This window comes from Streptomyces mangrovisoli (genome assembly GCF_000974985.2).
Lineage (GTDB): Bacteria > Actinomycetota > Actinomycetes > Streptomycetales > Streptomycetaceae > Streptomyces > Streptomyces mangrovisoli.
On record NZ_LAVA02000076.1, the window covers coordinates 1 to 57,671 of the forward strand.

Below are 57,671 nucleotides of genomic sequence, written 5' to 3' on the forward strand. Positions count from 1 at the left end.
GGGGGAAGAACTCGTACCAGGCGCCGTACAGGGCGCGTTCGCGTTCCACGAGCAGCGGCAGCGGCTCGGACGCGGTCACCAGCTCCCGCAGCGGATACCGCGCGAGGACCGCCTCCACCTCCGGCGTCAACGCCGCCGCCAGCCGGGTCGCCACGGGCAGCGTGTCGTCGCGCAGCACGTCGGCGGCGGCCTGCACGGTGGTGCGGAGGCGGCCCTTGGGCGCCTTGGCCGCGGCGCGGGAGTAGAGCTCGGCGCCCTCCTCCAGGACCGTTCCGGTGTCCAGGCCGGCGGGGACCTTGATGCACGCGTGGTGGCGCCAGGTGGCGACCGGGTCGCTCCACGCCTCCACGGTGTAGGTCCAGCGGCCCTGCGTGCCGGGGGTCACGTCGGCGCCCCAGCGGTCGGTGCCGGGGGCCAGTTCCCGCATCGGCGTCCACGGACCGCGGCGGCCCTTCGGGTCGCGCAGGACGACGTTGGCGCCGACCGCGTCGTGCCCCTCGCGGAAGACGGTGGCGGTCACCTGGAAGGTCTCGCCGGGCACGGCCTTGGCCGGCCGCCTGCCGCCGTCCACGGACGGCCGGACGTCGCGGACCGGGATCCGGCCGATGGCCGGGGTCGAACTCATCTGTCACACACCTCCGCCGAGCTGGAAGCCGGGCCCACCGCCCGGCTCGGGAACCACAAGGGGTCGTCCGTGTTGCGCCGGACGGGGGTCACGGTCCCGCCGGGGACCGTGGAGGGACGGACGCCGCCACCGCCGGGGGGCCGCGGTGCGGGCCACCGGTGGTGCGCGCCCGCGCGTCCTGTTCCTGCAAATAGGTCATGAGGTTGCTGCGCAGATAACGTTCGGCCGCCTCGGCCGCCTCGCGCGCGCAGCGCTTGCCCATGAGGACGCACAGCGTGTAGCCCGAGTCCTCGAAGGTCGTGCGGACCGAGCGGTCCGTCGGCGACGCGAGCATCAGGCGTTCCCACGCCCGATACCGGCGCAGCTGCCGAGAGACTTCTGCTTTGGCTGGAAGAAGCATGTCACTCATGGTGCACATATGACCACTTTGCGTCTTGTTGGATCTTCAAACGGGGCGCCGCGTGATCGTGTCGGTCGTCTCGTGTTGCACGAATGGCGTAGCGGGCTCAGTGTGGTGGTGACTCAGAAGCGATCGCCGCTCACGCTTCGTGTTCGGGGCTCGGCCGACGGCCGAGAGGAATCGGGAGCTTCGCCGGTGAGGAGCCAACGACGATGAAGACCGCAGTACCTTGCTACTACCACCTCGACGTGGAAGTGAGCCCCGCGCGTGTCGGGCAGGTCGGCCGCATCCTGGCCGCCCATCTGCGCCTGTGGGACCTGGAGATCCTGGTCGAGCCCGTCCGTCAGGGTGCCGAACTGCTGCTGGGCGCCATCGACGAGCACGCCACGGACAAGCGCGCCTCGATCGAGATGTGGTGGAACGGCCAGCACGTGATCACCGCCATCGGCGAAGAGGACCAGGACCTCCGTCCCGACCAGGACCTGCGCGGCTGCCTGGCCCATATCGCGGCGACGAGCGACGGCTGGGGGTGCTGCGCCTCCGACACCGGCAGCAAGATCATCTGGTTCTCCCAGCGGGTCCGCAGCGCCGAACGCGCGCCACTTGTGCCCACGGCGCCCTCGCCCACCCTGCGCGAGGTGCTCCAAGTGCCCAGAGAAGTCCCGGTGGCCGCGCTGGCCGCCCCGGCGAGACCGATGGACGGCTCGCTGGAGGAGGCCCGGTGACGGCGCGACGACGCCGAAAAGGGGTGCCCGTCTGGAACGGGCACCCCTACCCGTTGGGTGCCTCCTACGACGGCGAGGGCACCAACTTCGCGCTGTTCAGCGAGGTCGCCCACCGGGTCGAACTCGCCCTCGTCGACGACGACGGCACCCACCGGCTCATCCCGCTGACCGAGGTCGACGGCTTCGTGTGGCACTGCTATCTGCCCGGCGTCGGCCCCGGCCGGCGCTACGGCTTCCGGGTGCACGGCCCCTGGGACCCGGCCCTCGGCCACCGCTGCAACCCGGCCAAGCTGCTGCTCGACCCGTACGCCCGCGCGATCGACGGGCAGATCGACAACCACGCCTCGCTCTACGAGCGCACCCCGGGCCGGCCGGACCCCGGCGACAGCGCCGGGCACACCATGCTCGGGGTGGTGACCGACCCGCACTTCGACTGGGGCGACGACCGCCCGCCGAACCGGTCGTACGCCGACAGCGTCATCTACGAGGCCCATGTGCGGGGCATGACCCGCGCCCACCCGGACGTGCCGCCGGAGCTGCGCGGCACCTACGCGGGACTCGCCCACCCCGCGGTCGTCGAGCACCTCACCTCGCTGGGGGTGACCGCCGTCGAGCTGATGCCGGTGCACCAGTTCGTCCAGGACGGCGTGCTGCAGGACCGCGGCCTCGCCAACTACTGGGGCTACAACACCATCGGTTTCTTCGCGCCGCACAACGCCTACGCCGCCCACGGCACGGGCGGCGGGCAGGTGACCGAGTTCAAGTCGATGGTGAAGGACCTGCACGCGGCCGGCCTCGAGGTGATCCTCGACGTCGTCTACAACCACACCGCCGAGGGGAACGAGAACGGCCCCACGCTCTCCTTCCGCGGCATCGACAACGCCTCCTACTACCGCCTGGTGGACGGCGACTGGGCGCACTACTACGACACCACCGGCACCGGCAACAGCCTGCTGATGCGCCACCCCTACGTGCTTCAGCTGATCATGGACTCGCTGCGCTACTGGGTGACCGAGATGCATGTCGACGGCTTCCGGTTCGACCTCGCGGCCACGCTGGCCCGGCAGTTCCACGAGGTCGACCGGCTCTCGGCGTTCTTCGACCTGATCCAGCAGGACCCGGTCATCAGCCGCGTCAAGCTGATCGCGGAGCCCTGGGACGTCGGCGAGGGCGGCTACCAGGTGGGCAACTTCCCGCCGCTGTGGTCGGAGTGGAACGGCCGCTACCGCGACGCCGTACGGGACTTCTGGCGCGCCGAGCCCGGCTCGCTCGGCGAGTTCGCCTCCCGGCTCACCGGCTCCGCGGACCTCTACGCCCACCACCGGCGCCGGCCGCGCGCCAGCGTCAACTTCGTGACGGCGCACGACGGTTTCACCCTGCGCGACCTCGTCTCCTACAACGACAAACACAACGAGGCCAACGGCGAGGGCAATCGGGACGGCGAGAGCAGCAACCGCTCCTGGAACTGCGGCGCCGAGGGCGAGAGCGAGGACCCCTCCGTCCTGGAGCTCCGCGCCCGCCAGCAGCGCAACCTGCTGGCCACGCTGCTGCTCTCCCAGGGCATCCCGATGCTCTCGCACGGCGACGAACTCGGCCGCACTCAGGGCGGCAACAACAACGCCTACTGCCAGGACAGCGAAGTGTCCTGGATCGACTGGGCGCCGGGCGAGGAGCAGCAGGCCCTCAAGGACTTCGTCGCCCGGCTGATCCGGCTGCGCGCGGCCCACCCCGTGCTGCGCCGGCGCCGCTTCTTCCGCGGCGAGAGCGCCACGCGCGCCGAACGCCCGCTGCCGGACCTGGTGTGGCTGCGGCCGAGCGCCCGCGCGATGACCGAGCGGGACTGGCAGCGCGCCGACGCGCACTGCGTCGGCGTCTTCCTCAACGGCGACGCGATTGCCGAACGCGACCCGCACGGTGGGCCCGTGGTGGACGACTCGTTCCTGCTGCTGTGCAACGGGCACTGGGAGCCGGTCGACTTCAAGCTGCCCGGCCGCGCCTACGGCGAGCGGTGGACCGCGCTCATCGACACGGCCGACCCGCAGGCGACGCCGGACGAGACCGAGTTCAAGGCGAGCGCGGTGACGACGGTGAGCGCGCGCAGCCTCTTGCTGCTGTCCCGTCCTCCGCTTCGTCGTGGCTGATCGCGCAGTTCCCCGCGCCCCTTCAGGGCACGGCCGCACGGATGCGCCCTGAAGGGGCGCGGGGAAATGCGCGACAAGCCACGACGCACCCGCAGCCGCTACGCCCGCCGAGCGGACCCGCAGGGAAGGCCGGCCGGGCTCGCGGCCCGTTCCCGCGCCGGGTGCGGGCTCACGGCTCCTGGCGGGACGTCACCGTGAACTGCGCCCCGTCACGGTCGCGCAGCACGGCCTCCTCCGCGCCCTTGCTGAGCACGCTCCCCCCGTGCTCCTCCGCGGCGCGCGCGCAGGCCGCCACGTCGGCGACGGAGAAGTGCACCTGCCAGTGCGGCCGGATCGACGGGTCCGGCGCGGCCTCCAGCGCCCCCGACTCGATCCGCGCCACCGGGTCACCGAAACTGCGCAGTACGACCTCGCCGCCCTCGTACACCACCTCGCAGCAGCCCGCCCCGCCGGTGGCCCAGTCGAGGACCTCGCCGTAGAAGATGGCGGCGTCGAACGCGTCGCGGGTGTGCAGCCGGATGAACGCGGGTGCCGAGCTGCGCCAGCTCTCCCAGTCCGAGGCCAGCTCGCCCTCCCAGACCCCGAACGTGGCGCCGTCCCGGTCGGCCAGCAGCGCCGCGCGGCCGGGCGTGAGCGAGATCGGGCCGACCGCGACGGTGCCGCCGCGCTCCCGCACCCGCGAGGCGGCCTCGTTCGCGCTCGGCACGGCGAAGTACGGGGTCCAGGCCACCGCCATCTGCCACATGGCCGCCACGGCGGCGATGCCCGCGACCGGCCGGCCGTCCGAGAGGGCGACCCGGAAGTGCTCGCCGAGCCGCGCCGGACGCCAGGTCCAGCCCAGCAGGGCGTGGTAGAAGTCCATCGTCGCTTCCAGGTCCCGGCTGGTCAGGCTCACCCAGCAGGGGGCGCCGAACATCGAAGGGGTGGACATGAAGTCCGTCGCGGCGGGGCGTGTCGCGTCTTGGTTCATGGCAGTCGCGTCCTGGTCTCGTCGGCCGGCCGACGCCGGTCCTCACCCCCCAGTGTCCGACCGGAGGCCGGGAGAACGCCTGCCGAGTACCCCCGCGGCGCGGCCGAAACGGTGTTCGGGCACGGGTGGCCTCAACCGGCCGGGTGAGGACGGCAAGGGCGTGGCAGCAGTTCAGGACCCGCCCTGGACCGGTGTGCGGCCGTTCGGGTGAGAGGGCGGGGCTTCTGGTGCGGCCGGCCGCACGCCCCCGCCGCCGCGGCGAGCCGGCTCCGGCGGCCCGCCGTCGGCGGAGGTCACTGCGGCCGCTCCGCGAGCAGTTCCTCGCGCAGCCGCGCGAAGCACCCGCTGAGCAGCCGCGACACGTGCATCTGGGAGATGCCGAGCTGCTCGGCGATCCGGCTCTGGGTCATGCCGCGGAAGAAGCGCAGGTAGAGGATGGCGCGCTCGCGTTCGGGGAGACGGTGCAGGCACGGTTCGACGGCGGCGCGGTCGACCACGAAGTCGAAGCCGGGATCGGGTGCGCCCAGGGCATCGCTCAGCGCGTAGCCGTCGGTGCCGGGCACCTCCGCGTCCAGGGAGAGCGCGGAGAAGCACTCCAGCGCCTCCATGCCGATGCGCACCTCCTCCTCCGTGAGCTGGGCGCGGTCGGCCAGCTCGGCGACGGTCGGCGCGCGACCGGACAGCTCCGGGCCCAGGTCCCTCGACGCGTTCCGCACCCGGTTGCGCAGGTCCTGTACGCGGCGCGGCACGTGCAGGGTCCACATGTGGTCGCGGAAGTGGCGTTTGATCTCACCGGTGATCGTGGGCACGGCGTACGCCTCGAAGGCGTGGCCGCGGCCGGGGTCGTAGTGGTCGACGGCCTTGACCAGACCGAGAGCGGCCACCTGGTACAGGTCCTCGAGCGATTCGCCGCGGCCGCGGAAACGCATGGCGATCCGCTCCGCCATGGGCAGCCAGAGCTCGACCAGTTCGTCCCGGAGCGCGCGGCGCTCGGGGTCCTCGGGTAGCTCGGCCAGCCGGGCGAACGCCGCGGCGGTGTCGGGAGCGTCGTCGTGGGGATGTCGCTTCGTACGGGTGGCGACACTCATCGTGGCCGCCTCCTCGGGGTGCCGGACGGGCAGGGCATCGCGGGAGGGGGACGGCGCGGACCAGGCGGGGAACGCCCGGAGCGGTCGGCCGACCGGCTCCCACGGGCGTGCCTCCAGTCCGAAGCACTCCCATGCGCCTGCCCCGCGCCTCCGCTCCGAAACAGGGGCGGGTCAAAAGGTGCGGAAAGGCATTTGGCGGAAACGCGTACATGCGGGCTGTGTGGCTGGTGATCTTGACCTGCCTTTGGGAGAGATACCTCTGTAACAGAGCTAATCTGTCCATGTGACGAACACCGACACGCCCCGGTACGACCCGGCCGCCCCGCCACCTGCCGAGCTGGACGCGTTCCCGGACGAACTGGCGGACGCCCTCGTCGGGGTGCACCGGCTGATCCGCCGCCGGCTGCGCGGCCAGGTGGTCCAGCCGCGGCTGCGCGGCGCCGAGGTCGAACTGCTGCGCCTGGTGGAGTCCCGGCCCGGTATCGGCATCTCCGAGGCGGCCAGGGAGCTGTTCCTGGCCGGCAACTCGGTGTCCACCCTGGTCAACCAGCTCTCCCGGGACGGGTACCTGATCCGGGAGACCGACCCCGCCGACCGGCGGGCGGCGCGGCTGGCGCTGACCCCCGCCGCCGAGGAACGGCTCGGCGACTGGCGCCGGCGGCGCGCCGAGCTGGTCCGGCACCAGGTCGTCCGGCTCGACGAAGCCGACCGGGAGGCGCTGCGCGCGGCCGTCCCGGCCCTGCGCAGGCTCGCCGCCCAGTTGCACGAGGAGGCCGAGGAATCATGACCGCCGCCCATTCCGCCGACACCCCGCTTTCCGCCGACACTCCCCTTTCGGCGGACACCCCGCTGTCCGCGGACACTCCGCGCACCGCCGACCCTGCCGCACCCGCCCACGACGCCGTCAGCTGCACCGGACTCGCCTACGCCTTCGGCGAGACCAACGCGGTCGACGGCCTGGACCTGTCGGTGCGCGAGGGCGAGATCTTCGGCCTGCTCGGCCCGAACGGCGCGGGCAAGACCACCGCGATCCGCTGCATGACCACCCTGCTGCCCGTCCCGGCGGGCATGGTGCGCGTCTTCGGCCTCGACGCGTCCCGCGAGCGGATGGGGGTACGGCGCCTGCTCGGCTATGTGCCGCAGCAGCTGTCCGCCGACAGCGGCCTCACCGGCCGGGAGAACGTCGCCCTGTTCGCCCGGGTCTTCGACGTGCCCCGCAAGGAGCGCGCCGAACGCGTCGCGCAGGCCCTCGCCGCCGTCGACCTCGCCGACGCCGCCGACCGGCTCGCGAAGACGTACTCCGGCGGCATGGTGCGCCGGCTCGAACTGGCCCAGGCCCTGGTCAGCGCGCCGCGCCTGCTGATCCTCGACGAACCGACGATCGGCCTCGACCCCATCGCCCGCACCGGCGTGTGGGAGCACATCAACGCCGTGCGCGCCGCCACCGGCATGACCGTCCTCGTCACCACCCACTACATGGATGAGGCCGACCAGTACTGCGACCGGGTCGCCCTGATGCACCGCGGCCGCATCCGCGCCCTCGGCACCCCCGACGAACTCCGCGAGGGGCTCGGTGAACGCCGCCGCGCCGAGGGCGCGGCCCAGGACACGCTGCCCACGCTGGAGGACGTCTTCCGCGATGTCGCCGGCAGCGGCCTCGACGACCAGTCAGGAGATTTCCGCGATGTCCGAAGCACCCGCCGTACCGCGCAACGCGTCGGCTGACCGCGCCCGCGAGCAGGGGATCGCGCTGCTGCTCCAGCCGCCCCGGCCGCGCTCGGGCTGGCGGCTGGTGCCCGCCCGGGTCGGCGCGATGTGCGCCGTCGAACTCCAGAAGCTGCGCCACGACCGCACCGAGCTGTACACCAGGGCGGTGCAGCCGGCCCTGTGGCTGCTGATCTTCGGTCAGACCTTCACCCGGATCAAGGCCATCCCCACCGGCGGCATCCCGTACATCGACTACATGGCGCCGGGCATCATCGCCCAGTCCGCGATGTTCATCGCCATCTTCTACGGCATCCAGATCATCTGGGAGCGCGACGCGGGCGTCCTGAACAAGCTGCTGGTCACGCCCACTCCACGCTCGGCACTGATCACCGGCAAGGCGTTCGCGGCCGGGGTGAAGTCGCTGATCCAGGCGATCGTCGTCATCGTGATCGCCGCGGTGCTCGGCGTGGCCCTGACCTGGAACCCGCTGAAGCTGCTCGGGGTGGCGGCGGCCGTCATCCTCGGATCGGCCTTCTTCTCCTGCCTGTCGATGACCATCGCCGGCATCGTCCTCAGCCGGGACCGCCTGATGGGGTTCGGCCAGGCCATCACCATGCCGCTGTTCTTCGCGTCCAACGCCCTCTACCCGGTGGCCGTGATGCCCGGCTGGCTCCAGGCCGTCAGCAAGGTCAACCCGCTGAGCTACCAGGTGGACGCCCTGCGCGGCCTGCTGCTGGGCACGCACGCGCACCTCGCGCTCGACTTCGGGGTGCTGCTGGTGGCCGCCGCGGCCGGCATCGCGGCGGCCTCCTCGCTGCTGGGCCGTTTGGCCCGTTGATCTTCATCACTTCGACGTGATGTGCGGCACGCGCGTCCGAGCGCGCTCGGCGCGCGCCGCCGTGTTCTTCCTGCGCACGGCTTGATCACCGATCAAAGCGGGCGAAGTGCCTGGCCACGGCGCATTCCGCTCATTTGACAGTGCGATCGGCCCACAGATAGGAAGCAACTTCGAGAGGTCGAAGGGTGGATTGTGTACGAGCCGAACGTGGTCGGGGACTGGCAGGAGTACGACGAGCATGCCGGTCTGCGTGTCCGCGTCCACAGCCTGGAGGCGGCCGAGCCGCCCCGTGGACGTGACGACGCGGCCGCCGGGCTGTCGTACTTCCGGCTGCGGGTGACCGTCGAGAACCGCGGCGCCAAGCACTACGGCATCCTCCTCGAGGACGGCCAGATCGACGTCCGGCTCGGCTCCGACGGCGAGGGCGCGTTCATCGACTGGCGCAACTCGCAGTTCATCGAGGGCTTCGACGTCTACCCGCTGCGCCGCGTCACCGCCGTGCTCTACGCCGCCGGTCCCGAGGCGGGGCTCGCCCAGGTCGACGTGCAGATCCAGCTGAAGGTCGACGAGGACTGGACCGAGCGACGGCTGTGGGCGGGCGGCGTCGGGCTGAGCGAGGACCCGGTCGGCGCCGGGGCCCCGGCCGCCGGCTGTGGCGGGCTGGCCCACCAGATCAGCAACTACCTCCGCGACCAGGCGGAGCCGGGCACGGCCTGAGTGGTTACGGCCCGAGCGGGCGCGCCACCCGCCGGGACACCGGCACGGACGGCGCGCGCCCCGGCGGCGTGCCTCAGTGCGGGATGCCGTCGATGATCTCGCGGGCGCCCTGCCGCAGCAGCGCCACCGCGACCGACGTGCCCAGCGTGGCCGGGTCCAGCGGCCCCGCCCATTCGTGCGCGTTCAGCCGGGTCTTGCCGTCCGGGGTGAACACGCAGGCCCGCAGGGACAGTTCACCGGTGCGGTCGACCCGGGCGTAGCCCGCGATGGGGCTGTTGCAGTGGCCCTGGAGCACATGCAGGAACATGCGCTCCGCGGTGGCCTCGCGGTGGGTGTCGGGATGGCCGAGCCCGCTGACCGCGTCGATCAGGTCGGCGTCCCCCTCACGGCACTGGAGGGCGAGGATGCCCGCGCCGATCGGCGGCATCATCGCGTCGGCGGACAGGACCTCGGTGATCACGTCGCGCCGGTCGATGCGCTCCAGGCCGGACACGGCGAGCAGCAGTGCGTCCGCCTCGCCCGCGGCGAGCTTCTCCAGCCGCCGGTTGGCGTTGCCGCGGAACGGCACGCATTGCAGGTGCGGATGGGTGGCCGAGAGCTGGGCGATCCGGCGCACCGCGGAGGTGCCGATCCGGGTGCCCGCGGGCAGCTCGTCGAGCGTGAGCCCGCCCGGGTGCACCAGCGCGTCGCGGATGTCGTCCCGCTCCAGGAACGCGGCGAACACCGTGCCGGCCGGCAGCGGTCGGTCGGCGGGCACGTCCTTGACGCAGTGCACCGCGAGGTCCGCCTCCCCGGCGAGCAGAGCGGCGTCCACCTCCTTGGTGAACGCGCCCTTGCCCTCGACCTGCGCCAGGTCGCCCATCCACCGGTCGCCGGTGGTCTTCACCGGCACGACCTCGGTGCGTACTTGGGGGTGCAGGACGGCCAACTCGGCGCGCACGCGCTCGACCTGAGCCAGTGCCATGGGGGAGTCGCGGGAGACGATACGGATGAGTTCCGGGACGGACATGACGGACACCATAGACCCACCGAGGGGGCCGCCGTGGCCACACCGCCCGTTCCCCGCGGCGCTACCCGGACTCCAGCACCATGTGCACCGAGCGGCGGCCGTGCCCGTCCGCGGCCACCGCGGGATCGGCGACGCGGCCGTCGACCAGGCAGGACCGCACCCGGCTGCCGCCTCCCGACAGCGTGATGTCGAGGACCAGGTCCCGGTGGCGCAGTCCGCGCAGGCTCACCTCGCCCCACCCGGCCGGCAGGCACGGCCGCAGCCGTACGGGGTCGGGGGCGGGGTCCAGCCCGAACAGCCCCTCGTGGACCAGCCGCAGATATCCCGTGGCCGACCAGGTCTGGTCGGGCTGCGAGACGAAGTGCTCCGCCCGGCCGTCGGCGCCGGTCTGCCAGCCCCCGTCGACCGCGCCGTTCAGGGAGTCGTAGAGCTCGTGGAAACCGCCGCTGCCCGCCACCAGCGCGGCGAGGGTGGTGACCGAGCGGGCGAAGCAGCCGGTGCGGCCGGTCCGCGCGGCGGCCAGCCCGAACAGGGCGTGGACCACCGGCCACACCATCACGTTGTGCCGGCCCGGCCGGGCGTCGTCGAAGCGCGGGAAGTGCGGCCAGACGTTCACGATGCCGTACGGCTGCCAGTGCGCGCCGTCGACGAGCCGCCGGGCCCGGTCCTCGTCCGCGACGCCGCACAGCACGGCGAAGGCCAGCCCCGCGCCCTCCTGCGAGGTGTCGAGCCGGCCGTCGTCGTGGCGCAGATAGGCGTACGTGCCCGCGTCCGGCCGCCACAGCCCGTCGTCGATCGCGGTGCGCAGCGCGGCGGCCTCGGCGCGCAGGGTGCCCGCCGGCCGGCCGAGGGCGTCGGCCATGTCGGCGAGGGCGCGATGGGCGCCGTGGTAGAGGCAGTTGGTGGACAGGCACGACAGCCGGTCCGCGCCCGGGTGGTCGAGCACGAAGGAGGAGCGGACCTCGGGGGAGAAGGGCGGGCTCGGGTAGCCGGAGATGCCGTCGTTGAGGAAGCCGGGGCCGCGGAACAGCCCGGTGGAGGCGTCGAAGTCGTCGGCGCGGCGGGCCGCGAGGGTGTGCACGGCCGTCTCGTACGCCGACGCCAGGAACGACCGGTCGCCGGTGACCCGGTAGTGGTGCCAGGCGGCCGGGATCCACACGACCTGGTCCCACCACTGGTCGTCCTGCTGGACGATCAGCCCGTCCGGGCCGCGGTCGACCACCGACCACAGGGTGTTGCGACCGAGTCCGGGCGCGAGCAGGCTCACCCCGGCCCACGCGTTGACGGCCGCGTCGCGGGTCCAGCGCTGCGGCGCGGGATACCCGCCGCCTGCCCGTACGAGCGTGCCGGGCGGGTGACGCAGCAGTCCGGACCGGTCGTAGACCGCGGGGTCGGCGGCGATGGTGTTCACGCCGAACACGTCGGTGAGCGCGGCGGCGTAGGGCGCGGCGAGACGCGCGTGGACGGCGGGGTCGGTGAAGCTCAGCACGGGGCCGGGGTACCGCTGCCCGGTCCCCGCCGCCCAGGCCCCGACCGGCGCGGCCGCGCCCAGCGCGGCGGCCACCACGGCCCGCCGCGACCACCGTCCCGCGTACGTCACGCGCACTCCTCCTCGTCGGCGGGGCCATGATGCTCCCTCAACCTGGGCGTGGCGCCGGCCCGCGTCAGCCGGGCGGCTCCGGCAGGTCGGCCGCCGACTCCTCCGGGGTCAGGTCCGGGCGCAGGCGTCGCCAGGACGGCTGTCTGAGCAGGCCGTCCCGGGTGCGCGTGGTGTACGCGACCTCGCCGACCAGCCGGGGCAGCACCCAGCGCGCGCCCGCCACGGCCGGGACCGGGGCGAAGGGGCAGACGCCGGTCTCGGCGGCGTGCAGCAGCGCGGCCAGCTCCGTGCGCTCCGCCTCGCTCCAGCCGGTGCCCACGCCGCCGACGTAGCGCAGCCGGCCGGCCGCGCGCTGGCCCACCAGGACCGCGCCCGGCAGCCCGGACAGGCGGCCCCGGCCGGGCAGCCAGCCGCCGACGACGACGTCCTCGGTGCGCAGGTTGCGGATCTTGATCCAGGCGCGGGAGCGGACGCCGGGCTCGTACCCGGAGTCCAGCCGCTTGCACACCAGTCCCTCCAGGCCGTGCTCGCGGGTGGCCCGCAGGGCCTCGGCGCCGTGGCCGACGAGCGCGCCGGGCGTCGACCAGTGCGGGCCGTCGAGGCCGAGCTCCTCCAGCGCGGCGCGCCGCCGGCCGTAGGGGCGGCGGAGCAGCGCCTCGCCGCCCAGGTGCAGCACGTCGAACAGCACCAGGTGGACGGGGACCTGTGCTGCGCGGCGGGCGGCCCGGGCGGGGGAGTGGGCGAGGCCCATCCTGCCCTGCAACAGCTGGAAGTCGGCGCGCCCCTCGGCGTCGACGGCGAGCACCTCGCCGTCCAGGATCGCGGGCGTCGCCCCCAAGGCCGTGCCCAGCGGCGTCAGTTCGGGATAGGCGGCGGTGATGTCCGCGCCGGAACGGGCCCGCAGCAGGACGCTGCCGTCGCCGGGCAGATAGACCACCGCCCGCTGGCCGTCCTGCTTGGTCTCGTAGGCCCAGCGGCCGTCCTGCGCGGGGGGTGGCAGGGGGCCGGGGGTGGCGAGCATGGGGGCGATCATCGGCAGGTCCATGGCAAAGGTGTGACCGGGTTGCCGCGGATCACTCGGTCCGGCGCGGGGGTTCGCCTGAACGGGGTCCCGCGTGGGACTCGGCCCGGGCGGGGCTCGGCCCGCGTGGGGGTCGTGCCGCCGTGCGGGTGCGTGGTGGTTGCTCGCGCGGTTCCTCGCGCCCCTTGGGGGGTTGGGGGTCGGTGCCCCGTTAGGGGCGCGGGGAACTGCGCGCTCGGCCCCCACCGGCCGGTGGTTGTGCACGTGCGGGTGCGTCGTGGTTGCTCGCGCAGTCCCTCGCGCCCCTGGGAGGGGTTGGGGGTGGGCGCCCGTCAGGGGCGCGGGGAACTGCGCGATGGGGCCCCACCGGCCGGTGGCCGTGCGGGGCCCGGGGCTGGACGAGGTCAGGCGACCGGGGCCGTCTTCGGCTCGGGCGCCGGCTCGCTGGGCACGGCCGCGGCATCGGCACGGCGCGCCGGCAGGAAGGACGCGAGGACGAGCGCGAGCAGCGCCGCACCCCCGCCGACCGCCATGACCGTCTTGAAGCCGTTCTCCGAGGGCAGCGACTGACCACCGAGGTTCATGGTCATCTGCGCCAGGATCACCCCGGCCACCGCGCTCGCCACCGACGTGCCGATGGACCGCATCAGCGTGTTCAGGCTGTTCGCCGCGGCCGTCTCGGACGGGTCGACGGCGCCCATGATCAGCGCCGGCATGGCACCGTACGCGAAGCCGACGCCCGCGCCGATGATGCAGGCGCACAGCATCAACTGCCACACCTCGGACATCAGCACGATGTTCAGCCCGTAGCCCACCGCCACGATCAGCGCGCCGATCATGAGCGTGACCTTCGGGCCCCGCGACTTGGTGACGGCCGCCGACAGCGGCGCGAACGCCATCATCACCAGGCCCTGCGGGGCCATGATCAGGCCGGCGCTCAGCATGGAGCGGCCGAGGCCGTAGCCGGTCTGGGTGGGCAGTTCGAGCAGCTGCGGCATCACCAGCGACATCGCGAACATCGAGAAGCCGAGCGCGATCGAGGCGAGGTTGGTGAACAGCACCTGCCGGCGCGCCGTGGTCCGCAGGTCCACCAGCGAGTCGGAGGTGCGCAGTTCGAAGACGCCCCACGCGACGAGCACGATCACCGCGGCCGCGAACAGGCCGAGCGTCGTCCCGCTGCCCCAGCCCCAGTCCGCGCCCTTGGAGACGGCGAGCAGCAGCGAGACCAGACCCGCCGCGAGGCCGATCGCGCCGACCACGTCGAAGCGGCCGCCGCTGCGCACCGCGGACTCGGGCACCAGCACGAACACGGCGACGAGGGCGACGAGGCCGAGCGCCGCCGCGGTCCAGAACAGCCCGTGCCACTCGAAGTGGTCCGCGATGAAGGCCGCCGCGGGCAGGCCCATCGCGCCGCCGACGCCGAGCGAGGCGCTCATCAGGGCGGTGGCGCCGGGCAGCCGCTCGACGGGCAGCTCGTCGCGCATGATGCTGATGCCCAGCGGGATGGTCGAGGCGGAGAGGCCCTGCAGCGCGCGGCCGATGATCAGCGGCGTGATCGAGTCGCTGAGCGCGCACACCGTCGAGCCGACGACCAGCAGCACGATGCTGAACAGCAGCATCCGGCGCTTGCCGAACATGTCCCCGAGCCGCCCCGCGACCGGGGTGACGACGGCACCGGCGAGCAGCGTCGCGGTCACCGCCCACGCGGTGTCGGAGGACGGCGCGTTCAGGTACGTCGGCAGCTCCGGGATGATCGGGATGATCAGCGTCTGCATCAGCGAGACGACGATGCCGGACAGGGCCAGCACCGCCACCACGGCGTTCGGCCGGGGCGCTACGGCGCCCGGGGCCTCGTCGGGTCTGGTGACGGCGTCGGACATGGCGGACCTCCGGAGACTCGGAACAGGAACCAGGAGAAACAACGGAACAGGACGGAGAAACAAGCGGCGGGCGCTCTCGCACCCACTTTTAAGTCAACTGCTTGACTTACTGTACGGTGCCGGTCGGGCCCCGCACACGGCACCCTCCCCGGCACCTCGCCCGGGGCCGTCGAGCTGCGGACCCGGCCGGGGGACGTAGGCTTTTCCCCCGCTGGACCCCGGCGCACCGGCCGGGGACCTGCGACGGCTCGCGGGACCGGCCTTCGCAGGGCGGAGCGCGGTCCCGGTGCGGTGGTGATCATGACGAGCAGGTCGGCGCGGGCCGAGCAGGTGCACGCGACGCGGGAACTCATCCTGACCGCGGCGGAGCGGCTGTTCGCCGAGCGGGGCGTGCACATGGTCTCCAACCGCCAGGTCAGCGAGGCCGCCGGCCAGGGCAACAACGCCGCCGTCGGCTACCACTTCGGCACCAAGGCCGACCTGGTCCGGGCCATCGTCCGCCGGCACGCGGGGCCCATCGAGGAGATCCGTGTCCGGCTGGTGGCCGGCGTCGGCCCCGACGCCGGTGTGCGCGACTGGGTGGACTGCCTGGTGCGGCCGATCCCCGCGCACCTGGCCGACCTGGACGGTCCCACCTGGTACGCGCGGTTCTGCGCCCAGGTGATGACCGACCCGGCCATGTACGAGATCATGGTCGAGGAGTCCCTGACCTCGCCCACCTTGCGGCAGGCCATCGAGGGGCTGAACCGGCAGCTGTCGGCCCTGCCCGCCGAGGTCCGGGCCGAACGGGGCGCCATGGCGCGCGAGTTGATCCTGCACATCTGCGCCGAGCGCGAGCGCGCACTGGCCGACGGCGTCCCCACCTACCGGGCCACCTGGCACGACGCGGCCACCGGTCTGGTCGACGCCCTCGTCGGCGTCTGGCTGGCCCCGGTCACCCCCACGCCCTGACACCCGCCCCCGCCGCACCCCCCGGCCGACCGCGGATCACCACGTCACCGGTTCACCCCTCGAAGGTGACGATCACCTTCTCCGCCGCCCCCGGCGTGCGCGCCAGTTCGAAGGCGCGGTCGGCCTCCTCGAACGGGACCCGGTGGCTGATCAGCTGGGCGAACCGCTCGTGGTGTTCGGCGAGTTCGGGGGTGACCTCGAAGATCTCCGTCGGGTAGCCCTGCGAGGCGATCAGGGTCAGCTCGCTGCGGAGCATCCCGCCGAGGTCGATCTCGCCCTTCTTCTGGACGGCGACCATGACCAGCTTGGCGTGCCACTTCGCGTTCGCCACCACGGCTTCGAAGACGGCCGGCGCCCCGGCCGCGTCGATGTAGATGTCGGTGCCCGCGCGGGGCTGGCCGAGCGCGTTGGCCGCCTCGCCGTGCAGTTCGGTCAGGCGCGCGGTGACGTCCTCCGTCGCCGAGTCGAGCACCGCGTCCGCGCCGACCGCGAGCGCCTTCTCCAGTCGGGAGGCGATGACGTCGGCCACCACCACGTGCTTCACCCCGCGCAGCTTCAGCCAGATCGCGACGCCGAGGCCGATGGGACCGGCGCCGAAGACGACGACCTTGTCGTCCGGACCCGCCCCGGAGCGGTTGACGGCGTGCCGGGAGACGGCCATGGGCTCGTTGAGGGCGGCCACGTCGAAGGGGACGGTGTCCGGGAACACCGCGAGGCTCCTGCCCGACTCGGCCTTCTCGACGAGCAGGTACTCGCTCATGCCGCCGTAGCGGCCGCCGCAGCCGATGATGCCGGTGGAGGCGGCCTGCGGGTTGACCACCACGCGATCACCGGGCTTGAGCGCGGTGACGGCGGAGCCCACCTCGACGATCTCGCCCGCCGGTTCGTGGCCGAGCGGGACCGGGACCAGCTCGCCGCCGAGGTGGCCGCGCGCGGGCATGCCGCCCATGTGCAGGAAGGTGACGTCGGTGCCGCAGATGCCGCAGGCGCGGACGCCCACCAGGACGTCCTCGGGGCCCGGCGCCGGCCGCTCGACGTCCACGGTCTCCACCCCGCCGGCGCCGGCGGTGCGCACGGACTTCATCGTGGTCATGAGGGGCTCTCTTTCTGGCGGCTTCCAGCGGCTTGCGGTGTCTTCCACCAGCTTCCAGCGGCTTCCAGCAGCTTCCAGCGGCTGCAAGCGGCTTCTCGCGGCGGCGTCCGGCCCGGGGAAGGGTTTGCTTGAGTCAGGCAAACATATGGGACTTACTTGAGTAACGCAAGGGAATCCCCTGCCCGGCGCGCGGAACGAGAGGATCACCTCCATCGTCATGACGGTCGTAACGCCGCGGCCCCCTGCGGGCAATACGGCGGACAAAATTGTTGACAATCTTGTTTGGCTAGATTTAGGTTCGACAGGCACTCACTCAGGGAGGGCGCAATGCCTCAGGAAGCCCGTCCGAGCACCGGGGAGCAGGCCAAGCAGCACGCGCTCGCGCAGCTGCGGCTCGCGATCCTGCACGGCGAGATGGCACCGGCGCAGCGGCTGGTGGAGAACGAGCTCGCCGAGCAGTTCGGTGTGACGCGGGCGAGCATCCGGGCCGCGCTGATCGATCTCGCGGCCGAGGGGCTCGTCGAGCGGATCCGCAACCGCGGCTCGCGCGTGCGGGTGGTGACCGTGGAGGAAGCGGTCGCCATCACCGAGTGCCGCATGGTCCTCGAAGGGCTGTGCGCGGCCAAGGCGGCCGTGAAGGCCACCGACGAGGAGCTGACCGAACTCGCCGACCTCGGCGCCGCCATGAGGAAGGCGGTCGCGGACGGCGAGCCGGTGACCTACTCGGAGCTGAACCACGGACTGCACGACCGCATCCGGGAGATCTCCGGCCAGCAGACGGCCGTGGAACTGCTGGAGCGGCTCAATGCCCAACTGGTGCGACACCGCTTCCAGTTGGCGCTTCGGCCGGGGCGCCCCCAGCAATCCCTGAACGAGCATCTGGCGATGATCGAGGCGATCACGGCCAGGGACCCGCAGGCGGCCGAGGCGGCCGTCCGCGCCCACCTCACCAGCGTGATCGAGGCGCTGCGCGACTGAGCCGCGCCGCGCGCACGCGCGAGGGGGCGGGCTCACACCTGTCCACAAGGAGACCCACGTAATGACCGACGCGCACGCGCCTTCCCCCGCACCCTCGGCCTCGTCCGGGCAGGGGGAAGCGCCGTCCACACCGCGTTCCACCCTTGTCGTCACCGCGCACGCGGGGGACTTCGTGTGGCGGGCCGGCGGCGCCATCGCCCTGGCCGCCTCCCGGGGCGAGAAGGTCACCATCGCCTGCCTGACCTTCGGCGAGCGCGGCGAGTCCGCCAAGGCGTGGCGCGAGGGCAGGAAGCTCGACGAGATCAAGGCGATACGCCGGGACGAGGCCGAGCGCGCCGCGGCCACCCTCGGCGCGGAGGTCCGCTTCTTCGACGCCGGGGACTACCCGCTCGTCGCCACCGCCGAGCTCACCGACCTGCTGGTCGCCGTCTACCGCGCGACGCAGCCCGACGTCGTCCTGACCCACCCGGTCGAGGACCCGTACAACGGCGACCACCCGGCGGCCAACCGCATGGCCCTGGAGGCCCGCGTGCTGGCGCAGGCGATCGGCTACCCGGGCGAGGGGGACATCATCGGCGCCCCGCCGGTCTTCTACTTCGAGCCGCACCAGCCCGAGATGAGCGGCTTCAAGCCCGAGGTGCTGCTCGACATCACCGAGGTCTGGGAGACCAAGCGCAAGGCCATGGAGTGCCTGGGCGCCCAGCAGCACCTGTGGGACTACTACACCGACCTCGCCGTCCGCCGCGGCGTCCAGCTCAAGCGCAACGCCGGCCCCAACCTGGGCCTGGCCCACAAGACGATGGCCGAGGCGTACATGCGCCCCTACCCGCAGATCGCGAAGGAGCTGGCATGAGCGGCGTGATCGTCACCGGCCCGCCGAAGGCCGACGCCAAGGACGTCGAGGCGCTCGCCGCGTTCGGGGTCGCCACCGTCGGCGAGGCGATGGGCCGCACCGGTCTGCTCGGCCCGGACATCCGCCCGATCCAGCAGGGGGTACGGGTCGCGGGCACCGCGGTGACCGTCCTGAGCTGGCCCGGCGACAACCTCATGATCCACGCCGCGGTGGAGCAGTGCGGGGAGGGTGACATCCTTGTCGTCACCACCACCTCGCCGTCCACCGACGGCATGTTCGGCGAGCTGTTCGCGACCGCGCTCCAGCGGCGCGGGGTGCGCGGCCTGATCATCAACGCGGGCATCCGCGACACCCAGGAACTGCGCGAGATGGGCTTCGCGGCCTGGTCCCGGGCCGTCCACGCGCAGGGCACCGTCAAGGCCACCGGCGGCTCGGTCAACGTCCCCGTCGCCGTCGACGGTCAGGTGATCCGCCCCGGCGACGTGATCCTCGCCGACGACGACGGCGTGGTGGTCGTGCCCCGGGAGCGCGCCCGCGCCGTGGCGGAGGCGTCCGAGGCCCGCGAGGCCAAGGAGGCGGGTGCCCGCGCCGCCTTCCAGGACGGTCAACTGGGCCTGGACCGCTACGGGTTGCGGGACACCCTGAAGAACCTCGGAGTCTCCTACCGGACCTACGAGGAGTACCTGGCGGACCAGGAGGAGCGGTCGTGACCGGCGGGTCCGAGGGGGTGCGCTGCCTGCTGATGCGGGGCGGCACCTCCAAGGGCGCCTACTTCCTGGCCGACGACCTGCCCGCCGACCCGGCGGCCCGCGACGAGCTGCTGCTGCGCGTCATGGGCAGCCCGGACGAGCGGCAGATCGACGGTCTCGGCGGCGCCCACCCGCTCACCAGCAAGGTCGCGGTCGTCTCGCCGTCCGCCGATCCCCGGGCGGACGTGGACTACCTCTTCCTCCAAGTGGCTGTCGACCGGGCCGAGGTGACGGATCGTCAGAACTGCGGGAACATCCTGGCCGGCGTCGGGCCGTTCGCCGTCGAGCGCGGCCTGGTCCCGGCAGGCGAGGAGCGCACCGCCGTCCGTATCCGGATGGTCAACACCGGCGACCACGCCACCGCGGTCTTCCCCACGCCGGGCGGCCGGGTGCGCTACAGCGGTGACGCCGAGATCTCCGGCGTGCCGGGCACGGCCGCGCCGGTCGTCATCGAGTTCCCGCCGGGCGAGCACCCCCTGCTGCCCACCGGCAGCACGCTCGACGTCGTCGCGGACACCCCGGTGACCTGCGTGGACAACGGGATGCCCACCGTGCTCGTCGCGGCCACGGAGCTGAAGGTCACGGGCTACGAGACGCCCAAGGACCTGGAGGAGAACCTCGCGCTCGCCGAGCGGCTGCGCGCGATCCGGCTGGCCGCGGGGCGGCTGATGGGCCTCGGCGACGTCTCGGCCGCCACGGTGCCCAAGCTCACCCTGCTCGCCCCGCCGCGCGACGGCGGTGCGATCACCACCCGCACCTTCATCCCGGTCCGCTGCCACACCTCCATCGGTGTGCTCGGCGCGGCGAGCGTCGCCGCCGGGCTGCGCGTCGAGGGCGGCGTGGGGGAGGACCTCGCACGCCTTCGGCCCGGCGACGACCGGGTCCGCATCGAACACCCCACGGGCTTCCTCGACATCGAGAGCGGCATCGGCGCCGACGCCGCCGGCCGCCCCGTGGCCCGCCGTACGGCCGTGGTCCGTACCGCCCGCAAGATCTTCGACGGCACCGTCTTCCCGCGGTCCGCCGAGACGGCTCCGCTGCCCGCACGACCCCAAGGAGGCCAAGGGTGACCCCTCCCCTCGGCGACATCGCCCACATCGGCCACGCCCAGCTGTTCACCCCCGACCTGGACGCCAGCGTCGCCTTCTTCACCGACTACCTGGGCCTCACGGTCAACGGCGGCGACGGCGACACGGTCTACCTGCGGACCTTCGACGACTACGAGCACCACAGCCTGGTGCTCACCGCCCGCGAGCAGCCCGGTCTCGGCCGGCTCGCCCTGCGCACCTCCAGCGAGGAGGCGCTCCGGCGCCGGGTGAAGGCCATCGAGGAGGCGGGCCGCCCCGGCCACTGGGTGGAGGACGAACCGGGCCTCGGCAAGGTCTACGTCACGACCGACCCGGACGGCCACGAGCACGCCCTGTACTGGGAGAGCGAGTACTACCAGGCCCCCGAGGGGCTGCGGCCCGCGCTGAAGAACCAGCCCCAGGCCAAGCCCAACCGGGGTGTCGGCGTGCGCCGCCTCGACCACATCAACTTCCTGGCCGCGGACGTCCTGGCGAACGCCGAGTTCCAGGAACAGGTGCTCGGCGCCCGCCCGACCGAGCAGATCAGGCTCGACACCGGCCGCATCGCCGCCCGCTGGCTGACCTTCACGGACAAGTCGTACGACGTCGTCTACACCTCCGACTGGACCGGCTCGGCCGGGCGGCTGCACCACATCGCCTTCGCCACCGACACGCGCGAGGACATCCTGCGCGCGGCCGATCTCGCCATCGACAGCGGTGTGTTCATCGAGACCGGCCCGCACAAGCACGCCATCCAGCAGACGTTCTTCCTCTACGTCTACGAGCCCGGCGGCAACCGGATCGAGCTGTGCAACCCGCTCACCCGGCTGGTGCTCGCCCCGGACTGGCCGCTGGTCACCTGGACCGAGGCCGAGCGCGCCAAGGGCCAGGCGTGGGGGCTGCAGACCATCGCGTCCTTCCACACCCATGGCACGCCACCGGTGAACTGACCGGGGGATCGTGGCCGGCGGCCCGTCCGCCGGCCACGCACGGGGGGTGGGCAGCGCACAGCCGTGCGCCGCCCACCCCCCTGCGTCACCCCGGGAAACCGCTTGCTCCGGCCGCGAACACCCCGTCGCGCAGATTGTCGCCGAGATTGTTAACAAAAGCGTTGACACTCAATGGCGCCGACCTTAGCGTCATGCGCACACCGGGCCGGCCGCACGAGCCGCGTCGACCCCAACTCACCGGTCCCCTCCAGGGAACGCCCTCCTGGACGAGAGGAAAACAACGATGTCCTCCTCCCCTTCGCTGTCCACCCGCAGCAGCCGTCTGGCGCTGCTGGTCGTCGGCCTGTGCTGGCTGGCCGTGCTGTTCGACGGACTCGACATGTTCATCTACGGCTCGGTGCTGCCCCACCTGCTGGAGACGAAGACGTTCGGCATCACCCCCGACAAGGCCGGTGACCTCGGCAGCTACGCCACCTTCGGCATGCTCGTCGGCGCCCTCACCGCGGGCACCGTCGCGGACCGCATCGGCCGCAAGCAGCTGATGATCGGCTGCGTGACGCTGTTCTCGCTCGCGTCCGGCCTCTGCGCGATATCGGGCAGCCTCGCCGTCTTCGGCCTCGGCCGCACCCTGGCCGGCATCGGCCTCGGCGGCCTGCTGCCCACCGCGATCAGCATGGTCTCCGACTACGCCAGGGGCGGCCGCACCGCGCTCACCATCGGCCTGCTGATGACGGCCCACCACGCGGGCGGCATCCTCTCCGCCTACGTCGCCAAGTGGCTGGTCGAGCCGGTCGGCTGGCGCGCCGCGTTCTGGGTCTGCGTGGTCCCGCTGCTGTTCGTCCCGGTGCTGCTGAAGTTCCTGCCCGAGTCGCTCAGCTTCCTCGTCGCCAAGGGCCGTACCGACGAGGCCCGCGCCCTCGCCGGCCGCTACGACGTCGAACTGCCCGCCGCGGCCGCCAAGAAGACCGCCGCCGACCGCTGGGACGCCCTGCGCGCCTTGTTCACCGGCGGCGAGTGGCTCCAGACCCTGCTGTACTGGCTCGCGTCCTTCGGCGGCCTCCTGCTGGTCTACGGCGTCGCCACCTGGCTGCCCACCCTGATGCGTGCCCAGGGCTACGCCCTCACCAACGCGCTGACCTTCGTGGTCGTCTTCAACCTCGGCGGCATCGTCGGCATGCTGGTCGCGGGCCGCGCCGCCGACACGTTCGGCGCCCCCCGCATCTCGGCCGTCTGGTTCGCGCTCACCGCGGCCGGCGTGGGCCTGCTCAGCGTCCACATGGCCACCGGCGTGACCACCCTGGTCGTCTTCCTCACCGGCGTGTTCCTCAACAGCGCGCAGACGATGATCTACGCGACCGTCTCCATCCGCTCCACCCCGGACACCCGTGCCACGGCGGTCGGCTGGACCTCGGGCATCGGCCGCTTCGGCGCCGTCTTCGGCCCCTGGCTAGGCGGCCAGCTGCTCGCCTCCGACCACGGCGACTGGGGCTTCACGGCGTTCGCCCTGGCCGGCGTCTCCTCGATGATCTTCATCGGCATCGCGGCCCTGCGCACCCCGAAGCGGCCGGTGGCGGCCCCCGCCGACCAGGCACTGGTCACCAGCCACTGACCGCCCTCGCACCACACGCGGACGGGCCGGGCTCCTCGGGAGCCCGGCCCGTCCGCGTGTGCGACAGCGGCCGAAACGCGGCGACGACCGGCGTTCAGCCCATCTGGTCCTCGGCCGACAGGTGCTCCACCGTCTTGCCGGTTTCCGTGAACGTCCGCGTCACATGGCCCGACGAATACACCCACAGAATCCGCAGCGGCCGGTCGCCGACATTGCGGAACAGATGCGGGATCGGCGACGGGATGTACGTCGTGTCGAACTGCTCCAGCTTCGTCACCTCGCCGTCGACCCACACCTCCGCCTCGCCGTCGAGGATCGTCACGTGCTCGTCGCAGTTGTGCGAGTGCAGCGGCGCGCCGGAGCCGACCGGATACACGCTCATCCCGCTGGTGATCCTGTTCTCCCCGCCCGCGGACGCCGTCGTGACCAGTGGCGTCGTGACGACGGCACCGCCCCGGTCCAGCAGGGGCACGGACGCGACCTTGATGATCGTGGTCATCCGGAGTTCTCTCCGATCTTTCAGGATTACCGCTTGCGTCGAACGACGTTAGGTCGCGCGGCCGCGAATGGGTGCCCTCCGGCGTGCAGTTTTACGTTGCATCACGAGGAGGGGTTGCGAGGAGAACCCGGCTGTACCGTCCTCTGGCATCGCATCGCACGGCTTCCGACCCGTGCTGGAAACGAGCCGGAAAGAAAAGGCAGGTATCGGCGCCATGAGGCTCCCCGTTCTCACCGAAGACGAAATGGATCCGCGGCAGAAGGAGCTGGCCGCCCGGATCGCCGGCCGCCGCGGGGCCGTCCGCGGCCCGTTCCGGGTCTGGCTGCACAGCCCGGAGATGTGTGAGCGAGCCGAGTCGCTCGGAGCCTTCGCCCGCTTCGACTGCTCCCTTCCCAAGCACCTGCGCGAGCTCACCCTGCTCATGGCCGCCCGCAACTGGGACGCCCAGTACTCGTGGAACGCGCACGTCCACCAGGCGATCGAGGCCGGCATCCCCGAGGCCGCCGTCAAGGCCGTCGCCGAGAAGCGCGAGGCGGTCTTCGAGGACGAGGCCGACCAGGCCTTCTACCAGTTCTGCCGGGAGATCCTCGACGAGCACTTCGTCACCGACGAAACCTTCGCCCGCGCCCTGGAGCACTTCGGCTCCAAGGGGCTCGTGGACACCATCGGCGCGCTCGGCAACTTCACCATGCTCGGCATGTGCCTGAACACCTTCCAGGTGGACCTCCAGGCCGACAAGGAGCCCCCGTTCCCCGACATCCGCGGCTACGGCCGGGTCGTCCCGGACGACGACGGATCACAGCCGTGACGTCCCTCAGGGACAGAGGCAAAGGCGCCGCCGTGCCCACCGGCGAGGAGCCCGCGGAGCGCGATCCGCAGGGCACGGCGCCCGGCGCCCCCGTGCTGCGGGTGCGCGGGGTCACCAAGAGCTTCGGCGGGGCCGCCGCGCTCAAAGGAGTCGACCTCGACCTGTACCCGGGTGAGATCCACGCCCTGATGGGCATGAACGGCGCCGGCAAGTCGACCCTGGTGCAGGTGCTCTCGGGCGTGCACCAGGCCGACGGCGGCACCGTCGAGGTCGGCGGGCACGTGGAGCACGGCATGACCGTGCGCCGCGCCCGCCGCCTCGGCATCGCCTCGGTGCCGCAGCGCCGCGAGCTGGCGATGGGCCTGACGGTCGCCGAGAACGTCCTGCTCGGCGACCTGCCCACCCGGGGCCGCGCCGTCCGCTGGAAGGCCGTGCGCGACGAGGCCCGCGAGGCGCTGCACGCGCTCGGCATCGACATCGACGTGACGCGCACCGCCGGCTCGCTCACCGTGGCCGAGCAGACCATGGTCGAGGTGGCGCGCGAGGTGCGCCGCGGCGGGCGGATCCTCATCCTGGACGAGCCCACCGCGTGCCTGAGCGCCGAGGCGGCGCAGCAGATCCGGACCCTGGTGCGCACGCTGCGCGACGAGGGCGTGGCCGTCGTCTACATCTCGCACTACATCGACGAGGTCATGGCCGTCGCCGACCGCGTCACCGTGCTGCGGGACGGCGCCGTGGTGCAGTCCGCCCCGGCGGCCGAGTTCGACGCCGGGGGCCTGGTCCGTGCCATGGTCGGCCGGGACGTCGTCTCCCGGCGGGCCGAGCGCCCCGGCCCGAAGGACGAGACGGGGCTCGCCGTGCGGGGCCTGACCGACGGCCGCGCCATCCGCGACTTCTCGGTCGACGTCCGCAAGGGCGAGATCGTCGCGGTCCTCGGACCCGCGGGCGACGCCCAGTCCCGCCTGTTCGACCTGCTCTCCGGGCGCCGCCGCCCCGAACACGGCGAACTCCACGTCGACGGCGTCCCGGTGCCCTTCGGCCGGGTGCGCGCCTCGCTGGCCGGCGGACTGCGCTGCGTCACCGGGGACCGGCGCGCGCTGGGCCTGGTCCAGGAGCTGTCGGTGGACGAGAACCTGATGCTCGCCGGCGACCGCTTCGCCCGGCGCCGGCTGCACCGCCGCGGACACCTCGCGCGCCGTGCCGCCCCGCTGCGCCGCACCTACGGTGTCGTCTCGCTCGCCGGGAACCCGCCGGTCGGCGCGCTGTCCGGGGGCAATCAGCAGAAGGTGCTGCTGGCGAAGTGGCTCCAGACCGAGCCCGTCGCCTGCTTCCTGGAGGACCCCACCAACGGCGTCGACATCGCCGCCATGGCCGACATCCACACGCTGGTCGACGAACTCGCCTCGCGCGGTGTCGCCGTACTGCTCGCCTCCTCCTCGCCCGAGGAGGTCATGCGGCTGGCCGACCGGGTCGTGGTCGTCAGCGCGGGCCGCACGGTCGCCGAGCACGACACCACCGCCATCACCCGCGACGAGCTCGTCGCCACCGCCCTCGGAGGTCAAGCGCAGTGACCGTCAAGACACGTCCCGAGCCGCCGGGCGTCGGCACGCCGCCCGCGGGGTCCGGACCCCGGATATCGCTGGGAGCCCTCCGCCGGATCCCGCACGTCGGCCTGATCGCCGTCCTCGCCGTCGTGGTGATCTTCACCGCGGCCCAGAGCGAGACCTTCGCCACCGACCGCAACATCCTCAACATCCTCGGCCAGATCAGCGTCAACGCCGTGCTCGCGGCGGGCCTGACGCTGCTGATGACCGCGGGCGGCATGGACTTCTCGATGGGCAGCAACGTCGCCGTCACCGCCGCGGTCACCGCCAAACTGATCGCGCACGGGCACGCCACTCCGCTGGCGGTCGTCGTCTCGCTGCTGCTCGGCACCGCGCTCGGCCTGGTCAACGGGGTGGTGGTGACCTTCACCAAGGTCGCGCCGTTCGTCGTGACGCTGGCGACCGCGACCCTGCTCGACGGTGTCGCGCTGCTGGTGCACGACGGCAACACCATCTCCATCGGCCAGCACATGTTCACCTTCGGCAACGAGAAGGTCCTCGGGGTGCCCTGGCTGCTGATCGTGGCGGTCGTCGTTCTGGTGGCCACGGCCCTGGTCATGCGGTTCACCGTGTTCGGCCGCGACGCCTTCGCCATCGGCGGCAACGAGCACGTGGCGCGGCTCAGCGGCATCAACGTCACCGCCCGCAAGCTCACCCTGTACGGCCTGACCGGCCTGCTCTCCGGCCTCGGCGGCGTGATGCTGCTCGCCCGGCTCGGCTCCAGCAGCCCCGGCTCCACCGCGGGGCTCTCCCTTCAGCTCTCCGTCGTCGCCGCCGTCGTCATCGGCGGGACCTCGCTGGCCGGCGGCCATGGCACCGTGCTCGGCACCGCGCTCGGCCTGGTCCTGCTCGGGGTGGTCGCGAACGCGCTCAACCTCCTCGACTTCTCCAGCAACTACCAGCCGGTCTCGGTCGGCGCGGTCCTGCTCATCGCGGCCATCGCCAACGAGATGCACAAGGCGCGCGCCGCCCGGCATTGACGACCCCGTATGCGCGGCCGTACGCCCACGCGTTCCGGCCTCGGCTCCGTGCGCCCTTTTCCCGCCCGGAAGCACTGATTCCCGGCCCGTTCAGCGCGGCCTCTCCGAATTCCCTGCCCAGTCGAATTCGTGTCGCCGCACCGCATCTCCCGAGTCGCGTTCCAGGGCTCGGCCGCATTTCCCCCTCCGCTCTTTCCGAGCGTTCTCTCTGCCCGTCCTGAAAGGCGATCCACCATGAGAAGACTTTCCGCGCGCTCCCGTACGATCGCGCTCTGCGCCGCCGTCGCCACCGGTTCCCTGGTGCTGAGCGGCTGCGGCAACGACAGCGGCAGCGGCTCGTCCTCCGACGCCGTCACCCTCGGCTTCGTCAACGGCGGCGACACCAGCTTCCACACCTGTCTCCAGAAGGCGATCGAGCAGACCGCGAAGACCGAGGACGCCAAGGTCTACGCGGCCAACTCGCACCAGAACGCGGCGACCGAGACGTCCAACATCGAGGACATGATCTCCCGCAACGTCAGCGCCCTGATCGTGCAGACGGTCAACGTCGACTCCCTCAAGGGCGACATCGCCAAGGCCAAGGCCGCGGGCATCCCGATCTACCTGACCTCGGTGTCCACCAGCGACGTGAACGACATCCTCGGCGCGGCCGTCGTCGACCTGGGCAAGGCCGGCGCCCTGGACGCCGGCTGGGTCGCCAAGGACGCGGGCGGCAAGGACGTGAAGGTCGGCATCGTCGCCGGCGCCCCCGGAGCCGCCTCCGACTACCTGGTCAACGGGTTCAAGGGGGCCCTGCCCGCCACCGCCAAGGTGGTCGCCAACCAGCCCGGCATGTTCAACCCGGCGAAGGCCGCCGACGTCGCGCAGAACATGATCCAGGCCCACCCCGACCTCGACTACGCCTTCGTCGCCAACGAGGAGATGGCCTCCGCCGTCCGCAAGGCGTTCGACGCGGCCGGCCACAAGGATGTCAAGATCGTCACGGTGAACGGCACCGACGAGGGCCTGGCCGCGGTCAAGAGCGGTGACTTCTCGGCGACGGTGGCAAACTCGGCAAAGACGATCGGCGACACGGCTGTCAAGAACACCGTCGGTCTGCTGGGGAAGAAGAAGGTTGACAAGATTGCCAACATTCCTCTTGTGTTGGTCACCAAGGACAATCTGAGCGAGGCGCCCCAGTACTGCCCGAAGTAGGGCCCCACCGGGAACCGGCGCCCGCCCGGTTTGTGAATGAGCCGCACGTCCGTCGTCGCGCCGCCCTCAGTCCTGGCCGAGCCGCTGCCAGGACATGAGGCGGGGGAGCCGGACTCTTCGCTTCCGTTCTCGACGCCGCGGGCGGGAGCTGCTTTTCGGAGGAAAGACACATGGATCGCTTGCTCCTGATGCACAGCTTCGTCACCGTCGCACAGGTCGGCAGCTTCAGCGGGGCCGCCAAGAAGCTGGGTTCGTCGGGTTCGCTCGTGTCCCGGCACGTCGCCGAACTGGAACGCCAGGTGGGCGTCCGCCTGGTCAACCGCACCGCCCGCTCGGTGAGCCTCACCGAGCCGGGCCAGCGCTACGCCGAGTTCGCCGCCCGCATCCTCGACGAGATCGAGGCCGAAGACGCCGGCATCGCCCATCTCCACGACCGCGCCGAGGGCACCCTCAGCGTCATCTGCCCCAAGTGGATCGGCAGCCTCGACCTCGGCGACGCCATCGCCGCCTTCTCCGCGGCCCACCCGAAGATCCAGATCCGCTTCGAGCTCGGCGGCATGTCGGACCGCACCTACGACTTCCTGGACAGCGGCTTCGACGTCGCCTTCCACACCCGCGACCTGCGCGACTCCAGCGTCCGGCTCAAGAAGATCTCCTCCCTGGCGTTCGTGCTCTGCGCGTCGCAGGAGTACATCGAGCGGCGCGGCACGCTCACCCACCCCAACGACATCGCCGCGCACGACTGCCTGGTGCACCTCAACGACCCGGTCTGGCGCATCGGCCACGGCCACGCCAGCACCCTGCACAAGATCCGCAACATCGCGTTCTCGTCGAACTCGTACATCGCGCTCCAGAAGGCCGCCGTGCACGGCCGCGGCATCGCCCTGCTCCCGCAGCGCCCGGCCTACGACGACCTCGTCTCCGGGGCGCTCCAGGTGCTGCTGCCCGAGGTCACCGTGCCCGACCGGCCGTTGTACGCCATCTACGGCCCCGGGCAGGACACCCCGCGCAAGGTCAGCGTGTTCCTGGACTTCCTCGCCGAGTGGTTCTCGCAGAATCCCATTCCCGCGATCCGGTCGTAGGTCCGGTACGGGAGTTCCGGACGGCCGGCCGGGCAGTTCCGTCCGGCCGGTCCGGGCAGTTCCCCAGGGCCGTGCGGGAGTCGCGCAGGGCCGGTCCGGCCGCTGCGCGGGGGCCGGTCCGGCGCAGGGGGCGGCGGTCGCAAGAAACGATTGCACATTCCGTAGAGCTCGGGCCGTTGAGGCCGTCGCCGCTCGAAATCTACGCTCACCAGGCGACCCGCGAAACGAGGAACCATGGGAATCCAGAGAATCGAATCGGTCACCTACAGCATCGACGACCTCGACGAATGCGTCCGGTTCTTCGAAGACTTCGGGCTGCTGCTGGTGGAGCGGACGGCCGACCACGCCGTCCTGGAGACGCTCACCGGACAGACCCTGCACCTGGAGACCGACCCCGACGGGCGGCTGCCGGCCCCCGTGGAGGACGGCCCCACGCTGCGCGAGGTGGTCTGGGGCGTGGACACCGACGAGGAGCTGACGCGGCTCGTGGCCGCGGCCGGCAAGGACCGGGAGATCCGCGAGAGCGCCGACGGCGTCCACCACACCGTGGACGAGACCGGCTTCGGCGTGGGCCTGACCCGCGCCCGGCCCCGGCCCGCCCCGGTCACCCCCCGGCCCGCCAACGCCCTCGGCAACGTCACCCGCTGGAACACCGCGCTGGAGTCCATCCCGCAGGTGCACCCGCTGCGGATGTGCCATGTGGCGCTGAACATCCCCAAGCAGGGCCGCGAGGAGGCCGTCGGCTTCTACACGGACCGGCTCGGCTTCCGCCCGACCGACGTCGTGGAACCCATGGGCGTGTTCATGCAGGCCCCGGGCGACGACGACCAGCACACCATGCTGCTGTGCCACCGGCCCGACCGCGCGGGCGTCAACCACATCGCCTACGAGGTGCCCGGCTTCGACGACGTCGTCGAAGGCGGCAACCACATGATCGAGCGCGGCTGGCGCGAGGCCCGCAAGCTCGGCCGGCACACCATCGGCTCGAACGTCTTCCGCTTCCTGCACGCCCCGTGCGGCGGGCGCGTCGAGTACGCGGCCGACATGGACCGCGTCGACGACACCTACGAGACCCGGGTGCACGAGACCACCCCGCCGCACCACATCTGGGCCCTGCGCACCAACCGCGACCAGGACGGCGCCGCCTCCTGACGGCCCGCCCCGGCCCGCGGCCCGCGCCCCGGCCCACGGCCCGCCACGCCGCCCCCGCAGCCGCCCGCCGGCTCCCGGACGGCCCGGCCGGCTTCCCACCAGCACGCTCCACCACAGCCTGAGAGGGCACCCACCCATGACCACCGACCACGGCTACCCCGCCGTCCGCATGTACATCGCGGGCGAGTGGTGCCAGGGCGAAACCGGACGCACCGACCCCGTCGTCAACCCGGCCACCGAGGAGATCATCGGCGCCGTTCCGCTGGCGACCCCCGCCGACCTCGACCGGGCCCTCACCGCCGCCGCCGAGGGCTTCGAGGTCTGGCGCGCCACCCCGATCGCCCGCCGCACCGCCCTCCTGCACGCCGCCGCCGACCTGCTCTCCGAGCGGGCCGAGGACGTCGGCCGGATCATGACCCTCGAACAGGGCAAGCCGCTGGCGGAGGCCACCGGAGAGGCCCGCCGGGTCGCCGACACCCTGCGCTGGCACGCCGACGACGCCCGCCGCGCCTACGGGCGCATCATCCCCTCCGCCCCCGGCACCCTGCTGTCCGTGCGCCGCGACCCCATCGGGCCGGTCGCCGCCTTCGTGCCGTGGAACTTCCCGGCCGGCGGGCCCATGCGGAAGATCTCCTCCGCGCTGTCGGCGGGCTGCTCCATCGTCATCAAGGCGTCCGAGGAGACCCCCGCGACCGCCGCCGCGCTCGTGGCCTGCTTCGCCGACGCGGGCATCCCGGCCGGCGTGCTGAACCTGGTCTTCGGCGAGCCCGCCGAGGTCTCCGCCCACCTCATCGCCTCCCCGGTGATCCGGCTCGTCGCCTTCACCGGCTCCGTGCCCGTGGGCAAACTGCTCGCGGCGAAGTCGGGCGAGGTCATGAAGCCCTCCCTGATGGAGCTCGGCGGCCACGCCCCCGTCGTGGTCTGCGCGGACGCCGACCCGGTGAAGGCGGCCCGCAAGGCGGCCCAGGCGAAGTTCTTCAACGCCGGCCAGGTCTGCACCTCGCCCAGCCGGTTCCTGGTCCACGAGTCGCTCGTGGAGGCGTTCACCGAGGAGTTCGTGCGGGCCGCCGAGGCGGTCGTCACCGGCGACGGCCTCGCCGAGGGCACCACCATGGGCCCGCTCGCCAACGAACGCCGCCTCAAGGCGGTCGAGCGGCTCGTCGCCGACGCCGTCGCGCGCGGCGCGAAGGTGCTCACCGGCGGTGAACGCCCCGACCGGGCCGGCTACTTCTACGCGCCGACCGTGCTCACCGACGTGCCCGCCGACGCGGAGGTGATGCGCGAGGAGCCGTTCGGGCCGATCGCGCCGATCGTGCCGTTCGGCGACCTCGACGAGGCACTCGCCGTCGCCAACGAACTGCCCTACGGCCTCGCCGCGTACGGCTTCACCGAGTCCGCCGCCACCGCCGAGAAGCTCGTCGGCGCCCTGGAGGCCGGGATCCTCTCCCTCAACCACTGCGGCGGCTCCGTCCACGAGGCCCCCTCGGGCGGCGTCAAGGACAGCGGCTACGGCCGGGAGGGCGGACCCGAGGCCCTGGAGGCGTACCTCGTCACCAAGCGCGTGTCGCACCTGCTGGCGCCATGAGGTACGCGCGCATCTCCGTGAACGGCCGGCCCGTCTGGGGCCGGGTGGGGGAGCGGGACGTGGAACTGCTGTCCGGCTCCCCTCTGGAGGGCGACCCCGACGTCATCGGCGCGGTGCCGCTCGACGGGGCCGTATGGCTGCCGCCGGTCGTGCCGCCCGTGTTCTACGCCGTGGGCATGAACTACCCGCGCCACATCGAGCACGCCGCCGCCCTCGGCAACGCCGCCGCCGTGCTGCCCGACCGGCCCGAGGTGGGCTACCGCGCCAACAACGCGCTGACCGGGCACCGTTCGCCGATCGTGAAGCCGGCCGAGGTCGAGGGCCGGTTCGAGGCCGAGCCGGAACTCGTCGCCGTCATCGGCCGCACCCTGCGCCACGCCACGTACGACGAGGCCCGCAAGTCGGTGTTCGGCTGGACCATCGGCAACGACGTCAGCGCCCGCGCCTGGCAGCACCAGGACCGCACGTTCTGGCGCAGCAAGAACAGCGACACCTTCAAACCCATGGGCCCGTGGATCGAGACCGACGTCGACGCACTCGCGCAGACGACCACCCTCCGGGTCAACGGGGCGGAGCGCGCCGCGTTCCGCACCGGCGACATGGTCTTCGACCCGTTCGACTACCTCGTCGAGATGACCAGGCACGTCACCGTCCACCCCGGTGACGTGCTGTGGATGGGCGCCGAGTCCACCTGCCAGATCGAGCCCGGCGACACCGTCGAGGTCGAGATCAGCGGCATCGGCGTGCTGTCCAACCCCGTACACCTGGAAGGGAACCACTCATGACCGCGGAACCCCGCTACATCCACCACGTCAACTTCCCCACCACCGACCCCGACCGGACCGCCGCCTGGTACACCAAGGTCTTCGGGATGAAGCGCATCCAGCCCAAGTCCAACACCCGCGTGGTGCTGATGACCCGGGGCAACTTCGACCTGCACTTCACCCCGGTCGAGGAGATGGAGCGCATGGCGCCCTATCACTTCGCCGTCGAGGTCGACGACTGGGACGACTTCCTCGCCCACCTCAAGGACCTGGGCATCCGGCACACCCGCCCCATCGAGCGGCCGGAGAACCAGTCCAAGTTCTGCTACATCCACGACCCCGACCACACCATGATCGAGCTGGTCTACCACGCCAAGCGCCCCAACTGAGCCGTCGCACCCGCCCGTCCAGGAGATTCCCTCATGCCCTACGTCGATTCCGACGGTGCTTCCATCTACTACGAACGCCACGGCGCCGGCCCCGCGATCGTCCTCGTTCACGGCTCCGGCGGTCACCACGCCATCTGGTGGCAGCAAGTGGCCGCGCTGCGCGACGAGTTCACCGTGGTCACGCTCGACCTGCGCGGCTTCGGCAAGACCGATCTGTCCACCCCTCAGACCGAGTTCGACGGCCAGGCCTTCTACGGCGACGTGGTCGCCGTCCTCGACCAGGAGGACCTGACCGACGCGATGGTGGTCGGCCAGTCCATCGGCTCCGTCGCCGCCCTGCGGGCCGGTCTCACCCGCCCCGACCGCGTCGGCGCGGTCGTCCTCGGCCACTCCCTCGGCGGCATCAGCCACCCGGAGCTGAAGGAACTGGCCGCCGCCGACCGCGCCGAGGCCGTCAAACTGCCCGTCATCGACCGCCTGCTGACCAAGCCGTTCCAGCAGGACCGCGCCGATCTGACCTTCCTGTTCCAGCAGATGGGCACCTTCAACATCGCCACCATGCAGGACCTGCGCAACCTCGACGCCAACGGGCCGACCCTGGAGGAGATCCAGGAATCTGGCGTCAAGGTCGCCTTCCTCGCGGGCGAGAAGGACGCCGTCCTCAGCGTCAAGACCGTCACCCGCGCCCACGAACTGCTGGCCGGCTCGCACCTGGAGATCGTCCCGGGCGCCCCGCACTCCATGTACTGGGAGACGCCGGAGCGGTACAACGCGGCCCTCGCCCACCTGCGCCGCACCCTCACCACCAAGGAAGCCGCATGAGCAGCCTCACCCTGGACGCCGCCGAGGAGATCGTCGCCGCCGTCCTCCAGCGCGCCCAGTCCATCGGAAAGGCGGTCAGCGTCGCCGTCGTCGACGCCGGCGGCTTCGTGATCAGCGTCCGCCGCTCCGACGGGGCCCGCCCGCTCACCCCGGACATCGCCCGCGCCAAGGCGTACACCGCGGCCGTGATGCAGCGCCCCGGCAAGATGCTGAAGAAGTGGCAGGAGAGCCAGCCGGTCTTCTTCTCCCAGCTCTCCCAGCTGCCCGGCGCCGCGCTGCCGATCATGGCCACCGAGGGCAGCGTCACCATCAAGAAGGACGGCGAGATCATCGGCGGTCTCGGCGTGGCCGGCGGCACCGCCGACGAGGACCAGCAGGTCGCCGACGACGTCCTCGCATCCCTCGGCTACGAGCTGGAGTTCGCCGCCTGGGGCGTCGCGGGCAAGCCCCTCGGAAAGGACGCGTGAGTCATGGCGGACACCTTCAACTACCGCATCGACCACCAGGGCAGCCTGGTCCGCCCCGCCGAACTCGTCGTCGCCCGGGCCGCGGGCGACGCCGACGCGCTGCGTGAGGCCGAGCTCAGGGCCGTGCAGGAGGCGGTGGTCTTCCAGCGCAAGCTGCGCTCCACCGTCGTCACCGACGGCGACTACCCGCGCGAGGACTTCCGCAGCGCCGTGCTCGACGGGGTCTCCGGGTTCCGCCGCACCGGCGAGAGCGACGCCGACGGGCTGGCCCGATGGGTCGCGGAGGCCCTGCCCAAGGCGGACGGCCCGCTGGTCGCCGACTGGGCCGAGCGGCTCGCCGACGCGACCGTGATCGCCCCGAAGGTCGCGCTGCCCTCGCCCGCCTACCTCGCCGCGACCACGTTCGCGCCGGAGCTCGCCGCGTCCGGCGGACCGGCCTCCGCCCGCGAACTGGGCGAGGCGCTCGCCGAGATCATCAACGCGGAGATCCGGCTGCTGGTCGCCAAGGGCGTACGCCTGATCCAGCTGAACAACCCGCTGCTGCTCGGCCAGGTCGCCGCCGACCCCGCCGCCCCGGGCGCCCTGTCCTTCGAGGACGCGCTCGCCGTGGAGGCCCTCGCGGCCGGGCTGGACGAGCGCCCCGAGGGCGTGCGCATCGGCCTCGCGCCCGGCTGGGCGGCCCCCGCCGAGGTCGACCGGGCCCGCGCGGAGCAGCTCTACGGCGCCGTACCGGTGGACCGCTGGGTGCTGCCGTTCGACCAGGGCACCGCGGCCGAGCTGGAGCTGGTCCGGGTGCTGCCGGAGGAGCGCGACTTCTGCCTCGGCGTGGTCGACGCGACCGTGCCCGAGCTGGAGGACATCGACACGGTCATGAGCCGGGTCGACGCCGTCGGCGAGTTCAAGGACCTGGAGGACGCGGCCTTCGCGCCCTCGCGGGGCTTCGCCGACGTCGCGGCCCGCCCGCTGCTCGACGCCGAGGACCAGCGCCGCAAGCTGGTCCATGTCGAGACGCTGGCCCGCTATGTGTGGGGCAACGAGTTCTGATCCCGTGGCACACGCCACGGAGCCGGGAGGCGCGGGTGCGCCTCCCGGCTCCGCCATGCCCGGAAGAGGGCTCTCACGGCACCTCGGCGAAGGGTGCTCGCACCACCTCGCCGAGGGTCTCTCACAGCACCTCGGCGAAGGTGACCGTGCGCTTCGTCAGCAGCGGCCACACGGTCTCCACGATCAGCTCGTCGAAGTGCGCGGCACCCTTGTGGGCGTCGAAGCCGGCCCGGTCGGCGTACTGCTCGTACAGCACGAAGCTGCCCGGCCGGTCCGCCTCCGCGTGCACCTCGTACGCCAGGTTGCCGGGCTCCGCACGGGTGAACTCGCGCACCTTCAGCAGCGCGGCGCGCACGGTCGCCTCGTCGGCGGGCGGGCAGTGGTAGTGGGCGACGACGGCGAAAGCCATGTCTCTCCTTGGATCCTCGGTCCGGTGGGGCCCGCCGATTGCAGCACGAATCCGCAGATGAGCGACGCGCGTGGGACGAAAGCATTGTCTGCCGCCACGGGACTGGTCGCCGGGCCCTCCCTTCGTGTGTTGTCGATCCGGCCCCCTGGGCCGGTATTGAGTTCCCCGCCTGCCCCGCGACGCCCGGCACGGCGCCTCGACGCACGGCCGAATCATCCGAGTACGTCCAGTACGAGGACGATCCGGCCGCACGCCGAGGCACCGCACCGGACGCCGCGGGGCCGCCCTTCGGGCGACGACGGGGAACTCAATACCGGCCCTGGGGCCGTCGAACCGGCGAGCCGCGGCCCCGCACCGCGGCGGACGAAGGAAGTGATCTTTCATGCGAAGCCTGGAAACCCTCCTGGGCGGCGAGTGGGTGGCAGCCGCCTCGACGGGCGAGTGGATCGACGTCCACGACCCGGCCGACGTGCGCGCCCCCATCGCCCGGATCCCGGCCCTCGCACCCAAGGACGTCACCCGCGCCTACGACCACGCCGAGCGCGGGTTCGCGGTGTGGAAGCGCACCGGCCCCTTCGAGCGGGCCCGGGTCTTCACCGCGGCGGCCGCCCTGATCCGCGACCGGCTCGGCGAGATCGCCGCCGACGTCACCGCCGAGAACGGCAAGACGCTGGCCGAGGCCCGCGGCGAGACCCTCAAGGCCGCCGACTTCCTCGACTACTACGCGGGCCTGGCCCGCCAGGGCTACGGCACGCTGCTGCACGACGCCCGCCCCGACACCCGCACCCACACCCAGCGGGAGCCGATCGGCGTCATCCTCGTGATCAGCCCCTGGAACGACCCGCTGATCACCCCGGCCCGCAAGCTCGCCCCGCTGCTCGCGACCGGCAACGCGGCCGTCTTCAAGCCCGCCACCGAGACCCCGCTGTCCGGCCTGCACCTCGCGCGCGCCCTGCACGACGCGGGCCTGCCCGCCGGCGTCCTGAACGTGGTGACCGGCCGTACCGCCGAGATCGAGGAGGCCCTCCTCGACGACCCGCGGATCGTCGGCATCACCTTCACCGGCTCCAACGACGTCGGCAACCGCATCCGCCGCCGTCTCGCCGACCGCAACGTGCGCTTCCAGGGCGAGCTCGGCGGCAAGAACGCCTCCGTCGTGCTGCGCGACGCCGACCTGCCGTTCGCCGCCCGCACCGTCGCGGCCGCGTCCTTCGGGCAGGCCGGGCAGCGGTGCACGGCCACCAGCCGCGTGATCGTCGAGCAGGAGGTGCGCGAGGAGTTCACGCGGCTGCTGGTCGCCGAGGTCGAGGCGCTGACGATCGGCCGCGGCAGCGACCCGGCCACCACGCTGTGCCCGGTCTCCAGCCCCCGCCAGCGCGACTCCGTCCTCGCCCACCTCGAACGCGCCCGCGAGCAGGGCGCCGAGGTGCTGACCGGCGGCGGCGCGGACACCGAGGGGGAGCGCGCGCACGGCTGCTTCGTGCGGCCGACCGTGCTCGACGGGGTCACCCCCGAGATGGACATCTGGCGCGAGGAGGTCTTCGGGCCGGTCCTCGCGGTGCGCGCCGTAGACGGCTTCGCGCAGGCCGTCGAGGCCGCCAACGACTCGGTGTACGGCCTCGCCGCCGCCGTCTTCACCCGCGACCTCGGCGCCGCGTACCGGTTCGCCGACGAGGTGGAGTGCGGCCAGGTCGCCGTCAACGCCACCACGCCCGGCTGGGACGTGCACCTGCCCTTCGGTGGATTCCGCGACTCCGGCACCGGCTACAAGGAGCAGGGCGAGGAGGTGCTGCGCTTCTCCACCCGGGTCAAGACGGTCGCCGTCCACTTCGGCGCCTGAGCGTGCCGGGCGCGCCGCCGGCACCGGCGGGCGTCCTCGGCACCGTGAGCACGAACGAGCGTGCCCCGCGCACGCGGAGCAACATGAGAGAGGAGGATGCCGATGGCTGACGAGACGATCGGCATCGTGGGCGCCGGCATCGTCGGCCTGGCCACCGGGCGTGAGATCGCCCTGCGCCGCCCCGGCACCCGGGTCGTGGTGTTCGAGAAGGAGCAGGAGGTCTCGCTGCACCAGACCGGCCACAACTCCGGTGTGGTGCACGCCGGCATCTACTACACCCCCGGCAGCCTCAAGGCCGACCTGTGCGTACGCGGCGTGGCCCTGCTGCGCGCGTACTGCCAGGACCGCGCGCTGCCGTACCAGGAGATCGGCAAGCTGGTCGTCGCCGTGCGCGAGGACGAGCTCGGGCGCATGGACAACCTCTACGAGCGGGCCAGGAACAACCATGTGCCCGAACTGAGGCGGATCTCCAAGGACGAGATCAAGGACATCGAGCCCAACGCGGGCGGGGTCGCCGCCCTGCACTCGCCGCGCACCGCGATCACCGACTACCCGGCGATCGCCCGGCAGTTCGCGAAGGACATCACGGAGTCCGGCGGCGAGGTCCGGCTCGGGTTCCCGGTCACCGGCGTCACCACCGTGCCGGGCGGCATCGAGGTGGCCTCCGGGCAGGAAAGGGTGCGCGTGGACCGGCTGATCCTGTGCGCCGGCCTCCAGTCCGACACGGTGGCGAAACTGGCCCAGGACAAGCAGGAACCGAAGATCGTCCCGTTCCGCGGCGAGTACATGCTGCTGCGGCCCGAACGCACGCACCTCGTGCGCGGCCTCATCTACCCGGTACCGGACCCGCGCTACCCGTTCCTCGGCGTGCACTTCACCCCGCGCGTCGACGGCACGGTCGAGGTCGGGCCCAACGCCGTCCTCGCCCTCGCGAGGGAGGGCTACGCGCGCAGCCGGATCTCCCCGCGCGACCTGTTCGGGCTCGCGGCCTACCCCGGCGCCTGGCGGATGGCCGCCCAGCACTGGCGCACCGGCATCCGCGAGTACCGCGGCTCGTTCTCCGCGGCCGCCTTCATGCGGGACGCCGGGCTCTACGTACCCGGCGTCGGCGTCCGTGACGTCGTACGCGGCGGCGCGGGCGTACGCGCCCAGGCCCTGGACCGCGACGGCACCCTCGTGGACGACTTCCGCATCCACCAGGTCGGCCGGATCACCGCCGTGCGCAACGCCCCCTCGCCCGCCGCGACGGCCTCCATGGCGATCGCCGAGCACATCGCGGGCGCCGTCTTCGGCGACGCCGGCGCAATCTGAAAATGCCCTGCGTACAGCGCACTTCCGCGCAACAAGTGCTTGCGCTCCCAGGACTCCGCAAGACCTCACGGTCCGCCTAGCGTTCCTTCCGTACCACTGCTCGAAGCACCACCCAGAGAACTCCCAGCACCATCTAGAGAAAGAGTCAGCGCCATGTTCGTCGTCGACACGCAGATCCACATCTGGAAGGAAGAGACCCCGGACCGCCCCTGGGTCCCCGGCGCGCGGGAGCGCATCCGCCTCAACGGTCACCGCGAGGACCCCTTCTCCTACGAGGAGGCGCTGGAGCTGATGGACGAGGCCGGCGTCAACCGCGCGCTGATCCTGCCGCCGTCCTGGGAGGGTGACCGCATCGACTACGCCCTGGAGGCGTGCGAGGCGCACCCCGACCGCTTCGGCATCATGGCCCGCATTCCGCAGAACAAGCCGGAAGAGGGCAAGGCGCTGCTGAAGGAGTTCGCCGACAACCCGCACGTGAAGGGCACCCGCCTCACCTTCCACCGGCCGCAGGACCGCAACTGGATGATCGACGGCACCAACGACTGGTACTGGCCGATCGCCGAGGAGCTGGGCATCCCCACGATGGTCCACGCCCCGATCTGGAAGCGCGAGCTCGGTGAGATCGCGGAGCGCCACCCCGACCTGAAGATCATCATCGACCACATGGGCATCATGGCCCGCTGTGTCGACGACGCGATCGGGTACTGGGTGTCGGAGACCGCCGACCTGGCCAAGTACCCGAACATCTACGTGAAGGTCTCGGCGCTGCCCGGCTACTCCACGCAGCCCTTCCCGAACAACAACATCCAGAAGTACGTCCGCGAGATGGTCGACAAGATGGGGCCGCAGCGCTGCTTCTACGGCACCGACATCACGCGTCTGCTGGGCCACGGCATCACCTACACCGACACCATCGAGCAGTTCACCAAGCACTGGGAGTTCACCCCCGAGGAGCTGGAGTGGATCATGGGCCGCGGTATCTCCGAGGTCCTGAACTGGCCGATCGAGGGCTGAGGACACACCAGAGATGACGGACAGCAAGAACACGTCAGGCGTCGACGGCGGTGACGCCGTCGTCTCCGCCTTCAACGCCGTCGGCGCCGACTACATCTTCTGCTCATCGGGGTCCGAGTGGGCCCCGGTGTGGGAGTCGCTGGCCCGGCGTCACCGCGACGGCGAGCCGGCCCCGACCTACCTCGACCTGACCCACGAGACCGTCGCCGTCGGCATGGCCACCGGCTACGGACTCGTCAAGCGCCGCCCCCAGGGCGTGCTCCTGCACGCGGCCCCCGGCCTGCTGCAGGGCTCGATGGCGGTCCACGGCGCGCTCCTCGCGGGCGTGCCCATGGTGGTCACCTCCTCGGAGTCCACCACCTACGGCGACGCCCCCGGGCACGACCCGGGCGGTCAGTGGTACCGCAACCTCTCGATCGTCGGCGGACCGCACAACATCGCCCAGCCGTTCACCAAGTGGGCGAACGAGGCCGCCAGCGTCCACACGCTGCCGACCATGATCTCCCGCGCCGCCGAGCTGTCCTGGCGCGCCCCGCAGGGCCCGGCGTACCTGAACATCCCGCTGGAGATCCTGCTGGAGCCGTGGGACGGCCGCGAGGCCAAGCCGATCGTGGCGCCCGGCTCGACGCACAGCTCCCCGGAGGAGGTCGACCCGGTCGCCCAGATGATCCGCGAGGCGAAGAACCCCGTGATCGTCACCGAGACCATCGGCCGCGAGGCCGGCGGCTTCGAGGCCCTGGTCGCCTTCGCCGAGGCCTGGAACATCCCGGTCGTCGAGCCCGACTCGGCGGTGTGCGGCAACTTCCCGCGGACCCACCCGCTGCACGCCGGCACCGACATCGGCCCCTGGATGGACACGGCGGACCTGATCCTCCTGGTCAACTGCCGCGTCCCGTTCTACCCGCCGAGCCGCAAGCCGTCGAAGGCGAAGATCGTCGTCATCGACCAGGTGCCGCAGCGTCCGCACGTCGTCTATCAAGTCCTGTTCGCGGACACCTACTTGGAGGGCAACGCCGCCAACACGCTGCGCCAGCTCGCCAAGCGCGCCAAGGACCTGAACGAGACCGAGGTCGCCGAACGCGTCGCGGCGCAGGAGGCGCGGTTCGCCGCCGAACAGGCCGCGGTCGCCCAGGCCGAGACCAGGGCCGCCGCCTCCGAGGGCGTCGACCCGGTGCAGGTCGCCACCCTGCTGCGCAAGCTCCTCGAGGGCAAGGACGGCATCGTCGTCGACGAGACCATCACGCACAGCAAGGTGGTCAAGCGCCACGTCCGGACCGACGCCCCCGACTCGTACTTCTACGTGCAGGGCGGCCTCGGCCAGGGCATCGCCGTCGCGCTCGGCGTCAAACTCGCCGCCCCCGAGCGCCCGGTGGTCTTCACCGTGGGCGACGGCGCCTTCGCCTACAACCCGGTCATCCAGTCGTACGACGCCTCCAAGGCCTACGGCATCCCGGTGCTGATCGTGGTGTTCAACAACCGCGTCTACAAATCGATGAACCTCAACCACCGCAGGTTCTACCCCGAGGGCGCGGCGGCCGAGACCGGTGAATGGCTCGGCCAGGACCTCACCCGCCTGCCCCGACTGGCCGGCTTCGCCGAGCCGTTCGGGCTGCACACCGAGACCGTCGACACCACCGACGCCCTGCTCCCGGCCCTGGAGCGCGCGCTCAAGGCCGTGGAAGAAGGCACCACCGCCGTCGTCGACGTCCTCGTCACCCGCTGATCCAGGAGGCACCCGCCACCATGTCCGACACCCCAACGCCCAAGCCGGGCAAGGTCCTGGTCCCGGCCGAGGACCTGCGCACCTTCTCCGCCGCCCTCCTGGAGAAGGGCGGGCTCAGCCCCGAGCACGCCCGCACCACCGCCGACGTGTTCGTGTGGGCCGCGCTGCGCGGCGTGGACTCGCACGGCATCGCCCGCGTCCCCGCCTACCTGGACCTGCTCGCCAAGGGCGTCGCCAACGCCGACCCGGAGATCACCGTCGAGTCGACCACGCCGGCCGCCGCCGTCGTCGACGCCGACCGCGCCCCCGGCCCGGTCGCGCTCACCGCGGCCGCCGACGAGGCCGTCCGCCGCGCCAAGGTCACCGGCGTGGCCTCCGTGGGCGTACGGCAGACCGTGCACACCGGCGCCATCGGCTACTACGTCTCCCGGATCGCCGAAGCCGGCCTGGTCGGCATCGGGTTCGTCGCCGGCATGCCCAACATGGGCTACACCGGCGTCAAGGGAGCCGCGGTCGCCACCAGCCCGCTCGCCATCGCCGTGCCCGCGGAGAGCCACGCCCCGCTGCTGCTGGACATGGCCACCGCGACGATCGCGCTCGGCAAGATCCGGCAGGCCAAGGCGAGCGGCACCCCGCTGCCCGAGGGGGCCGCGGCCACCGAGGACGGCACCCCCACCACCGACCCGGAGCTGGCGGTCATGCCGCTGCCGCTCGGCGGCGCCAAGGGCTCCGGCATGTCCCTCGCGTTCGAGCTGCTCACCAGCGTGCTGGTCGGCGCGCCGATCTTCTCGGCGTTCCACTCCGACGACCCGGGGGGCCGCAAGCACCGGCAGAACGCCCTGCTGATCGCGCTGGACCCGGCGGCCTTCGGCGGCGCGGAGGGCTTCACCGCGGCGGTCGACGCCACCCTCGGCACCCTGAAGGGTCTGCCGGCGGCGGACGGCGCCGACGGGGTGTACTACCCCGGCGAACGCAGTGCCTCGGTCGCCGAGGGCCGCGGCGCCGCGGGCATCCCGGTCGCGCCGAAGGTCTGGCGCGACCTCCAGGAGAAGGCCGACGCCCTGGGCGTCGCCCTGCCCGAGCCGGTACCGGCCGGCTGACGGGGGCCGCACCCCCGCACGTCGCCGGCCGTCCGAGGGTACGGCCGGCGACTTCCCGTCCACCCCGGCGCCCGAGCCGGGCGGACGGGCGTCGTCAGACCGGCCCCGGCGGCTCGCGGCGGGCCACCAGCCGGTAGGCGTTGCACAGGCCCAGGCGGGCGGCCACCGGCCGGACGGCGAACCGGTCCAGCAGGGTGGCCACCAGCATCGCCGGGACCGCGGCGAGCACCAGCGCGGTGCGCAGCCACCGACGTGGCGCGGCCGGCGCCTGCGCCCGCCACGGAACGTCGTCGCGCGGCGCGACCCGGTCCACGGCCAGCCACACCGCGGCCAGCAGGTCCACCGGGTCGTGCGCGTCGGCGTGCTGCTCCGCCACCACCGTGAACCCCAGACGCTCCAGCCGGGCCCGCAGGCCCGCCACCGGCATCAGATGCAGGTGCTGCGGCTGGAGCCAGGGCAGCCACCACCGGCCCAGCAGACGGGCGTACCGGCTCGCCGGGTCCGGTACCTCGATCACCAGATGCCCCCCGGCCCGCACCACCCGCGCCGCGGCGCGCAGTTCGGCGTCCGGATCGGCGGCGTGCTCCAGGCAGTGGAACATGCTCACCACGTCGTACCCGCCGGAGAGTGCCGACGCGAGCGCGGGCAGGGTGCCTCGGTGGCCGTGGTCCACCCGCCCCTCCCGCTCGGCGAGTTCGACCCCCTCGGTGACGTCGAGGCCGTCGAACACGGTGCCGGGCAGCACCACGCGGGCCGCCGCGCAGAAGTGCCCGTGCCCGGTGCCCACGTCGAGCCACTTCTTCGGCTCGGGGTCGTGCGGCAGCAGCGCCCGGGCCCGCTGCCGGTACATCGCGGTGCGGCCCCCGAAGGTGGCGCCCGTGCGGTCCTCGCCGAGTCCGTCGTAGAAGTCGCGGTAGTAGAACTCCAGCCCCGCCTCGTTCAGTTGGGGGTTCTGGAAGACGTGCCCGCAGTCCCGGCAGCGGTCGAGCGCGAAGTGGCCCGGTTTGTGCTGGAGCAGGTCCGTGGTGCGCAGCCGGGTCGTGAGCCGGCCCCCGCCGCACCAGGGGCAGGCGGAGCGGCGCGGCGCGAAGAACCGCTCGGTCCCTGCGGCGAGATCGGCCAGGTAGCGGGGGCGCAGCGCGGCGACGCGCGCGGCACGGCGGTCTCTCTTGCCCTCGCTCATCGTGCCCGCCCGTCTCTTGGCCCCGTGGCCAGGCGTTCGAGGTGGTCGGCCGCGGCGGCGGTCCCGCCCGCGGCGCGGAACGCGGCGGCGAGCCGCTCGGCGGCGGCGCGGTGGCCGGGTTCGTGCAGTACGGCGTCCACGGCCTGTCCGAGCACGGGTGCCGTGGCCCGCCCGAAGCGCACCCGCACCCCCGCGCCCGCGCCGGTGACCTGGGCGGCGATGACGGGCTGGTCGTCGCGGACCGGCGCCACGACCAGCGGCACACCGTGCCACAGCGCCTCGCACACCGTGTTGTGCCCGGCATGGCAGACCACCGCGTCCATCCTTTCCAGCAGAGCCAGTTGGGGCACCGAACCGGTCACCAGCACGTCCTTGTCCGGCGGTTCGGCGGCCAGGACGCCGCCCGGGTCGACCACCACCGACTGCACCCGGTCGGCCCGTTCGCGCAGCGCACGGACGCACTCGGTGAGAAACCGCCGCCCGACATCGGCGTTGGCGGTGCCGAGGGTGACGAGCACCTTGGCACGGCCCCGGTCCAGCCACCCCCAGGGAAAGTTGTCGGCCGCGGGCCGCCGGGCGATCGAGGGCCCGACATGGCGGATGTGCCGCCCCGTCCGGCGCGTGGGGCCGACGAGTTCGGGGGTGCTGAACACGAGGACCAGATGCGGCGAGAACCGCGGGTCCGCAGTGCCCGCCGGGTCCCCGATCCGGCCGCGCAGCGCGGTCAGCCGGTCCTCCAGCCAGGCCGCCACCCGGGGAATCCCGTCGAACGCGTCCCCGAACTCGGCGGACGTGGTGGCCGACGTCGCCCACGGCACCCCGAGCCGTTCGGCCACCAGCGCCCCGGCGAAGGCCTGTTGGTCGGCCACCACCACATCGGGCCCGAACTCCTCGACGGCCGCCCGCACACCCGCCGCCATGTCCTCGGCCAGCGGCAGCAGATACCACTCCCAGAGGAACTTCAGCGCCTCCGGCCCGCGCAGGTCCGGCGGCCGCTCGGCACCGCCCGCGCCCAGCACCCGCCCGGCGCACCCGAACACCCTCGCCCCCGGGCCCGCGAGCCGCCGTACCAGCGCGGGATCGGCGCACACCCACGCCACCCGGTGGCCGCGCGCGGCGAGTTCGGCCGCGACGCCCACGGCCGGGTTGATGTGCCCGACCAACGGCGGCACGGCGAACAGGAATCGGCTCACCGGACGCTCGCCCCCTCCCGCGGCAGGGCGCCCGTGGAGCGGATCAGGTCCAGCACCCGCCCGCCCACCGCAGCACCCGCCTCCACCAGCACCGAGTGCTCGTGCCCCGGCAGGACCACGCTGCGGAAGTCGGCCAGCAGCGCCCGCTGCGCCGGCACCGTCTCGACCTGCGCGGAGTCACCGCCGTAGATCCCGAGCACCGGGCAGCGCACGGACCGTATCTGAGTGTCCGTCAGTGTCCGGCTGGCCGGGATGTCCACGCCCAGGGTCGTCTCGCGGGCCAGCCGCGCCGCGGACCGGGCGAGCCGGGCCGTGTTGGGCCCACGGTGGGCGGTGATCCAGGCGATCGCCGCGGCCTCGTCGTACGCGAGCTGCGTCACGACCTGCCGCAGCGCCTCCGCGATCTTCGCCGTCCACGACGCGGTGGCCGGTTCCGACTCGATCAGGGTGAGGGTCGCCGCGCGCTGCGGACGGCGGGCGGCGAAGCCGAACGCGACCGTGCCGCCGTAGGAGTTGCCGACGAGATGCACGGGTCCGGTGACGCCCAGCCGGGCGAGCAGCGCCTCCAGGTCGTCGATGGTGTCGTCGAGGGTGTAGCCGCTGCGCGGGCGGTCGCTGCGGCCGTGCCCGCGCAGGTCGTACATCACCACGTCCAGCCCGGCCGCCGCGAACGCCGGTGCCACGGTGAAGTAGTAGCTGGCCAGGCTGTCGGTGAGCAGGCCGTGCACCAGCACCACGGTGCCGAGCGGGGTGGCGCCGCCGGGCGGGCCGAGGCGCTGCACATGCAGGCGCAGCCCGCCGATGTCGACCGTCGCCATGGTTCAGTTCGCCCCCGCCGCGTCGAGCCGCGCCACGACGTACCCGACGAGGCGTCCCACGGTCAGGTCGATGATCTCGTCGAACTCCATCCCGGCCACGAACTCGGCCAGGTTGACCCGCTCGCCGTAGCGTTCCTGGAGCAGGCCCGCGAGGGCGACCAGGTCGATGCTCTCCAGTTCCAGGTCCCGGTTGAAGGTCGTCTCCATACCGATCTCGACGTCGTCGGTGCCGTACCCGTCGAGCAGCGTCAGGAGCATGTCCGTGACCTCGGCGAGGACGGTCCGTTCGGTGGCGGGCGGCGGGGTGTCCGTCGTGGTGCGGTGGTGGGGGGCGGCGGTCATCGGTGGCTGTCCTCCTCGTGCGGGTGGCCCTCGGTCCAGGCCACGACGTAGTCCCGCGCCGGAAGGAGGGGCGGGTTGGCGACGCGCTCGGTGTGCACGGTGTACGCGGCGGCGCGGCGGCCCGACACGGTCAGCAGGGTGCCGTCGCCGGTGGCCCCGGCGACGGCGAAGTCCCGTGGCCGGCCGCCGAATCCGGTTCCCTCGGCCTTGGCGACCGCCTCCTTCGCGGCCCAGAACCGGGTGAACCACAGCGCCTCCGTGCCGCCGCCCTCCTTCGACAGGGCACGCAACAGCCGCAGTTCGTCCGGGCCGAGCGCCGCCGCCACGGTCTGCGGGGTGCGCGGCACGACCTCTTCCAGATCGATGCCGGGTCCGATGGCGGGACCGGTGCCGGGGCCGAGGCCGGAGCCCGCGCCGGGTCCGGTGGCCGCGGCGGCGGTGGTCGGGTCGGCGCCGGGACGGTCCGCGCGCGGTCGCACGATCGCCGCCCCCGCCTCCGCCCGATGAGCCAAGGAGACATCCAGCGGCGGCAGTTCACGCCCGTGCAGCCCTACGACGAAGGGCCGGCCCGAGGCGTCGTTGCGTACCCGGATCTCGGCCGGGAACACCGGCCCGTCACCCTGGTCCCACAGCCACTGCCGTACGGCGTCCTTGACGGCGATCCGGCCCAGCAGCCACTGTCTGCGGCCCCGCGGGGGCAGCGCCGCGTACTCGGCCCGCTCCTCGCCGCCGAGCGAGTTGCGCATGATCAGCTCGCGGGAGGCGAGATCGGGCCAGCGCTCGAACAGCAGGGCCCAGCCGCCCGGTCGGGCCTTCGACAGGGTGTGGCGTTCGGGGAAGCGCTCCACCGGGCGGGTCGTGGGGTCGTTGTCGAAGCGCCGGTCCTGCCAGCCGCGGATGTCCGCCCAGACCTCGCCCGCCACGCTCAGCTGGATGTCGGCCTCCAGGACCGTGTCGGTCAGCGAGGTCACCCGGATCACGCACTCCACCTCGGTGCCCGGGGCGGGACGGCGGCCGTGGAACCGCAACTCCCCGATGCGCACGGGGAAGACGACGGTCCGCTCGGTGCGGGTCGCCATGATCCAGTAGCCGAGCAGCTGTCCCGCGTTGTCGAGCAGCGCGCCCGGCGCGGGCGGGGTGGTGAGGACGCCGCGTACATGCCGGTTGCCGATCGCGGTGAGTTCGGTCATGCCCTGGAAGCGCGGGCCGTGGAACATCCAGCGCTCGGCGTAGAGCTGGGCGGCGGTGTGCTCGGGGACGCGCTCGGATTCGGGGTCGACCGGCAGCCGCTCGGGGCGCTCGGCCGGAAGGGCGGCGGCCAGTTCGACGACGGCGCGGGCGCGGGGGCCGAAGGAGACGGCGAGCCGGTCCGGTCCCCGCGGCACCGCCGTCACGGTGACGTCGACCGCCGGAGTCGCGGTCAGCCACTCCTCGAACCGCGCGCCGTGCACGGCGACCGGCAGCAGTCCCGGGGCCGCCTCGGCGGCCGCGTCCATCAGGTGCTCCACGATCGTCGTCGCGGGCACGACCGGCCACCGGTCGGCCACGTCGGGCCAGCCGGGCCGCTGGGGGAAGAAGCAGTGGTCGAGGAGGTAGGGCATCGAGTCGGGCGCGACGCGCACCACCTTCTGCCAAGGAGCGGCGGGTGGCGCTCCGGGTGTTGCCGCGGGTGCGGGTGTGGGCGCGGGCGTATGTACCTGCGCCTGCGCCCGTGCCGCGGGTGCGGTCGGAGTCCGAGTCGGCGCCGCGGCCGGGGTCACTGCCCCGTCGAGGGGCGTGCGGCGGGCGCGTGCGGCGAGCAGGGCGGTCGCCGTGTCCGCCGTGTCCCGCATCAGGGCGCTCAGTTCGGCGGCGACGGGGTGGCGGACGGCCAGGTCCTCCCACGCGGTGAGGGGCCGCGTGCGGGCGACCGGTGGCAACCCGGCGTCGGCCGGGCGCAGACCGGCCCGCAGACCGGCCGCCACCCGGTCGTCGAGGGAGACCAGCGCCGCGTCGAGATCGAGGCGCATCGGCCGTCCACGCGGTGCCGGTGCCGGTGCCGGTGCCGGTGCCGCCGCCGTGGCGGGTGCGGTCGTCGCGGGTGTGTCCGCAGGCCGGTCGGCGTCGAGGCGCGGGACGGGATCCGCACCCGCCGACCACAGCGCGGCGGCCACCCGGCGCAGTTGCGCGAGGCCGTCGCGATGGGGGGAGTTGGCGGGCACGACCAGATGGTCCCGGCCGCGCAGGGTGTCGCCGATCAGGCCGCCGAGCCGGCCGGGTCCGCACTGCACGAACGCCCGGTGCCCGGCCGCGTACAGGGCCTCCACGAGCTGCCGGAACCGCACCGGCTCCAGCAGATGCCGTACGAACAGCTCACGCACGGCCGGCTCGTCCGCCGGGAACGGCGCGGCGGTGGTGCCGGACCACACCGGTACGGCCGGGGGACGCAGCCGCAGGCGCCGCGCGGCCTCCTCGATGGGCCCGAGGCAGGGCGCCAGCATCGGCGTGTGGAAGCCGGACCGGAACGGCAGCACCTGGCTGAGCACGCCCCGGGCGCGGAAGTCCCGCACGAACTCCTCGACCGCCGCCTGCGGCCCGCACACCATCGACTGGCCCGGCGCGTTGTCGTGCGAGAGCACGACCCCGGCGGCCGCCCAGCCGTCCTCGTCCAGGGTGGCGACGACGCGTTCGGCGGACGCGCCCACGGCCCCGAAGGCCAGCCCGGGCAGGGACACCGAGTCCGGGTCGAAGCCGGCCATGAAGGCGTCGACCTCGTCGCCGGAGTACATCCCGGCCACGGTCATCGCCGTCCACTCGCCGACGCTGTGTCCGGCCACAGCGTCGGGTACGACCCCCATGCGGCGCAGGGCCCGGTCGAGGAGCCGGCCGACCGCGACGACCTCGAAGCCGTGCCGGCCCACGTCGCCGACGCGAGCGGCCCGCCCGTCGCGCGCGGACGTCGCGGCCAGGCCGAAGTGGGCGGCGACGTCCTCGACCCGCGGGGCGAAGTCGGCTTCGAGGCCGGGGAAGACGAAGACGAGTCCGCCGTGTCCCGGGCCGAGCAGCGGGCGGGGACGGAACCAGACGTCGTCGCGTCCGTGCCAGCCCTCGCCCCGCGCGACCGCCCGGCGTGCGAGGGCCAGCCGCCGCCCGGTCGGATCGACGACGCCGAGCCGGACCGGACCCGCCTCCCGCGCCGCGCGGTCCGGGTCGAGACCGGCGGCGAGCACGCCCGCGTCGTCGGTGTCGAGCAACCGGGCGAGACCCTCGGGCCCGTCCGCCGCGAGCAGCAGTACCCGCTCGGGTTCGGCGACCTCCACGACCGCGGGCGCACGGCCCTTTCCACTCCGGGACTCGGCGGCGCGGTCCGGTGCCTCCTCCAGCACCACGTGGGCGTTGATCCCGCCGAAGCCGAAGGCGTTCACGGCGGCCCGGCGCACGAGCCGCGCACCGGTGGTCTCCCAGGGCCGCGCCGTCGCGAGCGGGCGGAACCGGGTCGCGGCGAGCGCGGGATGCGGGTCGTCGCAGTGCAGGGTCGGCAACAGGGTGGCGTGGTGCAGGGCGAGGGCGGCCTTGATCAGACCGGCCACCCCGGCCGCCGGCATCGCGTGCCCGATCATCGACTTCACCGACCCGATCACCGCGTCCGGCTCTCCGGTCCCGGCTCCGAACACGTCGGCGAGGGTGGCGAGTTCCGCCGTGTCCCCGGCGGGTGTCGCGGTGCCGTGTGCCTCCAGCAGCCCGATCGAGCCGGGCTGCGCGGGATCGAGGCCGGCCGCCCGCCAGGCCGCCCGGACCGCGCGCGCCTGACCGCCCGGGTCGGGGGTGGCGGGCCCGGCGGCCCGGCCGTCGCTCGCCACCCCGGTGCCGCGCACGACGGCGTAGATCCGGTCCCCGTCCCGTTCCGCGTCGGCCAGCCGCTTGAGGACGACCACACCGGTGCCCTCGCCGATGAGGATGCCGTCGGCGTCCCGGTGGAAGGGGCGGCTGCGCTGACTGGGGGAGAGGGCGCGCAGTTGGGAGAAGACGCTCCACAGGGTGATGTCGTGGCAGTGGTGGACGCCCCCGGCGAGCATCACGTCGCAGCGGCCGGAGGCGAGTTCGCCGATCGCCTGGTCGACGGCGACGAGGGACGACGCGCACGCCGCGTCCACCGTGTAGGCGGGGCCGCCCAGATCGAGCCGGTTCGCGACCCGGGACGCGGCGAGGCTGGGCACCAGGCCGATGGCCGACTCGGGCCGGTCGGGCCCGAGTCGCGCGGTGAACGCCTCGCGTACGCGGTCCAGTTGCGTGTCCGGGAGGTCGGGCAGCAGCTCCCCGAGGGTGCGTACGAGCTGATGGGCCGTGCGCACCCGTTGGTCGAGCCGGACCAGGCCGGGGGTGAGATAGCCGCCCCGGCCCAGCACCACGCCGACCCGGGCGCGGTCGGGCAGCCGGTCCGGGCCGCCCGCGTCGGCGATCGCGGCGGCGGCCACGTCGAGGGCGATCAGCTGGTCGGGTTCGGTGCCCGCCACCGTGTTGGGCATGATCCCGAACCGGGTCGGGTCGATCCGCGCGAGACCGTCGACGAAGCCGCCCCTGCGGCAGTACACCTCGTCCGGGGCCGCCGGTCCGGTGTGCGCGCCGGGCCGGTAGTAGGCGGCGTCCCAGCGGCCGTCCGGCACGTCCCCGACGGCGTCGACGCCGTCGCGCAGATTGTGCCAGTACCGGTCCAGGTCGCCCGCGCCGGGCAGCAGCGCCGCCATCCCGACGACGGCGACCGGTGTCTGACGGGCCGTCACGGTCGCCGGCCCGAGCAGGTCTGGACGACCGCGCGGACCGACGGGTCGCCCCAGGCGAGTTCGCGCAGCAGCGCGGCGGTGCCCTCCTCGGGATCGATCAGCGCGACGCCGCGGCGCGCGTAGGCGCGGGCGAGTTCGGGTCCGACCATGCCGGTGTGGCCCGCGGCCGGGGCCCAGGGGCCCCAGTGCACGGTGAGCGCCCGGTGGCCGGTGCGGGCGGCCCAGTCGGCGCCCAGCGTCTCCAGCGCGTCGTTGGCGGCGGCGTAGTCGGCCTGCCCCCGGTTGCCGAGGACGGCGCTGACGCTGCCGAACAGTACGACGAAGGCCGGGCCGCCCGGGAGTTCCTCCAGCGCCGCCAGGAGGGTCGCGGCGCCGGCGGTCTTGGTGTCGTAGACCCGCCGGAAGGACTCGGGGGTCTTCTCGGCGAGGAGCCGGTCCTCGATCACCCCGGCCGCGTAGACGACGCCGTCCAGTCGGCCGTGTTCCGCGTGGATCTCCTTGACCGTCTGGAGAGCGGCGTCGTGGTCGCGGAAGTCCACCGCGCGGTAGCCCACCCGGCTGCCGAGCGCGGTGAGTTCGGCGATGGTCGCCGCGATCTCCCGCTGGGCGAGCAGGAGTTCGGCCTCCCGGCCGACCTCGGCCGCGCTCGGGGCCCCTGTCGAGCGGGCCGCGAGCACGGCGCGCACCTCGGCCGGGGTCCGGGCGGCCGCGATCCCCGGGTCCTCCGGGCCGGCGGGCGCGGGTGTCCTGCCGACGAGTTCGATACGGCAGCGGCAGGCCGCGGCGAGGGCGGCGGCGAACCGGGCGGTGATGCCGCGGGCGCCGCCGACCAGCAGGACCACGGAGTCGCGGTCCAGGCCGAGCGCGGCGGCCTCGGCGGCGCCGTCGCCGCCGGGTCCGGCACCCGTGGTGCCCAGGGCGCCCAGCGGGTCCGGGACCAGCTCGTAGCCGCCCCGGACCGACGCCGTGCGCAGTACGACGGGAGCCGCGTCGGGCGACAGGAGTTCCTCGACCAGAGCCTCGGCCGCGCTGCGGGCGGCGGTGTCGGCGGGCAGGTCGACGACGCGGGCCACGACCCCCGGGTACTCGCGGGCGACGGTCCGGAACAGCCCGTGCAGCCCGGCCGAGCGGACGTCCCGCGGGCGCCGCGCGGCCAGCAGCCAGCGCGGTCCGCGGGCCAGGGCGTCGCGCAGCACGGCGAACCCGTCCGGCAGGACCGGCGGTCCGTCGGGCGCGAGCGGGGCCAGATCGATGACGCCGTCGAGTACGCCGTCGAGCGCGCCGTCCGCCGCGGCGGGCAGCCGGCCGGCGGGCGCGGGGATCACTTCGGCGCCGTGGGAGGTGAGTACGGCGGTCAGTTCGGCGGCGACGGCGGGCGTGATGTCAGGCGCCGTGGTCCCGGATCCGGCCGTGGTCCCGGGCCCGGCCGGCGTCCGGGAGTCGCTCGCGCCGAGGACGACGAAGCGCTTGCCGGAGAGGACCCGCGACGGGTCGGCGAGCAGCTCCCCGTCGGGGCCGGGCAGGGGCACCGGACGCAGGGCGAGACGGGTGGGGGCTTCGCCGCCGACGACGGCGGCGGAGTCACTTCCGGTCGCCGAGGGCGGGGCCGCGGCCAGGGGCGCGGTCGAGTCCGCCGTCCCGTCCGCGGCGGACGCCGGTGACGGCTCGGGGCCGGTGGGCGGTTCCGCCGCACCGGGAAGGCGTGCCAGGAGCCAGTCGGCCACGGACGCCGCCGTGCGGGCCTTCGCCAGTTCCTCCAACTCGGCGTCGTCCAGGGCGGAGGCGGCACCCGCACCCGCCACCAGGCCCAGGCGGTGCGCCAGTTCACCGGCGATCTCGGCCCGCTTGATCGAGTCGATGCTGAGGTCCGCCTCGAGGTCCAGGTCGGGTTCGATCATGTCCACCGGGTAGCCGGTGCGTTCACTGATGATCTGCAGGACGGCCTGCCGTACGTCGGCCCGCGCGGCCGGGCCGTCGGCCGCAGGGGCCGATGCGGCCGCCGGAACCGGCTGCGGGGCGGCCGTGAGCTGCGGGCGCGCGGCGACGGCCGGTTCGGTCGCGACCACCGGTTCGGGCACTGCCGCCGGGCCGACCGGGGCCGCCGGCCGGTCGCCGGGTGTCGCGCCCAGGTAGGTGAGCAGGACGTCGCGCTGGGCGGCGACCATCTCCCGGCTGGTGCGCAGGAAGTCGGCGATGAGCGCGTCCTGTTCGGCGGGGACGCCGGTCTGGGGGTTCGTCGGCACAGTCGTCTCCACGACGCGTCGGGCCGGTGCGAGGGCACCGGGCAGCAGGTCTCCGGCGGCGGTGCGGACCAGATGCCCGTCCACGGTCCAGCCCGGCCGCGGCGGCAGCGGGGCGGTGAGCGCGTCGACGGCGTCGCGGCCGCGCAGCAGCCGCCCCGTGCGCACCGGCGCCCCGGCGACGGCCAGCCGGGCGAGCGCGTCGAGCCAGCCCCGCAGGCCGCTGTCCGGGGTCGGCTCGCAGGCCACCGCGTGGTGCGGCCGGTCGCCGAGGATCCGGCCGACCAGCCGGGTGAGCACCGACCCGGGTCCGGCCTCGACGAAGACGCGCGCCCCGGCCTCGTACATGGCCTCGATCTCGGCGGCGAACGACACGGGCGCGCCGATCTGGGCGGCGAGTTCGGCCCGTACGGCCGCCGGAGTGGGGTCGTACGGGGCGGCCGTGCGGTTGGACCAGACCGTGAACTCGGGCTCCAGGACGGGTGTTTCGGCGAGCACCTCGGCGAAACGGGCGCCGGCGGCGGCCACCACCGGGCTGTGGAAGGCGCAGGCGACGGGGATGCGCTGGGCGCTGTGGCCGGCCGCGCGCAGCAGCCGGACCGCGGTGGTGACGTCCTCGGTGGGTCCGGAGATCACCGTCTGTTCGGGGGAGTTGCGGTTGGCCACCACGACGGAGGCGGGCGCCCGCGCGGTGCGCAGGGCCCGTTCGACGTCGTCGGCGCCGGCCGCGACGGCGGCCATGGTGCCGGGGTCGTCCCCGGCCGCGGCCAGGATGGCCTGAGCCCGCGCGGTGCTCAGGTCGAGGAGGGCCGCGGCGTCGATCGCCCCGGCGGCGCAGAGCGCGACGAGTTCGCCGTAGCTGTGCCCGGCCGCCATGTCCGGGCGGACCCCGGCCGTCGTGAGCAGCGCGTGCGCGGCGAGCCCGGCGATGCCGAGGGCGGGCTGGGCGACGCGGGTGTCCGTCAGCGCGGCCCGCTGCCGCTCGCGTCCGGCGTCGTCGAAGGCGGCGGGCGGGTGGAGCGGGGCGGCGTACGCACGGCCGAGGCGCAGGTGGTGCTGGAGGTCGGGGAGGGCGACGAGGAGGTCGGCGAGCATCCCGGGGCGCTGGCTGCCCTGGCCGGGGAAGAGGAAGGCGATCCGGCCGTCTCCGCCGGCGGCGTCGGCGTCGTCCGCCGCGAGATGCACCCCCGCCGCCGGGTCCCGCTCCCCGGCCAGGACCTTGCGGACGCCCGCGATCAGGCCGTCCACGTCGGCGGCCACGACCGCCGCCCGTACCGGACCCCGCCCGGTGTCGGCCCGGCGCGCGGCGCTCAGCGCCAGGTCGCGCAGCCGCCAGGGCCGGGTGCCCGCGGCGGCGGCCTCCGCCGCCTCCAGGATCTCGGCGGCGGTGCGCCGTACGGCCGCCGGGTCCTTGCCGCGGAAGAGGAACAGCTCCGCGGGCCAGGCGTCCAGGCCCTGCGCGGGCGGCAGCGTGTCCTCGTGGGCGGCGAGCACCGCGTGGAAGTTGGTGCCGCCGAACCCGAACGCGCTGAGCCCGGCGAGGCGTTCGCCCGCCGGTGCCGGCCAGGGGCTGGCCCGGGTACGGAAGGCGAAGGGACTGTCGTCGGCCCGCCAGGCGGAGTTGGGCCGCCGCAGATGCAGCGTGGGCGGCAGGACGCCGGTGTGCAGCGCCAGGACGGCCTTGATCAGGCCGGCCAGCCCCGCCGCGCACTTGGTGTGCCCGATCTGCGACTTGACCGAGCCGAGCACGCAACCGCCGGTGGCCGCCCCGGCGGCGTCGAACACCTCGCTGAGCACCGTCAGTTCGGTGCGGTCGCCGACGACGGTCCCGGTGCCGTGCGCCTCGACGAGCCCCACGTCGGCCGGGGAGACGCCCGCGTTGCGGTAGGCCCGTTCCAGGGCGGCGCGCTGGCCCTCGGGACGGGGCGCCGTCAGGCCCAGGGAGCGGCCGTCGCTGGAGCTGCCCAGTCCCTTGACGACGCCGTAGATCCGATCGCCGTCGCGCTCGGCGTCCGCGAGCCGCTTGAGGACCACGCAGGCGACCCCTTCCCCGAGGGCGATGCCGTCGGCGGAGTCGTCGAAGGCGCGGGAGCGTCCGGTGGGGGACAGGGCGTGCACCGAGGAGAAGAGCACGTAGTCGTTGATGCCGTTGTGCAGATCGGCGCCGCCGCACAGCGCCATGTCGCTGGTCCTGGCGGTGAGTTCCTTGCAGGCGGCGTCGAGCGCGGCCAGCGAGGACGCGCAGGCGGCGTCGACGGTGTAGTTGGCGCCGCCGAGGTCGAGCCGGTTGGCGATGCGTCCCGAGATGACGTTGGAGAGCATCCCGGGGAAGGAGTCCTCGGTGAGCCGGGGCAGTTGGTCCGCGAGTCCCTCGGGCACCCGGCCGTAGTACGACGGCAGCACGGCACGCAGGGTGGCCGCGTTCGACAGGTCGCTGCCCGCCTCCGCGCCGAAGACGACGGAGGCGCGGGAGCGGTCGAACGGGCGGTCCCCGTCGCCGTACCCGGCGTGCTCCAGCGCCCGCCGGGCCGCTTCGAGGGCGAGCAGCTGGACGGGTTCGATGCTGCCGAGCGAGGCGGGCGGGATGCCGTAGCGCAGCGGGTCGAAGGGGATGCGCGGCAGGAAGCCGCCCCATGTGGACGGGGTGACCCCGTTCTCGCCGTGGTGCAGCGCGGGGTCCCAGCGGTCGGGCGGCACCTCGGTCACGCAGTCGCGGCCGGAGAGCACGTTGGCCCAGAAGGCCGCGAGGTCCGGCGAGCCGGGGAACATGCAGGCCATGCCCACGACAGCGATGTCGAGCGGTGCGGGCGGCTCGTCCACGGCGGCCTCCCCGATGCCGAGCGGGCCGCGCAGTGCGGCCGCGCGGGCGGTGAGGAACTCCGCCGCGCCCTCGGTGACCGCGCGGTGCAGGGCGTCGATGGTGGTGGTGGCCGAGCGCAGCACGGCCACCTCGCCCGCCATGAACAGCCCCTCGGCGAGCTGGCGTCGCTCGTCGACGGCGGTCAGCGCTCCGTCGGCGTCGCGGTCGAGCCCCTTGCCGGCGATGCGCAGCCGTCCGACATTGAGCCGTTCCAGCTCCTCCCACAGCTGCCGGTCCGCCGTGCCCGCCTTGCTCAACTGTGCCTTGCGCGCGCCGAATTCGGCGGTGAACGGGCTCGGTACGCAGCGGGTGGCGTGGCCGGGGGCGGTCTCCAGCAGGGTGGTCCGGTCGGCGGCCAGCACCTGGCGCTGGAACACCGGCCGGATCGCGCCGTGTGCCACGGCCTCCTCGGTGAACAGGTAGGCGGTGCCCATGAGAAGGCCGACGCGGGCGCCGCGCGCGGTGAGCGGCCAGGTGAGCGCGGCCACCATCGCCGCGGAGCGCTCGTCGTGCACACCGCCCGCGAAGAAGATCTCCAGGGCGCCCGCCGTCCCCGCGTCCGCGTCGGCCAGGAAGTCCTCCAGGACGGCCAGTTGGGCCTCCCACAGCGGGAAGGAGGCGCGCGGTCCGACATGCCCGCCGCACTCCGAGCCCTCGAGGACGAACCGCCTTGCGCCCGCCTGGAGGAACTGCCGCAGCAACCCGGGCGAGGGCACGTGCAGGAAGGTGTGGATCCCGGCCTGCTCCAGTGTCCTTGCCTGGGCGGGGCGTCCCCCCGCGATGATCGCGTGCGTGGGCCGGATCTCCCGTACGGCCTCCAGCTGGGCGCCGCGCACGTCCTCGGGGGCGAAGCCGAGCACCCCGACGCCCCACGGGCGGCCGTCCGCCGCGGCGCGGGTGCGGGTCAGCATCTCCCGGGTCCGCTTGCCGTCCGCCAGGGCCAGCGCGAGAAACGGCAGCCCGCCCTCCTCGGCCACGGCGGCGGCGAACGCGGCCCGGTCGCTCACCCGGGTCATCGGCCCCTGCGCCACCGGCAGCCGGGTTCCGAGGGCCCGGCTCATCGGGGAGTCGGGGCCGAGGGCGCGGACGGGGCCGTCGGCGTCCGAGGACGCGGCGGCGGCCCCGCGCACGGCGTCCTTCAACGCCCGGACCGTGCGGCGGGTGTCGCCCCAGCGGTCCGCGAACCGGGCGGCGAGGAAGCCGTCCTGACCGACCGGCAGCAGCTGGGTGTCCGGATCGCGCGCGCCGAGCAGGGCCGCGACCGCCTCGGGGTCCTCGGCCGGGGGCCGCGGCGCGTCCGGGCCGCGCCGCAGCAGCACCCGGTGCCCGCCGACCACCACCGTCTCCGAGCCGTCCAGCGCGCGCAGCGCCCCGGCGGCGGACTCCGGCAGGCCCGATTCGGTCAGCAGCGCGAGCTGTCCCTCCAGGACGACACCGGCCGCGCCGCCGGTGATCGCGGCGGCGGCCGTGTGCGGCCCGATCCCGCCGCACGCCCACACCGGCACGTCCACGTCGGG

At 73.4% G+C, this 57,671-nt stretch carries 47 protein-coding genes (1 of these 47 running past the window's edge); 30 read left to right on the top strand and 17 right to left on the bottom strand.

All coding sequences use genetic code 11. The features are described 5' to 3' along the window. A partial coding sequence (locus tag WN71_RS27815; protein ID WP_046588870.1) for a maltotransferase domain-containing protein occupies positions 1-625 on the bottom strand: 625 nt, incomplete at its 3' end. Positions 626-713: 88 nt separating this feature from the next. Beyond that, positions 714-1,025: a DUF5133 domain-containing protein gene (locus WN71_RS27820; RefSeq protein WP_046588896.1), complete on the bottom strand. Its 312-nt coding sequence runs from the start codon at positions 1,023-1,025 to the stop codon at positions 714-716. A 212-nt stretch (positions 1,026-1,237) separates the two neighbouring features. On the opposite strand from WN71_RS27820, the gene WN71_RS27825 reads away from it, so the two are divergent. Further along, a complete protein-coding gene (locus WN71_RS27825; protein WP_046588867.1) occupies positions 1,238-1,750 on the top strand; it encodes a hypothetical protein in 513 nt (170 codons plus the stop codon). Beyond that, positions 1,747-3,891 (top strand): glycogen debranching protein GlgX, encoded by a 2,145-nt coding sequence (glgX, locus tag WN71_RS27830; protein ID WP_206300159.1) that lies wholly within the window; start codon positions 1,747-1,749, stop codon positions 3,889-3,891. Before WN71_RS27825 ends, glgX begins: the two co-directional genes overlap by 4 nt. A gap of 169 nt (positions 3,892-4,060) precedes the next feature. Here glgX and WN71_RS27835 read toward each other — a convergent pair whose 3' ends face one another. Both WN71_RS27835 and WN71_RS27840 read right to left on the bottom strand, forming a co-directional pair. After that, complete coding sequence (locus tag WN71_RS27835) at positions 4,061-4,861, bottom strand: VOC family protein (RefSeq protein ID WP_046588863.1); 801 nt, start codon at positions 4,859-4,861, stop codon at positions 4,061-4,063. Positions 4,862-5,154: 293 nt separating this feature from the next. Continuing rightward, entirely contained in the window at positions 5,155-5,949 is a 795-nt protein-coding gene (locus WN71_RS27840) for an RNA polymerase sigma factor SigF (protein ID WP_046588860.1), read from the bottom strand. Between the two features lie 283 nt (positions 5,950-6,232). On the opposite strand from WN71_RS27840, the gene WN71_RS27845 reads away from it, so the two are divergent. The 4 genes from WN71_RS27845 (at position 6,233) to WN71_RS27860 (ending at position 9,211) form a co-directional block, all read left to right on the top strand. Beyond that, a complete protein-coding gene (locus tag WN71_RS27845) occupies positions 6,233-6,736 on the top strand; it encodes a MarR family winged helix-turn-helix transcriptional regulator (protein ID WP_046588848.1) in 504 nt (167 codons plus the stop codon). After that, on the top strand, positions 6,733-7,674 hold the full coding sequence (locus WN71_RS27850; RefSeq protein ID WP_240529790.1) for an ATP-binding cassette domain-containing protein: 942 nt from the start codon (positions 6,733-6,735) through the stop codon (positions 7,672-7,674). The genes WN71_RS27845 and WN71_RS27850 overlap by 4 nt, the downstream gene beginning before the upstream one ends. Then, entirely contained in the window at positions 7,634-8,494 is an 861-nt protein-coding gene (locus tag WN71_RS27855) for an ABC transporter permease (protein ID WP_046588845.1), read from the top strand. The genes WN71_RS27850 and WN71_RS27855 overlap by 41 nt, the downstream gene beginning before the upstream one ends. 192 nt (positions 8,495-8,686) lie before the next feature. Beyond that, positions 8,687-9,211 (top strand): hypothetical protein, encoded by a 525-nt coding sequence (locus WN71_RS27860; protein WP_046588843.1) that lies wholly within the window; start codon positions 8,687-8,689, stop codon positions 9,209-9,211. A 73-nt stretch (positions 9,212-9,284) separates the two neighbouring features. Here the strand turns inward: WN71_RS27860 and hemC are convergent, their stop codons facing one another. The 4 genes from hemC to WN71_RS27880 form a co-directional block, all read right to left on the bottom strand. Beyond that, positions 9,285-10,220 carry a hydroxymethylbilane synthase gene (gene hemC, locus WN71_RS27865; RefSeq protein ID WP_046588892.1) on the bottom strand — a complete coding sequence of 312 codons (936 nt, stop codon included), beginning with the start codon at positions 10,218-10,220 and terminating at the stop codon, positions 9,285-9,287. Between the two features lie 61 nt (positions 10,221-10,281). Beyond that, positions 10,282-11,820 (bottom strand): MGH1-like glycoside hydrolase domain-containing protein, encoded by a 1,539-nt coding sequence (locus WN71_RS27870; RefSeq protein ID WP_046588841.1) that lies wholly within the window; start codon positions 11,818-11,820, stop codon positions 10,282-10,284. A 64-nt stretch (positions 11,821-11,884) separates the two neighbouring features. Continuing rightward, positions 11,885-12,865, bottom strand: a complete 981-nt coding sequence (locus WN71_RS27875; RefSeq protein WP_046588839.1) for an ATP-dependent DNA ligase — start codon at positions 12,863-12,865, stop codon at positions 11,885-11,887. A gap of 380 nt (positions 12,866-13,245) precedes the next feature. Continuing rightward, entirely contained in the window at positions 13,246-14,721 is a 1,476-nt protein-coding gene (locus WN71_RS27880) for an MFS transporter (protein WP_046588837.1), read from the bottom strand. A gap of 300 nt (positions 14,722-15,021) precedes the next feature. Here WN71_RS27880 and WN71_RS27885 point away from each other — a divergent pair, with 300 nt between their 5' ends. Further along, positions 15,022-15,672, top strand: coding sequence for a TetR/AcrR family transcriptional regulator (locus WN71_RS27885; protein ID WP_046588890.1), 651 nt, complete (start codon positions 15,022-15,024; stop codon positions 15,670-15,672). A 52-nt stretch (positions 15,673-15,724) separates the two neighbouring features. On the opposite strand, the gene WN71_RS27890 is transcribed toward WN71_RS27885, so the two are convergent. Continuing rightward, positions 15,725-16,765, bottom strand: coding sequence for a zinc-dependent alcohol dehydrogenase (locus tag WN71_RS27890; protein WP_079178165.1), 1,041 nt, complete (start codon positions 16,763-16,765; stop codon positions 15,725-15,727). A gap of 327 nt (positions 16,766-17,092) precedes the next feature. Here WN71_RS27890 and WN71_RS27895 point away from each other — a divergent pair, with 327 nt between their 5' ends. The 6 genes from WN71_RS27895 (at position 17,093) to WN71_RS27920 (ending at position 22,971) form a co-directional block, all read left to right on the top strand. Next, a complete protein-coding gene (locus WN71_RS27895; RefSeq protein ID WP_046588835.1) occupies positions 17,093-17,743 on the top strand; it encodes a GntR family transcriptional regulator in 651 nt (216 codons plus the stop codon). 61 nt (positions 17,744-17,804) lie between these two features. Beyond that, on the top strand, positions 17,805-18,596 hold the full coding sequence (locus WN71_RS27900; protein ID WP_046588833.1) for a PIG-L deacetylase family protein: 792 nt from the start codon (positions 17,805-17,807) through the stop codon (positions 18,594-18,596). Next, positions 18,593-19,306: a 4-carboxy-4-hydroxy-2-oxoadipate aldolase/oxaloacetate decarboxylase gene (locus WN71_RS27905; protein WP_046588832.1), complete on the top strand. Its 714-nt coding sequence runs from the start codon at positions 18,593-18,595 to the stop codon at positions 19,304-19,306. The genes WN71_RS27900 and WN71_RS27905 overlap by 4 nt, the downstream gene beginning before the upstream one ends. Beyond that, complete coding sequence (locus WN71_RS27910; RefSeq protein WP_046588830.1) at positions 19,303-20,415, top strand: 4-oxalomesaconate tautomerase; 1,113 nt, start codon at positions 19,303-19,305, stop codon at positions 20,413-20,415. The genes WN71_RS27905 and WN71_RS27910 overlap by 4 nt, the downstream gene beginning before the upstream one ends. After that, positions 20,412-21,362 carry a VOC family protein gene (locus tag WN71_RS27915; protein ID WP_046588827.1) on the top strand — a complete coding sequence of 317 codons (951 nt, stop codon included), beginning with the start codon at positions 20,412-20,414 and terminating at the stop codon, positions 21,360-21,362. Before WN71_RS27910 ends, WN71_RS27915 begins: the two co-directional genes overlap by 4 nt. A gap of 283 nt (positions 21,363-21,645) precedes the next feature. Next, on the top strand, positions 21,646-22,971 hold the full coding sequence (locus tag WN71_RS27920) for an MFS transporter (RefSeq protein WP_046588825.1): 1,326 nt from the start codon (positions 21,646-21,648) through the stop codon (positions 22,969-22,971). 94 nt (positions 22,972-23,065) lie between these two features. On the opposite strand, the gene WN71_RS27925 is transcribed toward WN71_RS27920, so the two are convergent. After that, complete coding sequence (locus WN71_RS27925; RefSeq protein WP_046588822.1) at positions 23,066-23,470, bottom strand: cupin domain-containing protein; 405 nt, start codon at positions 23,468-23,470, stop codon at positions 23,066-23,068. A 244-nt stretch (positions 23,471-23,714) separates the two neighbouring features. Here WN71_RS27925 and WN71_RS27930 point away from each other — a divergent pair, with 244 nt between their 5' ends. The 12 genes from WN71_RS27930 to WN71_RS27985 all read left to right on the top strand — a co-directional run bounded on the left by WN71_RS27930 (position 23,715) and on the right by WN71_RS27985 (position 35,361). After that, positions 23,715-24,278, top strand: coding sequence for a carboxymuconolactone decarboxylase family protein (locus tag WN71_RS27930; protein ID WP_079178166.1), 564 nt, complete (start codon positions 23,715-23,717; stop codon positions 24,276-24,278). Positions 24,279-24,310: 32 nt separating this feature from the next. Then, positions 24,311-25,849, top strand: a complete 1,539-nt coding sequence (locus WN71_RS27935) for a sugar ABC transporter ATP-binding protein (RefSeq protein WP_046588887.1) — start codon at positions 24,311-24,313, stop codon at positions 25,847-25,849. Next, on the top strand, positions 25,846-26,862 hold the full coding sequence (locus tag WN71_RS27940) for an ABC transporter permease (protein WP_052743117.1): 1,017 nt from the start codon (positions 25,846-25,848) through the stop codon (positions 26,860-26,862). The genes WN71_RS27935 and WN71_RS27940 overlap by 4 nt, the downstream gene beginning before the upstream one ends. Before the next feature lie 234 nt (positions 26,863-27,096). Next, positions 27,097-28,056 (top strand): sugar ABC transporter substrate-binding protein, encoded by a 960-nt coding sequence (locus tag WN71_RS27945; RefSeq protein ID WP_046588819.1) that lies wholly within the window; start codon positions 27,097-27,099, stop codon positions 28,054-28,056. Positions 28,057-28,226: 170 nt separating this feature from the next. Then, on the top strand, positions 28,227-29,138 hold the full coding sequence (locus WN71_RS27950) for a LysR family transcriptional regulator (RefSeq protein ID WP_046588816.1): 912 nt from the start codon (positions 28,227-28,229) through the stop codon (positions 29,136-29,138). 234 nt (positions 29,139-29,372) lie between these two features. Continuing rightward, entirely contained in the window at positions 29,373-30,290 is a 918-nt protein-coding gene (locus WN71_RS27955) for a VOC family protein (RefSeq protein WP_071369888.1), read from the top strand. Between the two features lie 136 nt (positions 30,291-30,426). Beyond that, positions 30,427-31,875: an NAD-dependent succinate-semialdehyde dehydrogenase gene (locus tag WN71_RS27960; protein ID WP_046588814.1), complete on the top strand. Its 1,449-nt coding sequence runs from the start codon at positions 30,427-30,429 to the stop codon at positions 31,873-31,875. Continuing rightward, on the top strand, positions 31,872-32,660 hold the full coding sequence (locus WN71_RS27965) for a fumarylacetoacetate hydrolase family protein (protein ID WP_046588813.1): 789 nt from the start codon (positions 31,872-31,874) through the stop codon (positions 32,658-32,660). The genes WN71_RS27960 and WN71_RS27965 overlap by 4 nt, the downstream gene beginning before the upstream one ends. Next, positions 32,657-33,028, top strand: coding sequence for a VOC family protein (locus WN71_RS27970; protein WP_046588812.1), 372 nt, complete (start codon positions 32,657-32,659; stop codon positions 33,026-33,028). Before WN71_RS27965 ends, WN71_RS27970 begins: the two co-directional genes overlap by 4 nt. A 33-nt stretch (positions 33,029-33,061) precedes the next feature. Further along, complete coding sequence (locus WN71_RS27975) at positions 33,062-33,850, top strand: alpha/beta fold hydrolase (protein WP_046588810.1); 789 nt, start codon at positions 33,062-33,064, stop codon at positions 33,848-33,850. Then, positions 33,847-34,317, top strand: coding sequence for a GlcG/HbpS family heme-binding protein (locus WN71_RS27980; RefSeq protein WP_046588808.1), 471 nt, complete (start codon positions 33,847-33,849; stop codon positions 34,315-34,317). Before WN71_RS27975 ends, WN71_RS27980 begins: the two co-directional genes overlap by 4 nt. Before the next feature lie 3 nt (positions 34,318-34,320). Next, positions 34,321-35,361 (top strand): uroporphyrinogen decarboxylase/cobalamine-independent methonine synthase family protein, encoded by a 1,041-nt coding sequence (locus WN71_RS27985; RefSeq protein ID WP_046588805.1) that lies wholly within the window; start codon positions 34,321-34,323, stop codon positions 35,359-35,361. Positions 35,362-35,482: 121 nt separating this feature from the next. Here the strand turns inward: WN71_RS27985 and WN71_RS27990 are convergent, their stop codons facing one another. Continuing rightward, positions 35,483-35,770, bottom strand: a complete 288-nt coding sequence (locus tag WN71_RS27990) for a putative quinol monooxygenase (protein WP_046588804.1) — start codon at positions 35,768-35,770, stop codon at positions 35,483-35,485. Between the two features lie 382 nt (positions 35,771-36,152). On the opposite strand from WN71_RS27990, the gene WN71_RS27995 reads away from it, so the two are divergent. The 5 genes from WN71_RS27995 (at position 36,153) to WN71_RS28015 (ending at position 42,758) form a co-directional block, all read left to right on the top strand. Then, positions 36,153-37,610, top strand: coding sequence for an aldehyde dehydrogenase family protein (locus WN71_RS27995; protein WP_046588802.1), 1,458 nt, complete (start codon positions 36,153-36,155; stop codon positions 37,608-37,610). Positions 37,611-37,712: 102 nt separating this feature from the next. Continuing rightward, positions 37,713-38,921, top strand: a complete 1,209-nt coding sequence (lhgO, locus tag WN71_RS28000; RefSeq protein WP_046588800.1) for an L-2-hydroxyglutarate oxidase — start codon at positions 37,713-37,715, stop codon at positions 38,919-38,921. Positions 38,922-39,074: 153 nt separating this feature from the next. Next, on the top strand, positions 39,075-39,935 hold the full coding sequence (locus WN71_RS28005; protein ID WP_046588794.1) for an amidohydrolase family protein: 861 nt from the start codon (positions 39,075-39,077) through the stop codon (positions 39,933-39,935). 13 nt (positions 39,936-39,948) lie between these two features. Further along, on the top strand, positions 39,949-41,658 hold the full coding sequence (locus WN71_RS28010; protein WP_046588792.1) for a thiamine pyrophosphate-dependent enzyme: 1,710 nt from the start codon (positions 39,949-39,951) through the stop codon (positions 41,656-41,658). A 20-nt stretch (positions 41,659-41,678) separates the two neighbouring features. Further along, positions 41,679-42,758 carry an Ldh family oxidoreductase gene (locus WN71_RS28015; protein ID WP_046588790.1) on the top strand — a complete coding sequence of 360 codons (1,080 nt, stop codon included), beginning with the start codon at positions 41,679-41,681 and terminating at the stop codon, positions 42,756-42,758. A gap of 94 nt (positions 42,759-42,852) precedes the next feature. Here WN71_RS28015 and WN71_RS28020 read toward each other — a convergent pair whose 3' ends face one another. The 6 genes in view from WN71_RS28020 to WN71_RS28045 are tightly spaced (at most 32 nt apart) and all read right to left on the bottom strand, a layout consistent with a single transcriptional unit that may run on beyond the window. Continuing rightward, complete coding sequence (locus WN71_RS28020; protein ID WP_046588789.1) at positions 42,853-43,941, bottom strand: class I SAM-dependent methyltransferase; 1,089 nt, start codon at positions 43,939-43,941, stop codon at positions 42,853-42,855. Continuing rightward, positions 43,938-45,134, bottom strand: a complete 1,197-nt coding sequence (locus WN71_RS28025; RefSeq protein ID WP_046588787.1) for a glycosyltransferase — start codon at positions 45,132-45,134, stop codon at positions 43,938-43,940. The genes WN71_RS28020 and WN71_RS28025 overlap by 4 nt, the downstream gene beginning before the upstream one ends. Beyond that, positions 45,131-45,952 carry an alpha/beta fold hydrolase gene (locus WN71_RS28030; RefSeq protein WP_046588785.1) on the bottom strand — a complete coding sequence of 274 codons (822 nt, stop codon included), beginning with the start codon at positions 45,950-45,952 and terminating at the stop codon, positions 45,131-45,133. Before WN71_RS28030 ends, WN71_RS28025 begins: the two co-directional genes overlap by 4 nt. Positions 45,953-45,955: 3 nt before the next feature. Then, positions 45,956-46,294, bottom strand: coding sequence for an acyl carrier protein (locus WN71_RS28035; RefSeq protein WP_046588782.1), 339 nt, complete (start codon positions 46,292-46,294; stop codon positions 45,956-45,958). Further along, positions 46,291-51,018 (bottom strand): type I polyketide synthase, encoded by a 4,728-nt coding sequence (locus WN71_RS28040; RefSeq protein WP_046588780.1) that lies wholly within the window; start codon positions 51,016-51,018, stop codon positions 46,291-46,293. The genes WN71_RS28035 and WN71_RS28040 overlap by 4 nt, the downstream gene beginning before the upstream one ends. A 32-nt stretch (positions 51,019-51,050) precedes the next feature. Next, positions 51,051-57,671, bottom strand: partial view of a type I polyketide synthase gene (locus WN71_RS28045; protein WP_046588778.1) — the 3' portion only. The gene runs 465 nt beyond the window's last position; 6,621 of the gene's 7,086 nt are visible here — the last part of the coding sequence; its start codon lies beyond the right edge, outside the window; it ends in the stop codon at positions 51,051-51,053.

Bases quoted from the DNA above. Each gene is read 5' to 3' on its own strand.
- WN71_RS27920 (WP_046588825.1), top strand. From the start codon at position 21,646: ATGTCCTCCTCCCCTTCGCTGTCCACCCGCAGCAGCCGTCTGGCGCTG.
- WN71_RS28015 (WP_046588790.1), top strand. From the start codon at position 41,679: ATGTCCGACACCCCAACGCCCAAGCCGGGCAAGGTCCTGGTCCCGGCC.
- WN71_RS28040 (WP_046588780.1), bottom strand. From the start codon at position 51,018: ATGGCGGCGCTGCTGCCCGGCGCGGGCGACCTGGACCGGTACTGGCAC.
- WN71_RS27840 (WP_046588860.1), bottom strand. From the start codon at position 5,949: ATGAGTGTCGCCACCCGTACGAAGCGACATCCCCACGACGACGCTCCC.
- WN71_RS27905 (WP_046588832.1), top strand. From the start codon at position 18,593: ATGAGCGGCGTGATCGTCACCGGCCCGCCGAAGGCCGACGCCAAGGAC.
- WN71_RS27900 (WP_046588833.1), top strand. From the start codon at position 17,805: ATGACCGACGCGCACGCGCCTTCCCCCGCACCCTCGGCCTCGTCCGGG.
- lhgO (WP_046588800.1), top strand. From the start codon at position 37,713: ATGGCTGACGAGACGATCGGCATCGTGGGCGCCGGCATCGTCGGCCTG.
- WN71_RS27850 (WP_240529790.1), top strand. From the start codon at position 6,733: ATGACCGCCGCCCATTCCGCCGACACCCCGCTTTCCGCCGACACTCCC.
- WN71_RS28035 (WP_046588782.1), bottom strand. From the start codon at position 46,294: ATGACCGCCGCCCCCCACCACCGCACCACGACGGACACCCCGCCGCCC.
- WN71_RS27930 (WP_079178166.1), top strand. From the start codon at position 23,715: ATGGATCCGCGGCAGAAGGAGCTGGCCGCCCGGATCGCCGGCCGCCGC.
- WN71_RS27945 (WP_046588819.1), top strand. From the start codon at position 27,097: ATGAGAAGACTTTCCGCGCGCTCCCGTACGATCGCGCTCTGCGCCGCC.
- WN71_RS27880 (WP_046588837.1), bottom strand. From the start codon at position 14,721: ATGTCCGACGCCGTCACCAGACCCGACGAGGCCCCGGGCGCCGTAGCG.
- WN71_RS27965 (WP_046588813.1), top strand. From the start codon at position 31,872: ATGAGGTACGCGCGCATCTCCGTGAACGGCCGGCCCGTCTGGGGCCGG.
- WN71_RS27975 (WP_046588810.1), top strand. From the start codon at position 33,062: ATGCCCTACGTCGATTCCGACGGTGCTTCCATCTACTACGAACGCCAC.
- WN71_RS27835 (WP_046588863.1), bottom strand. From the start codon at position 4,861: ATGAACCAAGACGCGACACGCCCCGCCGCGACGGACTTCATGTCCACC.
- WN71_RS28010 (WP_046588792.1), top strand. From the start codon at position 39,949: ATGACGGACAGCAAGAACACGTCAGGCGTCGACGGCGGTGACGCCGTC.
- WN71_RS27960 (WP_046588814.1), top strand. From the start codon at position 30,427: ATGACCACCGACCACGGCTACCCCGCCGTCCGCATGTACATCGCGGGC.
- WN71_RS27950 (WP_046588816.1), top strand. From the start codon at position 28,227: ATGGATCGCTTGCTCCTGATGCACAGCTTCGTCACCGTCGCACAGGTC.
- WN71_RS28030 (WP_046588785.1), bottom strand. From the start codon at position 45,952: ATGGCGACGGTCGACATCGGCGGGCTGCGCCTGCATGTGCAGCGCCTC.
- WN71_RS27995 (WP_046588802.1), top strand. From the start codon at position 36,153: ATGCGAAGCCTGGAAACCCTCCTGGGCGGCGAGTGGGTGGCAGCCGCC.
- WN71_RS27825 (WP_046588867.1), top strand. From the start codon at position 1,238: ATGAAGACCGCAGTACCTTGCTACTACCACCTCGACGTGGAAGTGAGC.
- WN71_RS28020 (WP_046588789.1), bottom strand. From the start codon at position 43,941: ATGAGCGAGGGCAAGAGAGACCGCCGTGCCGCGCGCGTCGCCGCGCTG.
- WN71_RS27980 (WP_046588808.1), top strand. From the start codon at position 33,847: ATGAGCAGCCTCACCCTGGACGCCGCCGAGGAGATCGTCGCCGCCGTC.
- WN71_RS27875 (WP_046588839.1), bottom strand. From the start codon at position 12,865: ATGGACCTGCCGATGATCGCCCCCATGCTCGCCACCCCCGGCCCCCTG.
- WN71_RS27855 (WP_046588845.1), top strand. From the start codon at position 7,634: ATGTCCGAAGCACCCGCCGTACCGCGCAACGCGTCGGCTGACCGCGCC.
- hemC (WP_046588892.1), bottom strand. From the start codon at position 10,220: ATGTCCGTCCCGGAACTCATCCGTATCGTCTCCCGCGACTCCCCCATG.
- WN71_RS27885 (WP_046588890.1), top strand. From the start codon at position 15,022: ATGACGAGCAGGTCGGCGCGGGCCGAGCAGGTGCACGCGACGCGGGAA.
- WN71_RS28005 (WP_046588794.1), top strand. From the start codon at position 39,075: ATGTTCGTCGTCGACACGCAGATCCACATCTGGAAGGAAGAGACCCCG.
- WN71_RS27925 (WP_046588822.1), bottom strand. From the start codon at position 23,470: ATGACCACGATCATCAAGGTCGCGTCCGTGCCCCTGCTGGACCGGGGC.
- WN71_RS27895 (WP_046588835.1), top strand. From the start codon at position 17,093: ATGCCTCAGGAAGCCCGTCCGAGCACCGGGGAGCAGGCCAAGCAGCAC.
- WN71_RS27820 (WP_046588896.1), bottom strand. From the start codon at position 1,025: ATGCTTCTTCCAGCCAAAGCAGAAGTCTCTCGGCAGCTGCGCCGGTAT.
- WN71_RS27985 (WP_046588805.1), top strand. From the start codon at position 34,321: ATGGCGGACACCTTCAACTACCGCATCGACCACCAGGGCAGCCTGGTC.
- WN71_RS27955 (WP_071369888.1), top strand. From the start codon at position 29,373: ATGGGAATCCAGAGAATCGAATCGGTCACCTACAGCATCGACGACCTC.
- WN71_RS27890 (WP_079178165.1), bottom strand. From the start codon at position 16,765: ATGACCACGATGAAGTCCGTGCGCACCGCCGGCGCCGGCGGGGTGGAG.
- WN71_RS27990 (WP_046588804.1), bottom strand. From the start codon at position 35,770: ATGGCTTTCGCCGTCGTCGCCCACTACCACTGCCCGCCCGCCGACGAG.
- WN71_RS27970 (WP_046588812.1), top strand. From the start codon at position 32,657: ATGACCGCGGAACCCCGCTACATCCACCACGTCAACTTCCCCACCACC.